The organism is Nocardia sp. GTS18 (genome assembly GCF_013839555.1).
Taxonomy (GTDB): Bacteria; Actinomycetota; Actinomycetes; order Mycobacteriales; family Mycobacteriaceae; genus Nocardia; species Nocardia rosealba.
The window spans coordinates 55681-112004 of record NZ_JACBIU010000002.1 but is presented as its reverse complement, the minus strand read 5'-3'; the positions used below and the strand labels follow the sequence as shown (position 1 = coordinate 112004).

At 68.8% G+C, this 56324-nt stretch carries 54 protein-coding genes and 1 pseudogene (2 of these 55 only partly in view); 27 read left to right on the top strand and 28 right to left on the bottom strand.

All coding sequences use genetic code 11. The annotated features are described in order from the left end of the window. Positions 1-611: the 3' portion of an acyl-ACP desaturase gene (locus HYG95_RS03600; protein ID WP_356986892.1), read on the top strand. Its footprint begins 244 nt before the window's first position; only the last 611 of its 855 coding nucleotides appear in the window; its start codon lies off the left edge, out of view; its stop codon occupies positions 609-611. A 50-nt stretch (positions 612-661) separates the two neighbouring features. On the opposite strand, the gene HYG95_RS03595 is transcribed toward HYG95_RS03600, so the two are convergent. Both HYG95_RS03595 and glpX read right to left on the bottom strand, forming a co-directional pair. Continuing rightward, entirely contained in the window at positions 662-2068 is a 1407-nt protein-coding gene (locus HYG95_RS03595) for a class II fumarate hydratase (protein ID WP_181696588.1), read from the bottom strand. A 112-nt stretch (positions 2069-2180) separates the two neighbouring features. Continuing rightward, positions 2181-3224 carry a class II fructose-bisphosphatase gene (gene glpX, locus HYG95_RS03590; RefSeq protein WP_181696587.1) on the bottom strand — a complete coding sequence of 348 codons (1044 nt, stop codon included), beginning with the start codon at positions 3222-3224 and terminating at the stop codon, positions 2181-2183. Between the two features lie 128 nt (positions 3225-3352). Between glpX and HYG95_RS03585 the strand changes: the two genes are divergently transcribed. Then, a complete protein-coding gene (locus HYG95_RS03585; RefSeq protein WP_181696586.1) occupies positions 3353-3919 on the top strand; it encodes a DUF4245 domain-containing protein in 567 nt (188 codons plus the stop codon). A gap of 9 nt (positions 3920-3928) precedes the next feature. Here HYG95_RS03585 and HYG95_RS03580 read toward each other — a convergent pair whose 3' ends face one another. The 3 genes from HYG95_RS03580 to HYG95_RS03570 form a co-directional block, all read right to left on the bottom strand. After that, the gene (locus tag HYG95_RS03580) at positions 3929-4177 is read right to left on the bottom strand and encodes an exodeoxyribonuclease VII small subunit (RefSeq protein WP_181696585.1); all 249 of its coding nucleotides are present in this window, start codon (positions 4175-4177) and stop codon (positions 3929-3931) included. A gap of 2 nt (positions 4178-4179) precedes the next feature. Then, the gene (xseA, locus tag HYG95_RS03575; protein WP_181696584.1) at positions 4180-5460 is read right to left on the bottom strand and encodes an exodeoxyribonuclease VII large subunit; all 1281 of its coding nucleotides are present in this window, start codon (positions 5458-5460) and stop codon (positions 4180-4182) included. An 84-nt stretch (positions 5461-5544) separates the two neighbouring features. Then, positions 5545-6141: a lipid droplet-associated protein gene (locus HYG95_RS03570; RefSeq protein WP_181696583.1), complete on the bottom strand. Its 597-nt coding sequence runs from the start codon at positions 6139-6141 to the stop codon at positions 5545-5547. A gap of 104 nt (positions 6142-6245) precedes the next feature. Between HYG95_RS03570 and HYG95_RS03565 the strand changes: the two genes are divergently transcribed. Continuing rightward, entirely contained in the window at positions 6246-7247 is a 1002-nt protein-coding gene (locus HYG95_RS03565; protein WP_181696582.1) for a 4-hydroxy-3-methylbut-2-enyl diphosphate reductase, read from the top strand. A gap of 50 nt (positions 7248-7297) precedes the next feature. Here HYG95_RS03565 and HYG95_RS03560 read toward each other — a convergent pair whose 3' ends face one another. Next, complete coding sequence (locus HYG95_RS03560) at positions 7298-8065, bottom strand: DUF6542 domain-containing protein (protein WP_220139012.1); 768 nt, start codon at positions 8063-8065, stop codon at positions 7298-7300. Positions 8066-8170: 105 nt separating this feature from the next. After that, complete coding sequence (locus HYG95_RS03555) at positions 8171-9319, bottom strand: DNA recombination protein RmuC (protein WP_181696776.1); 1149 nt, start codon at positions 9317-9319, stop codon at positions 8171-8173. 122 nt (positions 9320-9441) lie between these two features. Between HYG95_RS03555 and HYG95_RS03550 the strand changes: the two genes are divergently transcribed. Together HYG95_RS03550 and HYG95_RS03545 are read left to right on the top strand one after the other, a co-directional pair. After that, positions 9442-10617 carry an exonuclease SbcCD subunit D gene (locus tag HYG95_RS03550; protein WP_181696580.1) on the top strand — a complete coding sequence of 392 codons (1176 nt, stop codon included), beginning with the start codon at positions 9442-9444 and terminating at the stop codon, positions 10615-10617. 13 nt (positions 10618-10630) lie between these two features. After that, positions 10631-14194 (top strand): AAA family ATPase, encoded by a 3564-nt coding sequence (locus HYG95_RS03545; RefSeq protein WP_181696579.1) that lies wholly within the window; start codon positions 10631-10633, stop codon positions 14192-14194. A gap of 1 nt (position 14195) precedes the next feature. Here HYG95_RS03545 and HYG95_RS03540 read toward each other — a convergent pair whose 3' ends face one another. From HYG95_RS03540 to HYG95_RS03510, 7 genes are all read right to left on the bottom strand, one after another. Further along, a complete protein-coding gene (locus tag HYG95_RS03540; RefSeq protein ID WP_181696578.1) occupies positions 14196-14819 on the bottom strand; it encodes a YitT family protein in 624 nt (207 codons plus the stop codon). Positions 14820-14910: 91 nt separating this feature from the next. Next, positions 14911-15414 carry a methylated-DNA--[protein]-cysteine S-methyltransferase gene (locus tag HYG95_RS03535; protein WP_181696577.1) on the bottom strand — a complete coding sequence of 168 codons (504 nt, stop codon included), beginning with the start codon at positions 15412-15414 and terminating at the stop codon, positions 14911-14913. Positions 15415-15427: 13 nt separating this feature from the next. Beyond that, positions 15428-16915, bottom strand: a complete 1488-nt coding sequence (locus HYG95_RS03530) for an AlkA N-terminal domain-containing protein (protein WP_181696576.1) — start codon at positions 16913-16915, stop codon at positions 15428-15430. A gap of 46 nt (positions 16916-16961) precedes the next feature. Further along, complete coding sequence (locus tag HYG95_RS03525; protein WP_181696575.1) at positions 16962-17210, bottom strand: YbdD/YjiX family protein; 249 nt, start codon at positions 17208-17210, stop codon at positions 16962-16964. Continuing rightward, positions 17207-19462: a carbon starvation CstA family protein gene (locus HYG95_RS03520; RefSeq protein WP_181696574.1), complete on the bottom strand. Its 2256-nt coding sequence runs from the start codon at positions 19460-19462 to the stop codon at positions 17207-17209. Before HYG95_RS03520 ends, HYG95_RS03525 begins: the two co-directional genes overlap by 4 nt. A gap of 295 nt (positions 19463-19757) precedes the next feature. Further along, entirely contained in the window at positions 19758-20171 is a 414-nt protein-coding gene (locus HYG95_RS03515) for a VOC family protein (RefSeq protein WP_181696573.1), read from the bottom strand. Positions 20172-20175: 4 nt separating this feature from the next. Beyond that, the gene (locus HYG95_RS03510) at positions 20176-21018 is read right to left on the bottom strand and encodes a helix-turn-helix domain-containing protein (protein WP_181696572.1); all 843 of its coding nucleotides are present in this window, start codon (positions 21016-21018) and stop codon (positions 20176-20178) included. A 260-nt stretch (positions 21019-21278) separates the two neighbouring features. Between HYG95_RS03510 and HYG95_RS03505 the strand changes: the two genes are divergently transcribed. Next, a complete protein-coding gene (locus HYG95_RS03505; RefSeq protein ID WP_181696571.1) occupies positions 21279-22190 on the top strand; it encodes a zinc-binding dehydrogenase in 912 nt (303 codons plus the stop codon). Between the two features lie 174 nt (positions 22191-22364). After that, entirely contained in the window at positions 22365-23444 is a 1080-nt protein-coding gene (ychF, locus tag HYG95_RS03500; protein WP_181696570.1) for a redox-regulated ATPase YchF, read from the top strand. Positions 23445-23530: 86 nt separating this feature from the next. Here ychF and HYG95_RS03495 read toward each other — a convergent pair whose 3' ends face one another. Further along, the gene (locus HYG95_RS03495; protein ID WP_181696569.1) at positions 23531-24712 is read right to left on the bottom strand and encodes a Cmx/CmrA family chloramphenicol efflux MFS transporter; all 1182 of its coding nucleotides are present in this window, start codon (positions 24710-24712) and stop codon (positions 23531-23533) included. Between the two features lie 307 nt (positions 24713-25019). On the opposite strand from HYG95_RS03495, the gene HYG95_RS03490 reads away from it, so the two are divergent. Next, positions 25020-25220: a DUF1737 domain-containing protein gene (locus HYG95_RS03490; RefSeq protein WP_370465665.1), complete on the top strand. Its 201-nt coding sequence runs from the start codon at positions 25020-25022 to the stop codon at positions 25218-25220. A gap of 32 nt (positions 25221-25252) precedes the next feature. On the opposite strand, the gene HYG95_RS03485 is transcribed toward HYG95_RS03490, so the two are convergent. Both HYG95_RS03485 and HYG95_RS03480 read right to left on the bottom strand, forming a co-directional pair. Further along, positions 25253-25711 carry a hypothetical protein gene (locus HYG95_RS03485; protein ID WP_181696568.1) on the bottom strand — a complete coding sequence of 153 codons (459 nt, stop codon included), beginning with the start codon at positions 25709-25711 and terminating at the stop codon, positions 25253-25255. Between the two features lie 108 nt (positions 25712-25819). Further along, a complete protein-coding gene (locus HYG95_RS03480; RefSeq protein ID WP_181696567.1) occupies positions 25820-26422 on the bottom strand; it encodes a trans-aconitate 2-methyltransferase in 603 nt (200 codons plus the stop codon). A gap of 114 nt (positions 26423-26536) precedes the next feature. On the opposite strand from HYG95_RS03480, the gene HYG95_RS03475 reads away from it, so the two are divergent. Both HYG95_RS03475 and HYG95_RS03470 read left to right on the top strand, forming a co-directional pair. Next, entirely contained in the window at positions 26537-27703 is a 1167-nt protein-coding gene (locus tag HYG95_RS03475) for a DoxX family membrane protein (RefSeq protein WP_181696566.1), read from the top strand. Positions 27704-27985: 282 nt separating this feature from the next. Next, the gene (locus HYG95_RS03470; RefSeq protein ID WP_181696565.1) at positions 27986-28291 is read left to right on the top strand and encodes a hypothetical protein; all 306 of its coding nucleotides are present in this window, start codon (positions 27986-27988) and stop codon (positions 28289-28291) included. 5 nt (positions 28292-28296) lie between these two features. Here HYG95_RS03470 and HYG95_RS03465 read toward each other — a convergent pair whose 3' ends face one another. Together HYG95_RS03465 and HYG95_RS03460 are read right to left on the bottom strand one after the other, a co-directional pair. Further along, on the bottom strand, positions 28297-28620 hold the full coding sequence (locus HYG95_RS03465; protein ID WP_181696564.1) for a hypothetical protein: 324 nt from the start codon (positions 28618-28620) through the stop codon (positions 28297-28299). A gap of 22 nt (positions 28621-28642) precedes the next feature. Next, positions 28643-29434 carry a helix-turn-helix domain-containing protein gene (locus HYG95_RS03460; protein WP_220139010.1) on the bottom strand — a complete coding sequence of 264 codons (792 nt, stop codon included), beginning with the start codon at positions 29432-29434 and terminating at the stop codon, positions 28643-28645. Between the two features lie 317 nt (positions 29435-29751). On the opposite strand from HYG95_RS03460, the gene HYG95_RS03455 reads away from it, so the two are divergent. From HYG95_RS03455 to HYG95_RS03445, 3 genes are all read left to right on the top strand, one after another. Continuing rightward, positions 29752-30336 carry a CHAP domain-containing protein gene (locus tag HYG95_RS03455; RefSeq protein WP_181696563.1) on the top strand — a complete coding sequence of 195 codons (585 nt, stop codon included), beginning with the start codon at positions 29752-29754 and terminating at the stop codon, positions 30334-30336. A 187-nt stretch (positions 30337-30523) separates the two neighbouring features. Then, entirely contained in the window at positions 30524-31672 is a 1149-nt protein-coding gene (locus HYG95_RS03450; RefSeq protein ID WP_225278767.1) for a hypothetical protein, read from the top strand. A 157-nt stretch (positions 31673-31829) separates the two neighbouring features. After that, complete coding sequence (locus tag HYG95_RS03445; RefSeq protein WP_181696562.1) at positions 31830-32540, top strand: DUF1906 domain-containing protein; 711 nt, start codon at positions 31830-31832, stop codon at positions 32538-32540. A gap of 65 nt (positions 32541-32605) precedes the next feature. On the opposite strand, the gene HYG95_RS03440 is transcribed toward HYG95_RS03445, so the two are convergent. Then, positions 32606-33379: a hypothetical protein gene (locus tag HYG95_RS03440; protein ID WP_067485726.1), complete on the bottom strand. Its 774-nt coding sequence runs from the start codon at positions 33377-33379 to the stop codon at positions 32606-32608. Between the two features lie 400 nt (positions 33380-33779). Here HYG95_RS03440 and HYG95_RS03435 point away from each other — a divergent pair, with 400 nt between their 5' ends. Next, positions 33780-34997, top strand: a complete 1218-nt coding sequence (locus HYG95_RS03435; RefSeq protein ID WP_181696561.1) for a mannosyltransferase — start codon at positions 33780-33782, stop codon at positions 34995-34997. Position 34998: 1 nt separating this feature from the next. On the opposite strand, the gene HYG95_RS03430 is transcribed toward HYG95_RS03435, so the two are convergent. Both HYG95_RS03430 and HYG95_RS03425 read right to left on the bottom strand, forming a co-directional pair. Further along, complete coding sequence (locus HYG95_RS03430; RefSeq protein ID WP_181696560.1) at positions 34999-35289, bottom strand: 4a-hydroxytetrahydrobiopterin dehydratase; 291 nt, start codon at positions 35287-35289, stop codon at positions 34999-35001. A gap of 53 nt (positions 35290-35342) precedes the next feature. Next, on the bottom strand, positions 35343-35519 hold the full coding sequence (locus HYG95_RS03425) for a hypothetical protein (RefSeq protein WP_181696559.1): 177 nt from the start codon (positions 35517-35519) through the stop codon (positions 35343-35345). Positions 35520-35643: 124 nt separating this feature from the next. Between HYG95_RS03425 and typA the strand changes: the two genes are divergently transcribed. From typA to HYG95_RS03405, 4 genes are all read left to right on the top strand, one after another. Further along, positions 35644-37548 (top strand): translational GTPase TypA, encoded by a 1905-nt coding sequence (typA, locus tag HYG95_RS03420; RefSeq protein WP_181696558.1) that lies wholly within the window; start codon positions 35644-35646, stop codon positions 37546-37548. Between the two features lie 252 nt (positions 37549-37800). Then, entirely contained in the window at positions 37801-39522 is a 1722-nt protein-coding gene (locus HYG95_RS03415; RefSeq protein WP_181696772.1) for an ABC transporter family substrate-binding protein, read from the top strand. Beyond that, entirely contained in the window at positions 39519-40406 is an 888-nt protein-coding gene (gene mshB, locus HYG95_RS03410) for an N-acetyl-1-D-myo-inositol-2-amino-2-deoxy-alpha-D-glucopyranoside deacetylase (RefSeq protein ID WP_181696557.1), read from the top strand. The genes HYG95_RS03415 and mshB overlap by 4 nt, the downstream gene beginning before the upstream one ends. A 27-nt stretch (positions 40407-40433) precedes the next feature. Next, entirely contained in the window at positions 40434-40862 is a 429-nt protein-coding gene (locus HYG95_RS03405) for a hypothetical protein (protein ID WP_181696556.1), read from the top strand. On the opposite strand, the gene HYG95_RS03400 is transcribed toward HYG95_RS03405, so the two are convergent. Next, the gene (locus HYG95_RS03400) at positions 40863-41597 is read right to left on the bottom strand and encodes a TetR/AcrR family transcriptional regulator C-terminal domain-containing protein (protein WP_067637748.1); all 735 of its coding nucleotides are present in this window, start codon (positions 41595-41597) and stop codon (positions 40863-40865) included. It abuts the gene before it with no gap. A 160-nt stretch (positions 41598-41757) separates the two neighbouring features. Between HYG95_RS03400 and HYG95_RS03395 the strand changes: the two genes are divergently transcribed. Next, on the top strand, positions 41758-43263 hold the full coding sequence (locus HYG95_RS03395) for an MFS transporter (protein WP_181696555.1): 1506 nt from the start codon (positions 41758-41760) through the stop codon (positions 43261-43263). A 170-nt stretch (positions 43264-43433) separates the two neighbouring features. On the opposite strand, the gene HYG95_RS03390 is transcribed toward HYG95_RS03395, so the two are convergent. Further along, entirely contained in the window at positions 43434-44954 is a 1521-nt protein-coding gene (locus HYG95_RS03390) for a PH domain-containing protein (protein ID WP_181696554.1), read from the bottom strand. Further along, positions 44951-45448, bottom strand: a complete 498-nt coding sequence (locus HYG95_RS03385) for a PH domain-containing protein (protein ID WP_181696553.1) — start codon at positions 45446-45448, stop codon at positions 44951-44953. Before HYG95_RS03385 ends, HYG95_RS03390 begins: the two co-directional genes overlap by 4 nt. A 150-nt stretch (positions 45449-45598) precedes the next feature. Between HYG95_RS03385 and HYG95_RS03380 the strand changes: the two genes are divergently transcribed. The 7 genes and pseudogenes from HYG95_RS03380 to HYG95_RS03350 form a co-directional block, all read left to right on the top strand. Beyond that, on the top strand, positions 45599-48199 hold the full coding sequence (locus HYG95_RS03380; RefSeq protein WP_181696552.1) for a bifunctional FO biosynthesis protein CofGH: 2601 nt from the start codon (positions 45599-45601) through the stop codon (positions 48197-48199). A 74-nt stretch (positions 48200-48273) separates the two neighbouring features. Further along, positions 48274-48630: a type II toxin-antitoxin system RelE/ParE family toxin gene (locus HYG95_RS03375; RefSeq protein ID WP_181696551.1), complete on the top strand. Its 357-nt coding sequence runs from the start codon at positions 48274-48276 to the stop codon at positions 48628-48630. Then, complete coding sequence (locus HYG95_RS03370; RefSeq protein ID WP_067485748.1) at positions 48623-48916, top strand: helix-turn-helix transcriptional regulator; 294 nt, start codon at positions 48623-48625, stop codon at positions 48914-48916. The genes HYG95_RS03375 and HYG95_RS03370 overlap by 8 nt, the downstream gene beginning before the upstream one ends. 143 nt (positions 48917-49059) lie before the next feature. Continuing rightward, positions 49060-49383: a ferredoxin gene (gene fdxA, locus HYG95_RS03365; RefSeq protein ID WP_022566345.1), complete on the top strand. Its 324-nt coding sequence runs from the start codon at positions 49060-49062 to the stop codon at positions 49381-49383. Further along, the gene (dapC, locus tag HYG95_RS03360) at positions 49380-50495 is read left to right on the top strand and encodes a succinyldiaminopimelate transaminase (protein ID WP_181696550.1); all 1116 of its coding nucleotides are present in this window, start codon (positions 49380-49382) and stop codon (positions 50493-50495) included. The genes fdxA and dapC overlap by 4 nt, the downstream gene beginning before the upstream one ends. 101 nt (positions 50496-50596) lie before the next feature. Next, positions 50597-52216, top strand: coding sequence for a serine/threonine-protein kinase (locus HYG95_RS03355; protein ID WP_181696549.1), 1620 nt, complete (start codon positions 50597-50599; stop codon positions 52214-52216). 201 nt (positions 52217-52417) lie between these two features. Next, a pseudogene (locus HYG95_RS03350) lies at positions 52418-52582 on the top strand (GMC oxidoreductase); the annotation flags it as partial. Positions 52583-52621: 39 nt separating this feature from the next. On the opposite strand, the gene HYG95_RS03345 reads toward HYG95_RS03350, so the two are convergent. Then, positions 52622-53521 (bottom strand): oxygenase MpaB family protein, encoded by a 900-nt coding sequence (locus HYG95_RS03345; RefSeq protein WP_255494969.1) that lies wholly within the window; start codon positions 53519-53521, stop codon positions 52622-52624. Positions 53522-53587: 66 nt separating this feature from the next. On the opposite strand from HYG95_RS03345, the gene HYG95_RS03340 reads away from it, so the two are divergent. Then, complete coding sequence (locus HYG95_RS03340) at positions 53588-55015, top strand: acyl-CoA synthetase (RefSeq protein ID WP_181696548.1); 1428 nt, start codon at positions 53588-53590, stop codon at positions 55013-55015. On the opposite strand, the gene HYG95_RS03335 is transcribed toward HYG95_RS03340, so the two are convergent. Continuing rightward, positions 55012-55680 (bottom strand): molybdopterin-dependent oxidoreductase, encoded by a 669-nt coding sequence (locus tag HYG95_RS03335; RefSeq protein WP_181696547.1) that lies wholly within the window; start codon positions 55678-55680, stop codon positions 55012-55014. The two genes, HYG95_RS03340 and HYG95_RS03335, sit on opposite strands and share 4 nt — an antisense overlap. Positions 55681-55818: 138 nt before the next feature. Next, positions 55819-56324: the 3' portion of a hypothetical protein gene (locus tag HYG95_RS03330; RefSeq protein ID WP_181696546.1), read on the bottom strand. The gene runs 112 nt beyond the window's last position; 506 of the gene's 618 nt are visible here — the last part of the coding sequence; the start codon falls outside the window, past its right edge — the gene reads right to left on this strand; it ends in the stop codon at positions 55819-55821.

The following is a 56324-nucleotide window of genomic DNA, read 5'->3' as shown; positions in this document are numbered from 1 at the left end:
ACCACCGGGAGCTGGGTAAGTACCTGCGCACCGGGCCGTGGTGGCGCTGGGTCGGCCGCTGGACGGCGGAGGAGAACCGCCACGAGATCATGCTCCGCAACTACCTGATGCTCACCCGCGCGGTCGACCCCGTCGCGCTGGAGCGGGCGCGGATGGCGCACATGACCGCCGGCTTCAACCGGCCGCCGCTGCACCTCATCGACGTGCTCGCCACCTGCGCCTTCGAAGAGGCCGCGGCCGCCATCCGGCACCGCAACACCGCCGCCCTCGGCGAGAACCCGATCGTCACCGCGATGGCCGAGAAGCTGGCCGTCGACGACGAGTTGCAGGCCGAGTTCTTCGCCGAGCTCGTCTCCGCCGCGCTGGACCTGGTCCCCGATCAGGGTGTGCGCGCGATCGCCGACCAGGTGGCGGCCTTCCGGGTGCCCCACGTCGACCTGCCCGGCGGTGGTTCCAGTGACGAGGCGCTGGCCGAAGCGGGCATCTACGACCCCGCCAAGGAAGGTGAGCTGGTGTTCAAGCCGCTGCTGCAGCGCTGGAACATCTTCACCCGCACCGACCTCGGCGAAGAAGGCGAAAAGGCCCGCGCGGAACTCGCGCACCTGGCCTGATCTGTCATACGACGGCCGCCACCTGCCCAGGTGGCGGCCGTCGTGCTGTCTCAGGACTTCCGGTCGACGTTGGTCATGGCCAGCACGTCGAGCTTCTGGTCGAGTTCCTCGACGCTGAGCTTGTCCGGGGTGAGGCCACGGTCGATGACGGTCTGGCGGATCGTCTTCTTCTCCCGCAGCGCCTGTTTGGCGACCGCGGCCGCTTCCTCGTAGCCGATGGCCGAGTTCAGCGGCGTGACGATCGACGGCGACGATTCGGCGAGCGTGCGCAGATGCTCCTCGTTGGCGACCAGTCCGGCCACACACTTGTCGGCGAACAGGCGGGAAACGTTGGCCAGCAAGCGAATCGACTCGAGCAGGTTGCGCGCCATCACCGGAATGTAGACATTGAGCTCGAACGCACCGCTCGCACCACCGAAGGCGATCGCCGCGTCGTTGCCGACCACCTGCACCGCCACCTGCGTAACCGCTTCGGGCAGCACGGGATTCACCTTGCCCGGCATGATCGAACTGCCCGGCTGCAGGTCGGGGAGCTGGAGTTCGCCGAGGCCGGTGAGCGGCCCCGAACCCATCCAGCGAATGTCGTTGGCGATCTTGGTGAGGCTCACCGCGATGGTGCGCAAAGCGCCCGACGCCTCGACGAGTCCGTCGCGGGCGGCCTGGGCCTCGAAGTGATCGCGCGCCTCGCGCAGGGCGTCGATCTCGGTGGCGCGCACCAGTTCCGCGACGACCTTCGCCCCGAATCCGGCGGGCGCGTTGAGGCCGGTGCCGACCGCGGTGCCGCCGATGGGCAGCTCACCCAGGCGCGGAAGCGTGGCCATGATGCGCTCGATGCCCGCCTGGATCTGACGGGTGTACCCACCGAACTCCTGGCCGAGCGTCACCGGCACCGCGTCCATCAGGTGGGTGCGGCCCGACTTCACCACCGTGTGCCACTGCTGCGACTTGTCCAGCAGCGCCAGGCGCAGATGTTCCAGTGCGGGAACGAGTTCCGCGATCACGGCCTCGGTGGCGGCCAGATGAGTGGCGGTGGGGAAGGTGTCGTTGGACGACTGCGACATGTTCACGTCGTCGTTGGGGTGCACGGTGACGCCGTTACGCGCCGCGATCGACGCGATCACCTCGTTGGCGTTCATGTTCGAACTGGTGCCCGAACCGGTCTGGAACACATCGATCGGGAACTGGTCGTCGTGGCGGCCGTCGGCGATCTCGTTCGCCGCCGCGATGATCGCCTCGGCCTTCACCGGATCGAGCAGCCCGAGATCCTTGTTCACCTGGGCGCAGGCGGCTTTCAGCAGCCCGAGCGCCCGAATCTGTGCCCGCTCGAGCCCGCGCCCACTGATCGGGAAGTTCTCCACCGCCCGCTGCGTCTGCGCCCGCCACAGGGCGTCGACGGGGACGCGAACCTCCCCCATGGTGTCGTGCTCGATGCGGTACTGCGCGTCGTCGTCAGCCATACCTCGACACTAGGACGAGATCCCGATGAATGGGGCTCCCACACCCGCGCAAAATCCCACACTGTCGGCAGGAATAGAAAGAGCCCCGGGGATTCCGGGGCTCTCGTCTACGTCACGGCAGTGGGGGGTTGGCGCTGTCGTCACCGTCGAAGTCGACCGAGGAGTATTCGCGCAGTTTGGTGAGGCGGTGGTAGGCGTCGATCATGCGGACGGTGCCCGACTTCGAGCGCATCACGATGGACTGGGTCGACGCGCCGCCACCGAAGTAGCGGACACCGCGCAGCAGGTCGCCGTCGGTGACGCCGGTGGCGCAGAAGAAGACGTTCTCGCCGGAGACCAGGTCGGTGGTCGAGAGCACGCGGTCCAGGTCGTGGCCCGCGTCGATCGCCTTCTGGCGTTCCTCGTCGTCCTTGGGGGCGAGCATGCCCTGCAGCTCGCCGCCGAGACAGCGCAGCGCGGCGGCGGCGATGATGCCCTCGGGGGTGCCGCCGATGCCGACCAGGATGTCGACGCCGGACTCGGGACGCGCGGCGGCGATGGCGCCCGCGACGTCACCGTCGGAGATCAGGCGGATACGCGCGCCCGCCGCGCGGGTCTGCTCGATGATCTCGGCGTGCCGGGGGCGGTCCAGGATGCAGACGGTGAGGTCGGAGACCGAGGACTGCTTGGCCTTGGCGACGCGGCGGATGTTCTCGCCGATCGGGGCGGTGATGTCGATCGAACCGGCGGCGTCGGGGCCGACGGCGATCTTGTGCATGTAGAACACGGCCGACGGGTCGAACATGGCGCCGCGCTCGGCGACCGCGAGCACCGAGATGGCGCCGGGCGAGCCCTTCGACATCAGGGTGGTTCCGTCGATCGGGTCGACCGCGAAGTCCACCTCGGGGCCGGTGCCGTCACCGACCGCTTCGCCGTTGTACAGCATCGGCGCTTCGTCCTTCTCGCCCTCGCCGATCACGACGATGCCCTTCATGGACACCGAGCTGACCAGCTGACGCATGGCGTCGACGGCCGCACCGTCGCCGCCTTCCTTGTCTCCGCGGCCGACCCAGCGGCCCGCGGCCATCGCTCCTGCCTCGGTGACACGTACCAGCTCGAGGGCGAGGTTCCGGTCGGGTGCCTCGCGGCGGCTGGGGGCGGGCGAAGATGCCGTCATTGCGGAGTGCCTCCTTGGCGTTGGTGATACGGGGGCAATTGTCGCATTACGAACCTGCACGGTCGTGCACGACCTCCCGGCGCGACCCCTGAGCGGCCAGGTCAGCGGCCGAGTGGATACTGGTAGCCGTGGCCCAGACCAAGCACCGCATCTTCAACGACTACCGCGATCTGTTCTGGTCGCTGATTCCGTTGGTGCTGATCGCGGTCGTGCTGGCGGGTGCGGCCAGCCAGTGCACGGTGGCGACCAACGGCCCGACCCAGGGGCAGATCCCGTTCTTCGACGCGGGCGCCGCGCTGCGCTCGGACGCGAAATCGATGCCGTTCCCGATCCGTCAACCGGCCTTGCCCGAGGGCTGGGTGTCGAACTCCGGCAGCCGCGAGAACATCAGCATCGCCGGTGGCGGGCCGGTGAGCACGGTCGGCTACATCACCCCGCAGGGCACCTACATGCGGTATTCGCAGAGCAACGCCACCGAGGAAGCGCTGTCGCGGCACGTGCTCGGCTCGCGCTATCCCACCGGAACCCAGGACATCGCCGGGCAGAAGTGGGTGGTCTACACCGAGCCCACCGAGGAGTCGGCCTGGATCGCAGACCTCGGCGCGGTACGCATCCTGATCACCGGCGCGGGCAACGAGGCCGCGTTCACCACCCTGGCCCAGGCGGTCACCGCAGCCCAGCCGCTCGCGAAGTAGGCGGTGGGATCAGCCGTCTGCGTCGAGGTCGGCGCGTGACAAGGCGTCCTCGACGCGCTTGCGGGCGCCTGCCAGGTGCTGTTCGCAGCGGTTGGCCAAGGCTTCCCCACGCTCCCACAGGGCCAGCGAGTCGTCGAGGTCGAGGCCGCCCTGTTCGAGCATCTTCACCACGTTGACGAGTTCGTCGCGGGCGCGTTCGTAGCCGAAGGTCGCGATCTCGGCCAGGGTGTCGGTGTTGTCGGAACCGGCGTCGGCCACGGTCACTTCCTCTTCTCGTCGGTGGATTGCGGGGTCAGGCGCGTGGTGCCGAGGGCGGCGGCGGTGATCGCGCCGTCGCCGACGCGGATCCGCAGCTGGCTGCCCGCGGGTGCGTCGTCGATCTCCCGGACGACGTGGCGTTCGGGCCCGGCGACACGCTGCACGACAGCGTAGCCACGGGCCAGGGTGGCGGCCGGGCCGACCGCGGTGAGTTTCTCGCGCAGATGCGTGGTCCTGGTCGCCTCGGTGCGCAGCGCGTGGTCGATGCAGCGGCGCGCGGCGGTGCGTAATCGTTCGACCTCGTCGTGGCGGTGACCGAGCTCGCGCAGCGGGTCGGCCAGCACCGGACGCGAGCGCAATTGCTGCAGGGCATGGGCCTCGCGTTGCACCCACCCACGCAGCGCCGCCGCTGAGCGGGCCCGCATCTCACGCACCCCCGCCAGTTCGGCGGCGGCATCGGGCACGATGCGTTTGGCGGCGTCGGTCGGGGTGGCCGCGCGCAGGTCGGCGACCAGATCGAGCAGCGGGTTGTCGGGTTCGTGACCGATCGCGCTCACCACCGGGGTGCGCGCCGCCGCGACGGCCCGGCACAGGGCTTCGTCGGAGAAGGGCAGCAGGTCTTCGGTGCTGCCGCCGCCGCGCGCGATCACGATGACGTCCACTTCGCCGTCGAGCTCGCGCAACGCCTCGAGCATCTGTGGCACCGCGCTCGGGCCCTGCACCGCGGTATTGCGGATGACGAAACGTACTGCGGGCCAACGATTCTGAGCAACACTGAGCACATCGCGCTCGGCCGCGCTCGCCCGCCCGGTGATGAGGCCGACCGAGGCGGGCAGGAACGGCAGCGGCCGCTTGAGCCGCGGATCGAACAGGCCCTCCGCGGTGAGCAGCGCCTTCAGCCGTTCGATCCTGGCCAGCAGTTCACCGATGCCGACCGCACGGATCTCGGTGACCCGCAACGAGATCGTGCCGCGCCCGGTGAAGAACTGCAGCTTGCCGTAGACCACCACCCGGCTGCCCTCGATGAGCGGAACGGGCAGGCGGCGCAACAGATCCGGGTCGCAGGTGATCGACAGCGACATGTCCACCGAGGTGTCACGCAGGACGAGGAACGCGGTGCGCGTACCGGGGCGCAGATTGATCTGGGTGACCTGACCCTCCACCCAGATGCTGCCGAGACGCTCGATCCACTGGGCGACCTTGATCGCCACCGAACGCACGGGATACGGCTGCTCCGCCGAATTCGCCGGTGCGGCCGCGGTGCCGGTGCCGTCCTGAGTCATATGTCAGTTCTACGGGAGGGCACCGACAAACGAAAAGGCGGCCGCGTCCCGTGGGATCGCGGCCGCCTCGGCAGCGGAGTGTCGCTACTTGGCCTGCACGGTGGCGATGCGGTTGGTGAGCATGGTGACGAAGGGCGCGCGGGCGCGGGTCTGCTGCTCGAAGGCCAGCAGCTGGCCGAGCTCCTCGACGCTGAGCATGCGCAGGCGGGCGCGCAGCTGGGCCAGCGTCATCGACGGATAGTCGTAGCGGATGGCGACCTCGGGTGCCTCGACCTCCTCGGGCGCTTCCTCGGCGGCGGGCTCGACCGTCTCGTTCTCGGTCTCGAGCACCAGCAGCGACGCGGGCACGGCCCGACCATTGGTCTGGGACTCGGAGGCGTCCTCGGCGAACAGGTCGAACCGGCTGGCGTGACCGTTGGTCGTGGCGGCGGGCGCGAGATCCTCGTCGAAGGTCGCCCACTCCGGCTGCTCCTGCGCGGGCGAGCCGAGCCGCTCGAACACGGCGTCGCCCTTGAGCGCGAGGCTGGTGACGAACTGCTGCACATGCATGGTCGTCTGCAACACGCGACTGATGGCGGTGATCGGGAATTGGACCGCGGCGACGGGAAGCCGCCGGGTCTCTTCTAAGGCGTATACGGCGGCGCCGGCGGCGACCCGGGCCAGAAAGGGAGGTCGAAACATGGTCCCAGCCTGCCCCAAAGCGGCTGTGATGCAAAGATCCCGACCACCCTGATGTGATCTATGCCCCTTCGGGGGCCCCTGGCCACGCACGTAAGCTGTGCATTATGACCTCGGCAATCCCCTTGAACGTCGGTATCACGCGCTCGGCGAGCGCGGCGGATGCCGGTGCCAAGCGCGTGCTGCTGGCCGAGCCGCGCGGGTACTGCGCAGGCGTCGATCGTGCTGTCGAGACGGTCGAGAAGGCTCTGGAACAGCACGGCGCGCCGATCTATGTGCGCAAGGAGATCGTGCACAACCGGCACGTGGTCGAGACCTTACGTGAGCGCGGGGTGATCTTCGTCGACGAGACCGACGAGGTGCCCGAGGGCGCGCTCGTGGTGTTCTCCGCGCACGGTGTCGCGCCGACCGTGCACGAGACCGCCGCCGAACGCAACCTGCGCACCATCGACGCCACCTGCCCGCTGGTCACCAAGGTGCACCAGGAGGCCAAACGCTTCGCCCGCGACGACTACGACATCCTGCTGATCGGGCACGAGGGGCACGAGGAGGTCGAGGGCACCGCCGGTGAGGCGCCGCAGCATGTGCAGCTCGTCGACGGCCCCGACTCGGTCGACCGGGTGACGGTGCGCGATCCGGCGAAGGTGATCTGGCTGTCGCAGACCACGCTGTCGGTCGACGAGACGATGGAGACCGTCGAGCGGCTGCGTCAGCGGTTCCCGACCCTGCAGGACCCGCCGAGCGACGACATCTGCTACGCCACCTCCAACCGCCAAACCGCGGTGAAGGCGATGGCGCCCGAATGCGATCTGGTGATCGTCGTCGGGTCGCGCAACTCCTCGAACTCGGTGCGGTTGGTCGAGGTGGCGCTCGGGGCGGGTGCGCGGGCCGCGTATCTGGTCGACTACGCCCGCGAGATCGACCCGGCCTGGCTCGACGGGGTGCGGACCGTCGGGGTCACCTCGGGCGCGTCGGTCCCGGAGATCCTCGTGACCGGTGTGCTCGACCTGCTCGCCGAGCACGGCTTCGGTGAGGTGCAGCCGGTGACCACGGCCAACGAGACGCTGGTGTTCGCCCTGCCGCGCGAGCTGCGTCCCGCGCGTCGCTGATAAACGAGAAATCCCCGCCGCTTCCGGATCGCGGCGGGGATTTTCTGTGTTCAGAGGCTGTCGGGGCGGCGCCGTTCGGTGCGAGCGGAGTCGGCGCGGTCGCGGTAGCGCACGTTCGGCTGCGGGTGTGGTGGTGCGTCGCCGCGCCTGCGACTCGTGCGGGCCGGTTCGGGTTCGCGGGGGGCCGCTGCCGCGCGTGGCGTACGCGGCTCGCGGGCGCGGCCCGCGGTGGGGGCGCGCTTGGGGTCGGCGCCGCGCGCCGGACGACGTGCCGGGCTCGACAGATCGACCTCGGTATCCGGGTCGTCGAGGACGCCGGTCCGCCGCGGCCGCTTGCGCGCGGCCTCGGCGAGGTTCCGGGCCGCCGGTTCGGGGCGACGGCTCGTGGTCTTGCGGGCGCTTCGACGTTCCGTCGCCGGTCGCGCCGTGGCGGGCGCTCGCTTGGCCAGGGCGATGCGGGCGCCACCGATCACGGCGACGAGCAGGGTGGCCAGCGCCATCGTCGGGAAGCGTTCGACCAGCGGGATGACCAGGTTCATCAGCACGTCCTTGATGGACGTGGTGCTACGGCCGCCGAGCAGCTGACAGGCCACCGGGACAGCGACGAACAGCAGCAGCGGCGGCATCACCATGGTGGCGAACAGGCCACGAGCCCGCACCGCGCAGACCGCGAGCACACACCCGAGCACATAGAACACCGAGAACGTGGTGGTCGGGAAGTCTTCGTCGCCCAGCGCGTCGATCAGGAAGCCGAGCGTCGTCGCGCCGACGGCGAGCGCGATCGCTGCCCACGCGGCGATGCCGGGTACCGAGGGCATGATCGAACGTTGCGGCGCGGGCACCCGGGGTCGCGCACGTTGGGAAGCAGCCACCCTATGACACTAACTGCATGACGACCGTGTTGCGGTCGCGGCACGGAGAACTCAGCGGCGATCCTCGGCGTCGGCGAAGGCCACCACCCGAGGCCGGGTCTCGGCGAGCCGGATTGCCGGGAGCTCCTGATCGGCGATGCCGAGATCGTGCATCCGGCGTGCGGTGACCAGCACCCGCGACTCCACCGAGCCGACGGCGGCGTTGAAAGCCGCTACGGCCTTACCGAGATTCACGCCGAGCGAGTCGAGGTGTTCGGCGACCTTGCCGATACGGGTGTAGAGCTCCTTACCCAATTGCTGCACCGTTGCCATATCGCGCGAGAGAGCTTCCTGACGCCAACTGAACGCGACCGTGCGCAGCAGGGCGATGAGCGTGGTCGGCGTCGCGAGGATCACGTTCCGGCCGAACGCGTACTCGAGCAGCTCGGCATCGGTGGTCAGGGCGGCGTCGAGGAAGGGGTCGCCGGGAACGAACAGCACGACGAACTCCGGCGCCGGGTCGAAGGCCGCCCAGTACGCCTTGTCGGCCAGCTGGTCGACGTGGGCGCGCAGCTGCTTGGCATGCCTGGTCAGTAATCGGGTGCGCTCGCTCGGGTCCTCGCTGGTCGCTGCGTCCAGGTAGGCGGTGAAGGGGACTTTCGCGTCGACGACGATGTGCCTGCCGCCCGCCAGTCGCACGACCAGGTCGGGTCGCACCGCGCCGCGGTCGTCGCCGCCCGCCCGGGTGACCTGGGTGTCGAAGTCGCAGTGCCTTGTCATGCCCGCCAGTTCCACGACCCGTTCGAGCTGGATCTCTCCCCAGCGTCCACGTACCTGTGGGGCGCGCAGCGCGGCGACGAGTTGCCCGGTCTGGTCGGAGAGCCGATGCGAGGTGCGCTGCATCCCCGCGACCTGTTCGCGCAGCCCCGAATAGGCGTCGATGCGATGGTGCTCCACCTGCCGGATCTGCTGTTCGAGCGCGCCGACCGCGTCGCGCAGCGGGTCGACCAGCGCGCCGACGGCGGCCGAATGCCTGCGTGCGGCATCCTCGTTCGCCGCGCGCAGCGACTGTTGGAGCAACCGCTGGTTGTCCTCGGCGGCGGCGAGCCGGGCTTCGGCGACCGCGGCGCGCTGCCCGCCGCGGGCCGCATGGCCAAACCAGCCGAGACCGAGGCCTGCGGCGAAAACAAGGACGAGCGCGACGAGCATCGAAGCGGTCATGGCGGCGATACTGCCCGAGGGCACCGACAAGTTCGCAATCACCGGGCAACCGTGTCGGCGAAATGACACGGTTGTAGTGCGTCGATTGAATTCTGTCGGTGTACTGGCCTACGGTTCGCGGCATGCGGATCCTGCACACCTCCGATTGGCACATCGGGCGCACCTTCCACGGTGTCGACCTGCTGTCGGATCAGGCGCGCGCACTCACGGCCGTCGCCGACCTGGTCGCCGCCGAATCCGTCGACGTGGTGGTGATTCCCGGCGACATCTACGACCGCTCCATTCCCGGCGCCGACGCCATCGCGGTGTGCAATCGCGGCTTCGAGGCGATTCGCGCCGCGGGCGCGACCATCATCGCGACCTCCGGCAACCACGATTCGCCTGCCCGGCTCGGTGCGGGCGCGAGCTTCGCGGCCGCTGGTGGGCTGCATCTGTGCACGCGGGTCGCCGATGTCGACAAGCCCGTCCGTCTGGCCGACAGCCACGGTGAGGTGGTGTTCTACGGGATTCCGTACCTCGAGCCGGAGATCACCCGCGCCGAACTCGGTGTGCCGCAGGCGCGCTCGCACGAGGAGATCCTGCAGGCGGCGATGGCGCGGATCAATGCCGATCTGAGGGGGCGGCCGGGGGCTCGGTCGGTGGTGCTCGCGCACGCGTTCGTCGTCGGCGGGGCGGCCACCGGGTCGGAGCGGTCGATTTCGGTCGGTGGGGTGGAGACGGTGTCGATGGCGGCCTTCGACGGCATCGATTACGTGGCGCTCGGGCATCTGCATTCGCCGCAGACACTGTCGGAGTCGGTGCGCTACAGCGGTTCTCCGCTGCCGTATTCGTTCGGTGAGAGCTCGCATCGCAAGGCGGTGTGGATCGTCGACTTGAACCAGAACGGGCTGGCCGAGGTCCGCCGTCACGATCTGCCGCTGGTGCGGGGGCTGAGTAGGCTCACCGGGACGCTCGAGGAACTGCTCACCGCTGACGAGCATCTCGGTGCGGTGGAGCATTACGTGTCGGCCACGCTCACCGACACCGCGCGCCCGGTCGACCCCATGCGCAAGCTGCGGGAGCGGTTTCCGCATGCCGTGCACGTGGAATGGGTTCGGCCGGAGGGTAATCCGGAGTTGCGGTATCGCGAGCGAGTGCACGGCCGCCGCGACACCGAGGTGGCCGCGAGCTTCTTGTCCGATGTGCGTGGGGAACCGACCGAGGGGGAATTGGCATGGGTGGAACGAGCTCTGGCCGCTGCGGTGAGCGAGCCCGATCCGCCGGGCCCGGAACCACTGGCGGCGGAGCTCTCGGCGTGACCGGGGACGCCGCGTGAGACTGCACCGGCTGGAGATGACCGCGTTCGGCCCCTTCGCCGACACCACGGTCGTCGACTTCGACGAGCTCGGCGCCGACGGGCTGTTCCTGCTGCACGGGCACACCGGCGCGGGCAAGACCACGGTTCTCGACGCCATCGCCTTCGCGCTCTACGGCAAGGTGCCCGGTGCGCGCGGTGAGAGCAAACGCCTGCACTCCGACCACGCCGACCGGCTCACCCCGCCACAGGTGAGCCTCGAGGCGACCCTCGGCGGTCGCAAACTGCGGCTGACGCGCGTGCCCGAGTTCGAACGACCCAAGCGCGACGGTTCCGGCACCCGGGTCTCCCAGCCCAAGGCCACACTCACCTGGCTCGACGGCAGCGGCGAAAACCTTTCGCGCATCACCGATATCGGTGAGGAGGTGCTGCGGCTGCTCGGCATGAGCGCCGACCAGTTCTTCCAGGTGGTGCTGCTCCCGCAGGGTGATTTCGCCCGGTTCCTGCGGGCGGAGAACGAGGATCGCGAGAAGCTGCTCGAAAAGCTCTTCGACACACAGCGTTTCGGCACAGCCGAGCGGTGGCTGGCCGACCGCAGACGCACCGCCGAAGCCGAACTCGGTATGCTGCGGCAGGGCATCGACCGGCTCATCACGAAGGTGGGGATGGCGGCCGGGTACGGCGGCGCGGAATCGGTCGGGCTGCCCGACGCGGTGAGCTGGTCGCAGGATCTGCTCTCCACGGCCCGCCGCGAGCTGGCCGACGCCATCGCGAATACCGAACTGCGCCAGAAGGAGTCCGACGCCGCCCGCGCCGAAGCCGACGAGCAGCGCCGCGTCACCGAACTCCATGCCCGGATGCGGGCGGCCAGGTCCGAACTCGAGGCCTACACCGCTGCGGCCCCTCACCGCGCAACCCTGGAACGCGAACTCGAACAGGCTCGTCGCGCCGAACCGGTCGTCCAGGCCATCGATGAAGCTCGCACCATCGTCCGCGACCTGCGCCGAGCCGAAACCGCCACGCGCGCCGCCGCGACCGAACTGGCTACCCAGCTCCGCGCCGAAGCCGCTGCCGACCTACCCGGTCTCGACCTGCTGACCGTGATCACCGACGAGCTCGATGAGGCCCAACGGAACCCGCGGTCGGACGGGGGAGGGGATGCGGGTGCGGCGTCCGATCGTCGTCCGCGCTCAGCGGATGCGCGCTCGACGGTCGACAGGTCAGGGCAAGCTGATGGTCTCGCCGGCGCCGCAGCTGGTCCGGTGCGGGATGTCGCGGGAGATCTCGACGGGGCCGTCAGTCGGTGGAACGCGCTGATCGGGGTGCTGGGGGAGGTCCGGGCCGAGGCGGTGACCGCCCGGCAATTGGCGGGGGATCTCACGGCGCACGAGGCGGAGGCCGAACGGTTGACGCGGCGGGCCGGGGAGCTGGCGCGCCGGCGCGAGGAACTGCCCGCGATGATCGCCTCGGCGCAGGAGCAGTTGCGCGAGGCGACGGATGCGGCCGCCGCGTTGCCGGGGTTGCGCAACGAGCTGTCGAAATGGCAGGACTCGGCGGCCGCCGCGGTCGAATTGACCACCAAGCGACCGGCTTTGGACCGCGCGCAAGCCGAGCTCGACGAGGCGCGACGAGCACATCTCGATGCCCGGGAGCGGGTATTGGATCTGCGCTCCCGGCGCCTGGCCGGGATGGCCGCCGAACTCGCGGGCGCCCTGGTCGAGGGTGCGCCGTGTGCGGTGTGTGGTTCCGCCGAGCACCCCGAACCGGCCGAGCCGACCGACGATGCCGTGTCCAAGGACGCCGAGGACACCGCAGTGGCCGCCGAGCAGACCGCCGAGGCCGCACGCGACCGAGTCGCCCAGCGCATCGCCACCCTGGAACGCGAGATCGAAGCGCTCACCGCACGCGGTGGTGCCGCCGACCCCGTCACCCTCGCCGACGCCGTCCGCACCGCCACCCACCGTTTCGAAGACGCCACCGACACCGCGAACCAGGCGACCGCCCTCACCACGCGCCTCGAAACCCTGCGCAGCGAAGAGTCGGCACTGCACGAGCAGTCCCGCGATCTCGACGTCCGCCTCGGCACCGTCACCGCCAATATCACCACCACCCGCACCCGTCTCGACGAACTCACCGCCCGCCTGCGCACCGCAGCGGGCGCCGACACCTCCGTCGACGCCCGCGCGGCCCGCCTCGAATCCCTCATCACCGCCACCACCGCTCTGCGCGAGGCCCGAACCGCGGAATCCGCCGCCCGCACAGCTGTCACCCGCATCGCCACCCGCGTCGAAAACCTCGCGGCAGCAGCGGGATTCCTCGCACACGAGGTGCCGCTGTCGCCTGACGAACCTGCTGCACACTCGACCGACAACCCGGAGACACCGGATCGCACGCCACGCAACGCCACGGTGCGCTCCCCGTCGGGTGCGCCAAAGCCCAAGGCCGACAATGGGTCCACCGCCGAAGGCCCACTCGGTCGCGCTCTCTCCGGTGACGCGGAAGTGTCCGCCGCCGAGGAGCGGAGCGCACGCCGCGCGGGTGTCGGTCACGAGGGGGCACAGGATGGCGATTCTGACCGAGCTGGTCGCGCGCCAGCGAAGCAGACGCAGCGCGTAGATGTCGAGATGCCAACGCTGTTCGATCTTTTCGACACGGAGGCCGACGACGAGGAGCCGGCAGACGAGCCGGTCGCTGCGCGTGACGATATCGCCGTGCTCACGGCCTGCGCACAGGTCGTCGGCGCGGCCGCTCGCACGGCCCGGCAGCAGGCGGAGATCGAGGCCGAGCTCACCGCCGCCGACCGCGCGCGGGCGCACGCCGAGGCCGTGCTGGCCGAGCCGGAGATTCAGGCCGTGGCCGAGCGGGTTCCGGGTGATCCAGCCGAATGGGAGCAGCGGTTCGCGCTGGCGCAGAATGCGCTGACCTCGGCGGTCGCGGCGCAGTCGGCGGCGACCGAGCGGGTCGCTCAGCTCGAACAGCTGAGTACCCAGCTCTGGGGTGAGGTGGAGCGGATCGCGCCCAAGCAGCGAGAATTCGACGAATTGGCAGGGTTGGCCGAGGTGGTAGCCGGCCGCGGCGAGAACAATCGACGAATGTCGTTGCGGTCCTACGTGCTTGCCGCGCGGCTCGAGGAAGTGGCGGTGGCGGGGTCGGTGCGGTTACGCCGGATGTCGGGTGGCCGGTACGAATTCGTCCACTCGGACAAGGCCGGTCCGCGCGGCAGGCGCGGCGGCCTCGGTCTCGACGTGCGCGACGACTACACCGGCTCCATCCGTTCGGCGAAAACTCTCTCCGGCGGCGAAACCTTCATGGCCTCACTGGCTTTGGCGCTCGGCCTGGCCGATGTGGTCGCCGCCGAAGCGGGCGGCGTCACCCTGGACACCCTCTTCATCGACGAGGGTTTCGGCAGCCTCGACGCCGACACGCTCGACGCCGTCATGGGCGTCCTCGACGAACTTCGCGCCGGCGGCCGCGTAGTCGGCGTGGTGAGCCACGTCGACGAAATGCGCCAACGCATCCCCACCCGCCTCCACGTCCTACGCGGCCGCAACGGCTCCCACCTGAAAACCACCGTCGCCTGACCTACCCGACCGCAGCCACCTCCTTCGCGGGTGTCGGTTCGAACCCGGGCAGTCGACCGTCGAGGTAAGGGATCATCAGCTGGATCAGTGGTCCGATGCCGAAGGCGTACACGACGGTGCCGATCCCCACACTGCCACCGAGCAGCCAACCGGTGACGAGCACCGATGTTTCGATGCCGGTGCGGATCGTCCACACCGACCAGCCGGTCCGGGCGACCAGGCCAGTCATCAGTCCATCGCGCGGTCCTGGACCCATTCCGGCGCCGATGTAGAGAACCGTCGCGGCGGCATTCACCACCACCGCGACAACCATGGCGAGCACGCGCAGCCACAGCTGTTCCGCCGCCGGGATGAGCCACAGGCCGACATCCACCGCCACCCCGATCACCACCACATTGCTGATGGTGCCGAGCCCCGGTCGCTGTCGCAGCGGGATCCAGGCGAGCAGCACGACCACGCCGGTCAGCGCGGTCACCATCCCGAAACTCAACGGCACGTGCCCGGCGACGCCCTGATGAAAGACGTCCCACGGATCGAGACCGAGCCCGGCGCGGATCATCACCGCCATGGACGTCCCGTACAACCACAGACCCACATACAGGGCGACCAGACGGCGAGTAAGCATGCGCACCATCGTGCGCCCTACTGGACCCTCACGGAAGTGCCAATTGCCGAAAACTGGACTGGTGACATGCGGCGCAGGGTCCGTAGCGCCGTCACGCTTCGTGGGTGAGCAACCACCGCTTGGCCTCGAGCCCCCACCGGAACCCACCGAGGGCCCCGCCGATCCGCAGCACCCGATGACACGGCACGAACAGCGCGGCCGCATTGCGCGCACAGGCATTGGCCGCCGCCCGGGTGGCCGCGGGCCGACCGGCCAGCCCCGCGAACTCGGTGTAGGTGACCGGCTCACCTGCGGGCACCTTGCGCAGGATTTCCCATGCGTGCGATAGGAATTCACCCGACTGCTGACGCACCGGCACCGCGTCGATCACGGTGAGATCGCCCGCGTGATAGTCCAGAACCGCGCGGGTGACCTCGCCCAGCGAATCCCGTTGCCGGAGTTCGGCCGGTCGCAGACTCGCGTGCACGAGGCCGGCCAACCCGGTCGCGTCGGCGGTCCAGCCCGAGGCCAGGACCGCGCCGTCGGCGTCGACGAGGGTGGTGAACGGTCCGATCGGAGTGCCGACCGTGGCGTAGTCGGCGTGCGTGATGGTCATGATGTCTCTTTCGTCAGGAGTACGTGGGCAGTGGGACGGCGCCGCGCTGCACGAGCGCCGTCTTCCACAGGTGCATGGACAGGTAGGAGCGCCAGGGCGCCCAGCGTTCGGTGTCGGTGAGGTCGATGTCCGCGAGGGCGGCGCCCTGGCGGACGACCAGGTCGGTGTCGAGCAGGATGTCGGGGTCGGCGAGCGAGCGCATGGTCACGTAGTCGGCGGTCCACGGGCCGACGCCGTCGAGGGCGAGCAGGTCGCGGCGCAGGTCGTCGGCGGTGCGGCCCGAATGCAGCACCAGTTCGCCGTCGGCGATCGCCCGCGCGGCCGACACGATGGCGGCGATCCGGCGGGCGGGCCCGGTCAGCACCTCGGCACCGTGTTCGGCGATGGCCGCGGGCGTGGGGAACAGCAGCGGTACCGGCCCCTCGATCCGTTCACCGAGCGCCTCGACCAGGCGCGCGGTGTGTGTCGCCGCCGCCCGCACCGAGATCTGCTGCCCGATCATGGTGCGCAACAACAGTTCCGGACCGTCGAGACACCCCGGCACGCGGATGCCCGCTGTGAACGGACTGGCGTCGCCGACGTTCGACGTGATCCCCAAGGCCTCGTCGATCCCCAGCGGATCGGCATCGAGATCGAGCAGATGCCGCAACCGGGCGACGGTCGGCGCCAGATCACGCATATCCCGCAGGGCGAGCTCGGCCCGCACATGCCCCGGCCGGAACGACAACCCGATGGTCGCGTGCCCGTGCGGCGTGCGCAGGCTGCGCGTGTACACCCCGTTCTCCCACAGCTCCATCCCCGGCACCGTGTGCGCGGACAGGAACCAGGCCAGCCACCCGGTATCGAGCGGTTCGCGATACGGCAGCCGCAAAGTCAGCAGGCCGGGTGTGGCGGGCGCCTCCACATCGTTGCGTGGTGAGCGGCGCGATTCGGTGCGCATCGTGGTCGGGCTCACCGCGAACACTTCGCGCACGGTGTCGTTGAACTGGCGGATGCTGGCGAAGCCTGCCGCGAACGCGATATCCGACATGGGCATGTCGGTGGTCTGGATCAGCAGCCGCGCGGTGTGCGCGCGGTGCGCCCTGGCCAGCGCGAGCGGTCCCGCGCCGAGCTCGGTTGTGAGCACCCGGGTCAATTGCCGTTGGGAATAGCCAAGTGTCGCGGCGAGTTCGGGCACACCACCCCGCTCGATCACCCCGTCGCCGATGAGCCGCATGGCGCGGGCGGCCAGGTCGGCGCGCACGTTCCACAGCGGCGAACCGGGCGCGGCATCGGGCAGACAGCGCCTGCACGCCCTGTACCCCGCCTGCTGGGCCGCGGCTGCGGTGGGCAGGAACGACACATTGGTGCGCTTGGGCGTGATCGCCGGGCACGAGGGACGGCAGTAGATGCCGGTGGTGCGGACCGCGGTGAAGAACTGCCCGTCGAAACGGGAGTCGCGGGTCGACACCGCTCGGTAGCAGCGCTCGAAGTCCAAAGCCGTGATGGTCACGTTGTCCACAATGACAGCGCGCCCGGCCCGGTGCTAGCGGAAATCGGCCACCTATTCAGCAGCAGCGGTTGGTGGGGTTCCGCTCGGCTTCGGCATAGCGTTCCCGCCAGTAGTCGCGCTCGGACGGCACCGGACGGTCCGGGTGGTTGCGGCGCAGATGGGCGACATACCGCTGGTAGTCCTGGCCGCCGTTGATCGCGCTGTACCACCGGACCACCGAGCGCGCACCTGTCCAGACATGGTGCGCGAGGGCGCGGGCGGCCGATCCGAAGGACCGCCCGCCCGCATCCCCGGCCGAATTCACGACACGTGCACCGATCCGGGCGCGGTCACCTTGCCCTCGGCGATGAGCACGTCCCACTCCTTCTGCACGTCCTTCTCCGCCTTGGTCGACACGAAACCGCTGGGGGAGAAGATCTTCGACGGCTGCTCCTCGGACTCCGAACTGGTCACCTCACCGGTGCGGATGGCCCGCAGGCACACCAGCGCACCGACGACGGTCACGATGAGCACGAGCACCGCGAACACGATCGACAACGTGCCCTGGATGAAGGTGTTGCGGATCGCGATCTCCACCTGCTCCGGCGTCTTGGCCGTCAGGCAGCCCTTGCCCGCGTCCTTGGCGGCCTGGCACAGGCTGTGCTGCTTCCAGTAGCCGAGTTTGGGATCGGCGGAGAAGATCTTCTGCCAGGAGGCGGTCATGGTGACGATGAGGTCCCACACCAGCGGAATACCGGGGATCCACGCCCACTTCCACTGCCCGCGTTTGACGAGGATGGTGAGCACCACCGTCAGCGCGATCGCGGCCAGCAGCTGGTTGGCGATACCGAACAGCGGGTAGAGCGCGTTGATGCCGCCGAACGGATCGTTGACACCCATCAGCAGCACGCCACCCCAGCCGGCGACCACGAGCAGCGAACACACCCACGCACCGACCCGCCACGACGGATCACGGAACTTCTTGAAACCGCCACCGAAGTTGCCCAGCGCGTCCGACACCAGGAACCGCGCGACGCGAGTGCCCGCATCGATGGTGGTGAGGATGAACAGCGCCTCGAACATGATCGCGAAGTGGTACCAGAACGCCTTCATCGATTCGCCGCCGAGGAACTTGTGGAAGACCTCGGAGATGCCGACCGCCAGCGTCGGCGCGCCACCGGTACGCGAGATGATCGTCTGCTCACCGACATCCGAAGCCGCGTCGGCGAACAGGTCCGGCGTCGCGGGCGGGCCGTCGAGACCGAGCTTGTTGGTGTAGGCGGCGGCCGTCTCCGGCGTGCCACCGGTGAGCGAGCCGGGCGCGTTCATGCCGAAGTACAGGTGCTGGTCGATGATCGAGGCCGTGATGATGGCCATCACCGCGACGAACGACTCCATCAGCATGCCGCCGTACCCGATCATGCGGGCATTGGATTCCTTGGCCAGCAGCTTCGGCGTGGTCCCCGAGGACACCAGCGCGTGGAAACCCGACAGCGCGCCACAGGCGATGGTGATGAACAGGAACGGGAACAGGCTGCCCGCGAACGCCGGACCAGTGCCGCTGGAGGCGAATTCCGACACCGCGGGCGCCTTCAGCACCGGCATGGTGATGAGAATGCCCGCCGCGAGCAGCACGATCGTGCCGACCTTCATGAACGTCGACAGGTAGTCGCGCGGCGCGAGCAGCAACCACACCGGCAGCACCGAGGCGAAGAAGCCGTAGGCGATCAGGCACCAGGCGATGGTGGTGCGCGACAGGGTGAACCAGTCCGCGCCCCATTCGGTTTCCGACACCCAGCCACCGCCGACGATGGCGGCCAGCAGCAGCACGATGCCGATCGCGGACACCTCGCCGACCTGACCCGGGCGCAGATAACGCAGGTACACGCCCATGAACAGCGCGATCGGGATGGTCATCGCGATCGAGAACACGCCCCACGGGCTCTCGCCGAGGGCGTTCACCACGACCAGCGCAAGTACCGCGAGCAGGATCGTCATGATGGCGAGGATCGCGACGATCGCCGCGACACCGCCGACGGCACCGAGCTCGTCGCGCGCCATCTGCCCGAGGCTGCGACCGCGCCTGCGCGTGGATGCCCACAGCACCAGGTAGTCCTGCACCGCACCGGCGAAAACCACGCCGACAACGATCCAGATGGTGCCCGGCAGATAGCCCATCTGAGCTGCGAGAACCGGACCGACGAGGGGACCGGCACCGGCGATGGCGGCGAAGTGATGACCGTAGAGCACCCGCCGGTCCATCGGCATGAAGTCTTTGCCGTTGTCGTAGATCTCGGCCGGGGTGGCCACGTCGTCGCGCGGCTTGGTCACCTTCCATTCGATGAATCGGGCGTAGAACCGGTACGCGATGATGTAGGTACACACCGCCGCGATCACGATCCACACCGCGTTCACGGATTCTCCGCGCGCTATCGCCAGATAGGTCCACGCGCCGGCGCCGAGCACGCCGATCCCCGCGAACACAGCCTTCTTGGCGGGCGTGATCGGCGTGCGATCGACGACACCGACCGGAGGCAAGTCCGGTTCGGTCCGCAGATATTCGATGGTCGTCGCCATTGACTCAACTCCTGTACAACGCGCAGAGCCTCGGGTGAAGCATCGACAACGTAGCCGATGTGCTCTGCGCGCCGGACAGGATCACACACGGTCGCGGCCAACATGAAATTTTGTTCAGTGTTGGTTGGAGCGCTGGCGCGCTCGAGTCGGCGGCCCCACAAGTCCCGACGATCAGGCGCCGTTGCTTGCTCCTTCGTCGCCTACGCAACGGCACCTGATCGTCGGGACGGCCGCCGACCGCCGCTGCGCGGCGGACCCTCCTCGAGGTCGGGTCGTGCGGGGTAGGGGAGCGGATCTACTCACCGCCGTAGGTGCCGAAGCTCCAGAGGTTGCCCTCGGGGTCTTGGGCGCTGAAGCCGCGGGAGCCGTAGTCCTCGTCGCGCAGTTCGCGGATGATGGTGGCGCCCGCTGCGGTGGCGCGGGTGTGGAGGGCGTCGGGGTTGTCGGTGACGAGGTAGATGTTGGCGATGCCGGGTGGTCGGGTGCAGAAGGGGGAGTCGTCGTCGCGGCCGGTGGAGCCGAACATGATGCCGCCGCCTTCGGGCCAGCGCAGTTCGCCGTGTTCGACGATCGACGGGTCGTCGTCGCGGGCGTAGACCGCGGTCGCCTCGAAACCGAAGGCGGTGGTGAGGAATTCGATCATGGCGCGGGCGTCGGTGAAGGCCAGGCACGGCCAGACCGCGCCGCGGGTGTCGGTGGAAGTAGTCATGTCCTCAGCCTCGCGCTTCGGCCGCCCCCGGGTCTTGGACGGATGGAATCTCCTCGGCCAGCCATGCTGTCGGCGCCACACCTGCCAGTTCGGCGAAGTCGCGATTCAGGTGCGCCTGGTCGTAGTAGCCGCAGGTGGCCGCGATCTGGGCGATCGAGACATACGACGGCGTGTTGGCGAGCATGCGGCGGGCGCGTTCGAATCGGATGATCCGCGCGGCCAGTTTCGGGCTCGCACCGAATTCGGCGGTGAACTTGCGGGTGAGGTGCTGTCTGCTCCAGCCGATGCGCTCGGCCAAGGGGTTGATCGGACAGGTGCCGCCCGTGCCGACGAGAGTGCGCCAGGCCCAGGTCAATTCGGCGCCGGGGATCGATTCGATGCTGGCCGCCGCCGTGAGCGCACGGTCGCAGGCGGCGAATCTGCTCGGCCAGTCATCGTGTGCGTGTACAGCGTCGGCGAGCTGATCACCCAAAGACCTTCGCGCTTGCGAACATTCGATCGTCACATCCCACATTTCGCTGGCGGGCATCCCGAACAGCACACGACTGCCGAGCGGGGTGAGCTCGATGGCGACACCCTCCTGGAAACCGGTGTGCGCGATCATCGCCGGGGCGGCTTGTAGTCCGCTCAGGACACAGCGGTAGCTGCCCGGTGATTGACGGCGATCGGTCTGCTCCACGACGTCGATCGGCGGGCCGGCGGCCACGATGAACGTCATGTGCCGCGAAGGCAGACCACGGTGCAACCCCGGTTCGTAACCCGTCATGCGATAGCCCACGTACCGGTCGATGAACGCGGCCAGAACCGGCGCGGGGGCTGCGGTCACCACCTCCGTGGTCGCCTCCATACCCGTCACGCTACGCCGGGGCTGTGGTGGCGGCCAGACCGATCGATGTCGGGATCGCACCGGTGGCGCCTGCGCTTCGCCTCGCGGAGTGTGTTGTTGAGCACGCGTCTGAGTGCTCCGCGTGGGGTAACCGAATCGAGAAGGTGCTCTCCGTATCTCGGCGTGTGCGGTGAGATATCGCACTCGGTGATTCCGGGCGTGTGGAAACACGAGGTCAGCCGGTTAATCTTGCGCCTTCGTCCAATTCTGTAGGAGGTGTCATGCGGCGGGTTCAGTACGAGCGCAGCAGTGGTCCGGAGGTGCTCGAGGTCGTCGCGGCCGAGGTGCCGGTGCCCGGTGCCGGTGAGCTGCTGGTCCGGGTGGAGGCGATCGGGGTCACCCTGTCGGCGATCCGGCGGATCAGCGTGGCGCAGCCGTTGCGGGCCGAAGTGGCCGGTGAGGTCGTCGCCGTCGGTGACGGGGTCGACGGGTACAGCGCCGGCTATCGCGTGGTCGGCGTCTGTGACGCCGACGCCTACGCCGAATACGTGCTGCTCTCGGTCGACCAGGCCTCCGCGATTCCCGACGGTGCCTCCGCCGTCGACGCCGTCGCCCTGATGCGCAGCGGGCTCGTCGCCCTCGGCGCGCTCGACACCGTCGCCCCGCGCGACGGTGAGACCGCGCTGGTCACCGCCGCCGCGGGCGGTGTCGGCCACCTCGCGGTGCAGTTGGCCCGTGTGCGCGGCGCGAGCTGGGTGGTCGCCGCGGTTTCCGATGAGAGCAAAGCCGGCTTCGTCCGCGAACTCGGCGCCGACGAGGTGTACACCTACGACCAGCTGCACTGCGGCAAGCAGGCCGACTACGCCCTCGACGGTGTCGGCGGCAACGATCTCGGCAACACCCTCACCGGCCTCGCCGAGGGCGGCCGCGCCGTCACCTACGGCACCAGCGGCGCGATCGACACCGAGGACCTGCTCGCGGGCGGCAAGACTCTCACCGGTTTCCGCATCGGCCGCCTCGCCCAGCGCGACCCCGCCCGCTACGAGGACCTGCGCCAGGAGGTGTGGCAGCACTACGCGTCCGGTCTGCTGCACCCTGTCGTGCACGCCGAGTTCGGCCTCGACGACGCGGCCGCCGCCCACGCCGTCATCGAGCAGCGCATCAACCTGGGCAAGGTCGTCCTCGTTCCCTGAACTGGGTCACCCGATCACCACGCGCCGGCGGCGCCAAAGCCCGGGAGGCTGCCGCCACCACAGCGTGGTGATCGGATGACCAGCATTCGGCTCGGTCTGCCGAGTGCGCCGGACGCCCGCCTGCTGCCGGGGCGGGGGCCGGTCGTCGTCGCGGACCCGTAGACTCTGATCCTTGTGAGCCTCACCCTCGGAATCGTCGGCCTGCCCAATGTCGGAAAGTCGACCCTGTTCAACGCGCTGACCAAGAACGACGTGCTGGCCGCGAACTACCCGTTCGCGACCATCGAACCCAACGTCGGCGTGGTCCCGTTGCCGGACAAGCGGCTCGACAAGCTCGCCGAGATCTTCGGCTCCGAGCGGATCGTGCCCGCCGTCGTGTCGTTCGTCGACATCGCGGGCATCGTGAAGGGCGCCTCCGAAGGCGCGGGCCTCGGCAACAAGTTCCTCGCCAACATCCGTGAGGCCGACGCCATCTGCCAGGTGGTCCGTGTGTTCGCCGACGACGACGTGATCCACGTCGACGGCCGGGTCGACGCCGCCGCCGACATCGAGGTCATCGAAACCGAGCTCATCCTCGCCGACCTGCAGACCCTCGAGAAGGCCATCCCGCGCCTCGAGAAGGAAGCCCGCGTCAAGAAGGACCGCAAGCCCCTGCTCGACGCCGCCAAGGTGGCCGAGGGTTTCCTCAACGAGGGCACTACGCTGTTCGCGGCGGGCAAGAAGATCGACGCCGAGCTGCTGCGTGAGCTGTCGCTGCTCACCATCAAGCCGTTCCTCTACGTCTTCAACGCCGACGAATCCGTCCTCACCGACGACGCCAAGGTCGCCGAGCTGAAGGCCGCCGTAGCCCCCGCCGACGCCGTCTTCCTCGACGCCAAGGTCGAAGCCGAACTCCTCGAACTCGACGACGAATCCGCCATGGAACTCCTCGAGTCCATCGGCCAAACCGAACCCGGCCTGCACGGCCTGGCCCGCGCCGGCTTCCACACCCTCGGCCTGCAGACCTACCTCACCGCAGGCCCCAAGGAAGCCCGAGCCTGGACCATCCACCAGGGCGACACGGCCCCCAAGGCCGCAGGCGTCATCCACACCGACTTCGAACGCGGCTTCATCAAAGCCGAAATCGTCGCCTTCGACGACCTGGTCGAAGCAGGCTCCATGGCCGCCGCCAAAGCCGCGGGCAAGGTCCGCATGGAAGGCAAGGACTACATCATGGCCGACGGCGACGTCGTCGAGTTCCGTTTCAATGTGTAGTCCGTTGCGCCTGGGCTGACTGAAAGAGCCCGGAGCAAGGAGGCCGGCATCGGTCGGCGATGCCGGCCTCGGATAGATGCGCTGAATCAGCGTGCGTTTACGCGCGTCTTCTCGCTCGGGTCCGCCTGATGCCGGCGCTGCGCCACCAGTACCACGGCCACCGCCGCGCTCGTGAAGATCGCGCTGCACAGCCATGCCGTCGTGGGACGGGCGGTGCGGTCGACGACGAGGCCGGCGGTGATCGGGCCGAGGACCGCGCCGACATTGAATGCGGTGGTCGCCAGGGCGCCTGCGATGCGCGGCGCGGTGGGGGCGGCGGTCCGCACGATCGTGGCGATCAGCGTCGATCCCACGCCGAACGCGACCGCGCCGGTCACCACTGCCATGATCATCACGCCGATCAGGAGGTGTGCGGTGAGGGCGGCCAGTAGCCAGACCGCAAGGAGCGCAACGGTTCCGGTGGAGATGATCCGTCGGCGATGGGTGTCGCTGTAGCGGCCTGTGAGGGTGACGCCGGCGAACGAACCGAGGCCGAACAGGGCGAGTGCGAGTGGAACCCACCGGCCGTCCGCGGTGGCGTCGTTCGTGATGGTGCCGAGGTAGGTGAACCCGGCGAAAGTCGCGGCGTTGACAAGGATTCCGGCGACGACAGCCACCCGCACCGCAGGCAGCCGCACAACCGACCATTCATGACGCAACGACAGCGCCTGCGGGTCCTGCCGATCGTCGCGACCGAGCATGAACCACACCGGAACCAGCGCGGCCGCACTGATCACAGCAACAGCCCAGAACGTCGATCGCCAGCCCCACGCCTGCCCCAGCAGGGTGCCCGCGGGCACACCGGCGATGCAGGCGACCGTCACTCCTGAGATCACCACAGATGTCGCTCGGCCGACCGACGCCGGGCCGACCAAGCGCGGCAACGCGGCCAGGGTGACCGCGAGGAACCCGGCGTTGGCGACGGCGGCGACCACCCGCGTCACCAGCAGCACCCCGAACCCGGTCGCGACCGCCCCCACCACGTGGGCGGCACAGAACAGCGCCAGGAACGCGGTGACCGAATACCTGACCGGCAACCGGCCCGCCGCCGTCGCCATCACTGGTGCGCCCAGCACCATGCCTGCCGCGAACAGCGATGTCAGCAGACCCGCAGCGCCGAGGGAGATTCCCACGTCGCCCGTTATCTGCTCGAGCAATCCCGACACCATGAATTCGGATGTGCCCTGCGCGAACACCGCGACAGCCAGCACGAAAACCACAACGGGCATAAGAGAAGACTCCCCGGAAACATGGGCGCCACCATCACCACGACGGCACCCGGGATGAGTGCGGAAGCGGGTGATCGGTCACCCGTCCGCAAGAAGCGACATCATCCGGCGTCGCGAGATGGGCGAATACCGCCGGGCGCACAGCGACCAGCGGGGACCGACCTCACAACGCCGCCCGGCACAGGCCGAGCGGCTACCGTCTTGACGCCTCCGGGGAATTCACGCCGCCACCTTAGCAATCGGCGAGCCGGCCTGCCGAAGACGACGTCGAGGAATTCCGTTTCGACGGCCGGCGTTGACAGGCGCTGTGGAATCCGAACATTTGCCTCGTTACCGCCTGCTGACCGGCCCCGACGACTCGAGTTTCTGTCGGCGGGTCAGTGAAGCGCTGGATATGGGCTACGAGTTGCACGGTGGGCCGGCCGCGACTCATGACGGGGAGCGCGTCGTCGTGGCTCAAGCTGTCATCTGGACGCGGGACGAGCCGACGCCGGCGCTGCGGTCGTAGCGCCGGCTGACGGGTCGCGATGGCGTGCCGGATCAGCCGACTGCGCCGCCGGGCGGGATCGCCGGGACGATCGTCTTCACCGGGAGTTTGACCCGGGTGGAGCCCTGCCAGTAGCCGACGGTCGCATGGCCGGTGGTCGGGTCGAGGAAGGTGCAGTTGACGTTGCCGTAGGCGGTGCTGCCCGCGGGGGCTGAGGTCTGGAAGGAACTGCTGACCCAGCGGCCCTGGTGATTGGCGGAGCCGCCGATGGCGGTGTAGTCGAACTCGCGGTAGGTGCCGGTGGTATTCGCGCTGTTCTCGACGGACATGTCGCAGGCGGCGGTTCTGCCGGAGGGGATGTAGACCTGCCAACTGAGAGTGACGGTGCCCGGGGCGGGGCTGGTGATACCTCCGTCGACGCCGTTGGTGGCGTGCGCGGTGGGGGCGAGGGCGGTGAGGGCGGCCAAGCCGGTGATGAGCAGGGTTGTCGTCGCGAGCTTCTTGATCGGCATCCGGGGGCTCCTACGGGGTGGGATCGGGGCGTAGGTCAATCCAACGACGTGGGAGCGATCGGCGATACGGACCCGAGGGTGGTGCGCGCTGTACTCGGGGGTTCGCGTTCACCACCTAGGTGTGACAGCCAAAGCTCCATACGGCCGAGACGCGTCGAAAGCAGGTGGGGTGAGGCGATCGAGTTCGGTGAAGCCCGCGGAGGTGAGTGCTTCGGCGAAGCGGTCGACGGGCCAGCGGTACGCGGTCGTCACCTTGTGCGGAAACGGTTCGACAGCGCTTTCGCCGGTGAAGAAGCCGACGACGAGCCGACCGCCGGGGCGGAGAACGCGTCGGAATTCGGTGAGGACGGCCGGGATCTCGTGCGGCGGCAGATGAATGAGGGAGAACCAGGAGAGCAGGCCCGCGACGGATTCGTCCGGCGCGTCCACCGCGCGGATCGAACCGACCTCGAACGGAATCCCGGGGTAGGTCGCGCGGGCATGCTCGATGAATTCGGGGACCATGTCGAGGCCCTCGGCCGCGACACCCGCCTCGGTGAGGATGTGCGTGAAATGCCCCGGCCCGCAGCCGAGGTCGAGGACGGGACCCTCGGTGAGGTGACGGAGGACAAAAGCGGAGTCCTCGGGATCGACGGCGGCGGGAAAGCCGCAGACCTCGATGTAGAGCTCGTGCAAGTCGCTGTATGCCGCGCGGACGGTGTCATCAACCACGATGCGACCGTACCAACGCGAAACAGGGCGGTCGGTCTGTTGTTCGTTTGTGCGGGGAGGGACAGGGTAAGGCGGGAAGCGAGGAACTGACAAGCCAGACGAAGGGACCCGACCATGCCGATCAGGCCTGTCCGCCGCATTGCCCGCACACTGCTGGGGACGACGTTCATCGCCACCGGAGTGAACGGTTTGATGAATCCGAAGCCGCGTGCCGAGGCGGCCGCCGCCCTTGCCGACAAGGGGCGCGACAGCCTGCCCGACGCGCTGGCCGCCAAGGTCCCCGACGACCCCGGCAAGATGGTGCAGATCAACGCGATGGTGCAGGTGGCGGGTGGTCTGCTGCTGGCGAGCGGTCGCGCGCCCCGCCCCGCCGCCTTCCTGCTCGCCGCGACCGTCGTCCCGGGCACCGTCACCGAACAGGACTTCTGGTCCGAATCCGACCCCGATCGCAAGGCGGTGAAGCGGGCGGGGTTCCTCAAGGATCTCGGTCTGCTCGGCGGCCTGATGATCGCGGCGGCCGACACCGAGGGCAAGCCGTCGCTGGGCTGGCGTGGCCGCCGCGCCGCCCACAAGCTGATGGATCGCAGCCCGAGCCTGGCCGAGCAGGTGCGCGACGAAGGGGTGGTGGTCCTCGACGCCGCCAAGACGCGCGGGTCGCAACTGGCCGAGGTCGCCAAGGAACGTGGCCCCCAGCTCGCGGAACTCGCCCGCGCCCGCAGCGAGCAACTGGCCGAACTGGCCAGGGAACGCGGCCCGCAGATCGCCGAAGCCGCCCGCGAACGCGGCGCGCACATCGCCGAGGTGGCGCGTGACCGTGGGCCGGAGGTTGCCGACGAGGCGCGCGGTCGCAGCTCGCACCTGGTCGAGGTGGCCAAGGAGCGCGGGGCGCAGCTGGCGGAGATCGCCAGGGAGCGTGGTTCGCAGGCGGCCGAGGTCGCGCGGGAACGCGGTTCGGAGGCGGCCGAGGTCGCACGGGAACGTGGCGCGGAGGCGGCCGAAGTTGCGCGGAAACGCGGCGCGCGGGCGGCTGAGGTCGCGCGCGAACGCGGTGAGGAGGCCAAGGTCCGCGGCAAGTACGCTGCCGAGCTCGCTCGCGAACGTGGTGAGGAAGCCAAGATTCGGGGCAAGTACGCCGCCGAGCTGGCCCGCGAGCGCGGTTCGGAGCTGACCAACGGCAAGCACCGCCGCCTCCCCGCCGCAGCGGCCGATCTCGCCGACCTCGTCGAAAAGACCACGTCCACAACGGCATCCGCCGTCCGTCAGCGCTCGGCCCGCCGGTAGCCGATAGATCGACGCGCCCGAAAGGCCGAGTGCCGGACAACGAATAGCCTCAAACCGCCGCACCGCCACAGCCGGTGCGGCGGTTTGCCGTGTCGGGCTGCTGCCCTTGGGACTCCCCACAAGGATCTGCCCCGATATCCGTGGTCTGTCGGACCCGCCCCGCATGACGGAGCATGGAACTCGCGCGGGAGATCGGGTAATCCCGGCGAATCGGGTTTGATGCCGCGCTCAGGTGTGAATACTGGGCTTTCGCAGTTGTTTTCGGAGAGTGGGATTCATCAGATGTTGTCCGGTCGTGAAACGTCCAAGCCGTATGCCGTTCGAGTCGCGTTGGTCGCGGCGGCGGTGACGATCGGGGTGCTCGGTTCGGCGGGCCAGGCGGCCGCGCTACCCGGCTCGGGTTCGGCGAGTGGGTCGGCGGATCTGGCGACCGGGTCGGCCACCGGTTCGGCGCAGCTGGCGACGGGTTCGGCGGCGGGCTCCTCGGATACCGGTGCCGCGGGCGGTTACTTCGCCTGGCAGTCGTCGCAGTTCCTGAACAACACCCTGCGGTTCCTGCTGTCGCTGCCGCAGGGAAACCTGCGGTAGGACACCTACTTCCAGGCCTTTTCCCAGCGCTCGGCGGCCCAGTCGCGCACATCGGGACTCACCAGGATCGCGGGTAGCAGCAGCGCGAAACCGATCGCGAGCACCGCGAGCCGCACCCACACGCTGAGTTCGGCGAGCGCGCGCAACAACGCGGGCAGCACGCACAGGGCCGCGAGGACGACCAGGATGATCGCGGCGAGGTTGCGGCCGGGCCCGGCGATCAGCGCCGCGCACGTACCGAAGCACAGTCCGAGTACGAGCCCGACGACACCGACGAAGTAGTTGTCCCAGGCCAACCAGCCGGGGCGCGCTGTCCGTTGCGTGGCCACGGCCGCAGCTTAACTCGAGCAGCTACTGGTTTGCGGCGTCTCGGCTGGAGCCGTCGAGAAGCGGGCAGAAGGTGACGAGCGACCATTCCCGCCGGGGGACGATCGAGTCGTGCACCTGCATGGTCATCGCTACGGCGGCGCCGGTCTCCGGGTGCCGGATCCGCTGCACGGGCCGGTCGAGGTGGGAGGGCACGTCGGGCTCGGTGGTCCAGAACCGTTCCCATTCCTCGGCGACCGCGCATGCCGCGAAGAGCCGGTCGATCCGCTCCTTGGGCACGACGCCGGGGCTCATCACCCGGAATCCGTAGACGCACAGGTGAACCTGCTTGTCCCAGTCGAGCATCACCTCGCGTGACCGCGGGTCGAGCAGCATCCATTCCAGCAGCGTGGTGCTGGTGTCGAGGCCGGGAAAGTACCGTGTCCAGGCCGAATTCGTGGCGACCACATCGTAGGTCGTGTACATCTGCAGGCTGGCGGGATACGAGATCGAGTTGAGCAGCACGAGATCGGCGGTGGGAATGTCGCTCGGGATGTCGGCCGCCGGGCTGCCGTAGCGGTCGGCCAGCGACAACGACACCAGGTGATCACGGAAAAGTGCCGGCACGTCGAGTGCGTCGAACAGCGCGGTGAGCGCCTCCAGAGTCGGTGTGCGCGAACCCTGCTCGATCTTCTGGATCAGGGCGGGGGAGATGCCCGCCTGCGCGCTGAGTGCGACGCGGGTGAGGCCTGCCGCCTCGCGACGTTCGCGCAGGTACCTGGCGATCGGTAGGTGCGGGTCTTCCACGTCGCGGTCCTCTTTCGTGCGGTGGGACAAACTGGGACAGTCGTCTAGCTTGACCGACCGTACGGGTGTTCGCGAAAATTCTCGCAGCCGGGCGGGGCAGCGCCGGGCCGACTATCAGTAGTTCCGGAGCGGAACGGTCGCCGGAGGGGACGGCACGCGTGGTTGTCGCGCGCGCCGAGAGCGCCGTCGCCTGTCGAGGCGTCGATACCCGGGTGGCGCAGGGGTCCACCCGGTGATCACGATCCGCGTCCGCTCCGGGACCACGCTGCGAGATTCTTCCGTATCCAGGGAACCGCCGGCCCTCGCGATTCGTCTAATGAAGCAGAGACCGATGAAAGCGGGGGGCGATGACGCAGCTGCAGAGCAAGGGGACCGGGCGCGGTTCCAGATGGATCCTCGGTATTTCCGGCGTGCTCGCGGCCACGGCGGTGCTGGTCGCCGGGCTGGTGTGGTGGCAGCACGACTGGGGTGAGCCGTTCCCGGCCCTCGACAGCGAACACCTCGACGAACAGCAGATCGTGCTGGTCGACGTGTTGCGCCGCGAATACGAGAAGCCCGGTGACGGACCGAAGTACGCCGAGGGCGTGAAGGAGGCGTGGTGCGCCGACTTCGTCAGCTGGACGATGCGCGAGGCGGGCAGGCCCCTGAGCAACCCGAACTCCGGTTCCTGGCGCATCCCCGGGGTGTACACGCTGCAGGAGTACTACGAGACCGTCGGCCGGTTCACTCGTCCCGACGTGGGTTACCGGCCGCGCACCGGCGACGTGGTGCTCTACGGTCCCGACAGCCCGCTCGGTCAGCACACCAACATCGTGTTGAAGGCCGAGGGCGACACGATCACCACCATCGGCGGCAACGAGATGGGCACCATCCGGATTCGCACCATCGAGGTGAGCGAAACGCCCGACCTCGTGGGGTACGGACGATTCTGAAAGTTACTGTCGCGCAAGGTAACCGACCCCACCGACGCGGCACGACCGGGCCGGTGCACGTACGATGGACCACGCGGCGCCCGGCAGCGCCGCAGCCGACCCCTCCGTCCTGCTTCCCCCTCATCGGCAGGACGGGGGAGTTGCGCCGACACCTGGCCGCGCACTCCGATCACGTACCGTGTTCGATGTGCGTGTGAAGGTGACCGGAGAAGCACCTCGTGACCCGAAGCGGATCGAGTACGCCGATTTCGGCGAGCGATTCGTCAGGTACGCGGTGACCGAGGACCGGATCGCCGCGGCCGTCGCGGGCATGACCGGGCGTGGTGTGCAGATCGGCCCCTTCTCCCTCGGCCCGGCGGGACTGGCCGGCTTCGCCGCCGAAGGCACCCTCGGCACCCCGGTGGTCACCCGCAATCCCGGTGACGCGCTCACCTTCGGTGTGAAGGTCCCCCTCAAACTCGCGGTGAACCTGATTCTCGGCGGCCGCAAACTCGGCGTGGCCGCCGTCGTCGAGATCGCCCTCACCCTGCACGCCCGCACCGCCGCACCGCTGCTCCTCGTCATGGACGTCGGCACGGTGACGGCCAAGGACGTGAGTTTCACTCTGCGTGCCGAGGCCATCGACACCGCCTGGGAAATGCTGCTCGACCCCATCGCGGGCCTCGTTCAGCGCGAGGTCGCGGGCCGGGTCAACGCCATCATCAGCGATCCCAAGGCGCGAGCCGAGCGCGTGTTCGACATCGAGGCGATCCTCGACGGTTATCGCTCCCCGCACCGCAACGACACCGTGTTCGACTGGATCGACCACCGCGAATTCGGTCTGCGCTTCTTCACCCAGATCGTCACCCGCGACCGCGTGCACAGCGTGGTCGCCCAGATGGCGGGCGGTGAGATCGCGATCGGACCACTGTCGGAGGGCCCGCGCGGCGCGGCGACGGTGACCGTACGCGGCGCGATCGAGCAGCCGCGAGTGGTCGAGCGCGGCGCGGCCGTACCCGGCGAGCTGCGGGTGTTCGACATGACCCTGCCAGTCGGCCTCGACATCACCGTCGACGTGCTCAAAGCCAACCACTACCGCGCCGACCTCGAGATCCCCCTCGTCCTCACGGCGCGCGCCGCCGAACCCTTGCAGATCGTGATCGAGGTGCCGCCGCCCGCCATCGAGGACATCTCGATGGAGTTCACCGCCAAGGGTTTGCGCGCGGCGACGCTCGCCCGGCTGGCAGGCATCAAAAAACAGGTGATGGCCCAGGTCGTCGCCGTGGTGAGCACCGAGCTCGCCGATCCGACGGGCCGGACCATCGACGTCGGCGCCGCCATCGACGGCGCCACCTGACCTGTGACCGATGGTGCTGCTGTGATTACTGGGTCTAGCGGTGCCGGTGTGAGCTGTGGTGAAATGAGTCGCACGTTCTAGGCTCCCGGCGCGTACGGGGTTGACGCGCCGGGCTCGCTTGCCGGGTTGTGGTCGGGTTGCGCGAAGGAGTCCTGTGATGCGTTCTGGTTCGGTCACCCGGCGTGAGTTCTTCGGATTCGCCGCCGCCGCGACAACTCTCGGCCTCGGACTGGCTGCCACGCCTGCCGCGGCACAGTCCTACGGCACCCTGGTCGACTACGCGGCCGGTGTCCCCTCGGCCGAGGCGATCAAGGCCGCGGGCCACATCGGCGTGATCCGCTACGTCTCCGACCGCAGGCCGGGCGCCGAGTGGATGGAGGGCAAACCGCTGCTGCCCGGCGAAGTAGAAGACCTGTGGGCGCACGGGTTGTCGATCGTGTCGAACTACCAGTTCGGCAAGGGCCCGACCGCCGATTGGCGTGGTGGCCTCGAAGCCGGCAAGCAGCACGCCGAACGCGGCTGGGAACTGCACACCGCCGCAGGCGGACCCGACACCGCCCCGATCTACGCCTCCATCGACGACAACCCCTCCGAGCAGGAGTTCGACGAGATGATCGCGCCCTATATCGAGGGCTGGCAGTCGGTGCTCGGCCCCGACCTCGTCGGCATCTACGCCAACACACCGACGATCGACCGCGCCCTCGCCGCGGGCCTCGGTTCCTGGTTCTGGCAGCACAATTGGGGCACCCCGAGAGGTTTCGTGCACGACAACGCCCACCTGCACCAGTTCGAGATCGACAAGCGCGCCATCGACGGCGTCGGCGTCGACGTGAACACCGTGCTGGCCTCGGACTACGGCCAGTGGTGACCCCCTGAAACAACTCGAGCCCGGCACCGTTCGTGAGAACGGGACCGGGCTCGAGTTCTGCCTACCTACACGGTGAAGAATCCGAGGGTCGGCATGAAGTTGCAGGTGCGCGGGGCGGCGCCCTCGGCGGCGGTGGTCAGCGAGCCGGAGATCACCGCGACCACCCGGCCGTGACCGGTGTTGGCGATGGTCGACAGCGTGGCGGGCCCACCGGGGTTGATCTTCGCCTCGTCGGTGAGCGTCTGCACGCCCGACTGACGGGTGTCGAGGTTGAGCCACTGCACCGTCATCGGCGGGTTCTGTTCGGCGGTCGGCGCCTTGGTGCCGAGCGCGGTGAACACGAAACCGGCCTGTCCGGCGGCGGGACCGGGCGGGGGCAGCTGGGCAGGACCGGGCACCGCGAGCGCGGTGCCGACCGAGTCGGCGCCGTCACCGATGCACGCCTTGCCGATGGTCGGGTACAGGAACTGCGCGATCACCGGGCCGTTCTCGGGGATGTCGGGGCCACCGCCGCCGCTACCGTCGAGAAAGGTGATGATCCGCTCGAGCGTCGCCTTGATGGCGGGCGGCAGATTCATGGTCGCCAGCAGGACCCGCGCCTGATCGAGCAGGGCGGTCTGCGGGCTCGCGACATCGGCGGGACCGGCGATCAGGCCGGTCACAGCGGGCGCGAAAGCGGCGAGCGCGTCGACCGGGACGCCCTCGGGCACCATCGGCACGCTGACCGGGGCCGCCTGTGCGGCGGGCGCGGCCGTTGTCGACGCGGGCACGGCGAGCATGGCGCCTGCCGCGAGGGCGAGAGCGGTCGTTGCGATCCGCGATGCTCGGCTACGAAGCACTTGTCCAGCCGTCCTTACCTCGGTGTTGCGATGGGCGAGGGTTGTCGGTCCCCATGACGGGGTCACTCTAAGGACAACGCTGCCGTGTTGTACAGCCGCCGGGCCCGTGAAGGCATCCCGGCCGAAAATACTCTGCATCGAAGCTAGCCCCCGAATGTGTTACCAGTGGGGACGTTGATGCAACTGTGACCAGCAGTGTCGCGCAGCAGACTACTGGACCTCGGTTTTCGGCCCGCCTCGATTCTGGAGCGACGGAGCGAAGGAGCGAAGCGACTGAGCGGAGGAGTGAAGAATCGAGGCCCGCCAGGGCCGAAAACCCGCGGCGCCAGCCGCACATCCAACACAGCTATTGTGATCTGGCACCGCGTACGCGCCATTTCATACGACCGAAAGCACGGCCTTGAACCGACACCTCCGATGGGCTCTCGCGCTGCTCGGATTGTCCGTGCTCGCCCGGCTGGCCTGGATGCTGTTCGCGCCCAACGGGCTCAACGTCGTCGACCTGCACGTGTACGTCGATGGTTCGGCCTCGCTGCTCACCGATCGTCTCTACGACTTCACCTACGCGGAGAAGACGCCCGACTTCCCGCTGCCGTTCACGTATCCGCCGTTCGCCGCGCTGGTCTTCTTCCCTCTGCACTACCTGCCGTTTTCGGTGGTCGCGGTGGGCTGGATGCTGGCGACCGTCGCCGCGCTCTACGGCGTGATCGCGATCAGTTTCGAACTGCTGCTCGGTAAGAAGACCGCGCGGGAAACGACGTGGGTCACCGCCGCGGTCGGCTGGACCGCGCTGGGTGTGTGGCTCGAGCCGGTGCGCACGACCATCGACTACGGCCAGGTGAATGTGTTCCTGGTGTTCGGGGCGATGCTCGCGGTGCGCAGTTCCCGATGGTGGGTCTCCGGTGGGCTCGTCGGTGTGATCGCGGGGATCAAATTGACGCCTGCGATCACCGGCCTCTATTTCGTCGCTCGCCGCCGGTGGGCGACCGTGGTGTGGTCGGCGGCGGCGTTCGGGCTGACGGTTGCTGTGAGTTTTCTCATCAATGCCCATGAAGCCGAGCGCTATTTCGGCACGCTGCTCGGTGACGCCGACCGGATCGGCCCGGTGGGTTCGGTCTGGAATCAGTCGTTGCGCGGCGCGCTGAGCCGGATCCTCGGCTACGACGTCGGTTCGGGCCCGTGGTGGATCGCCGGTGTGCTGCTCACCGCCGTGCTGGCGTTCCTGGCCTGGCGCACCCTCGGCCCCGACGACCGGCTCGGCACCCTGGTGCTGGTGCAGCTGTTCGGCCTGATGATCTCGCCGATCTCCTGGTCGCACCACTGGGTGTGGCTGATCCCCACTGTGCTGTGGCTGCTCTACGGCCCGCTGAAGGCCGAGCGCATGGCGCGCGTGCTGGCCGCGTTCTGGGTGCTGACGATGCTGGTCGGCGTGCCGTGGGTGCTGTCGTTCGCGCAGCCGACGATCTGGGAGATCCCGCGTCCGTGGGTGCTGGCCTGGCTCGGCGCGGTGGATGTGATCGGGGTGTTCGTGCTGCTCGGCTGGCTGGTGTGGCACGGGCGCGACACGCTCGCCGCGCAGGTGCGTGGCCGTCGCGCGGTGGAGGTTCCGGCGGGCTGACTCAGCCCCCGACGAGGTCGTCGATCACGTGCGCCATCGCCGTGTCCTGCCCGGTGAGCCCGCCCGCGGAATGCGTGCTGAGCGTGAAACGGATTGTGCGCCAACGGATATCGATGTCGGGATGATGATCGGCCTGCTCGGCCGCGGTGGCGACCCGGCGGACCAGTTCGATTCCGTCGAGGAAGCTCGGGGCTTTCACCGTCCGGGTGATGGCGTCGCCGTCGCGCGACCAGTCCGGCAGTGTGGCCAGGGCGATGGTGATCTCGGGGTCGGAGAGCAGCGGAGTACCCATAAGTGCAGTTCTACGCCTCATCGGGGCGCGGCGCATCGCCCGTCGTCGGATGCTCAGGCGGCGCGCGCCTGTTTCAGGGCCTTTTTGAGATCTTTACCGCACACACCGGCGGCTTCGGCCTTCTTCATACGCATGATGACGACGGGGCATTTGAAGCAGCGCGTCTTCTTTCTGCAGCACTTTTTCTTCGGCTTGAGGCTGGAAACCTTCTTCGCCTTTACCTTGCCCACGCGGGTTAGCTTACCCTAAGTACAAAGGCTGACACGTGCCTGCCACTTCGGTACCGGTAGTCTGGAACAGGCCGCGAGCAAGATTCATGCGTGCCAAATACATCAACAGCAGGAGGATCCAGGCGTGTCGTCTACACGCGATTTCCGCAACGTCGCCATCGTGGCCCACGTCGACCACGGCAAGACGACCCTGGTCGACGCCATGCTTCGTCAGTCGGGCGCGTTCGCTGAGCGGGCCGAACTGGTCGACCGAGTCATGGACTCCGGTGACCTCGAGCGCGAGAAGGGCATCACCATTCTCGCGAAGAACACCGCCGTCCACCGGCACCACCCCGACGGTTCCGTCACCGTCATCAATGTCATCGATACCCCGGGCCACGCCGACTTCGGTGGTGAGGTCGAACGTGGCCTCTCCATGGTCGACGGTGTCGTCCTGCTCGTCGACGCGTCCGAGGGCCCGCTCCCGCAGACCCGGTTCGTGCTGCGCAAGGCGCTCGCGGCCAAGCTGCCGGTGATCCTGGTCGTCAACAAGACCGACCGGCCCGACGCCCGTATCGCCGAGGTCGTCGAGGAGTCGCACGATCTGCTGCTCGACCTGGCTTCCGACCTCGACGACGAGGCCGCCGAAGCCGCCGAGCTGGCGCTGGACCTGCCGGTCCTGTACGCCTCGGGCCGTGAGGGCAAGGCGTCCAAGGAGCAGCCGGAGAACGGTTCCGCTCCCGCCGCCGAGAACCTCGACGCCCTGTTCGACGTGCTGCTGGAATACATCCCGGCGCCCAAGAGCAACAAGGACGCGCCGCTGCAGGCGCACGTCACCAACCTCGACGCGTCGGCCTTCCTCGGCCGTCTCGCGCTGGTCCGCATCTACAGCGGTGAGCTGCGCAAGGGCCAGAACGTGGCCTGGATCAACGCCGACGGCGTCAAGACCGTCAAGATCACCGAGCTGCTGCAGACCGTCGGTGTCGAGCGTCAGCCGGGCGAGGTCGCCGAGGCCGGTGACATCGTCGCCATCGCAGGCATCCCCGACATCATGATCGGCGACACCCTCGCCGACGTGGAGAACCCGGTCGCGCTGCCGCGCATCTCGGTCGACGAGCCGGCCATCTCGGTGGTCATCGGCACCAACACCTCGCCGCTGGTCGGCCGGGTGCAGGGCCACAAGCTCACCGCCCGCATGGTGAAGGCGCGCCTGGATCAGGAACTGATCGGCAACGTGTCGCTGCGCGTGCTCGATATCGGCCGTCCCGACGCCTGGGAGGTGCAGGGCCGTGGTGAGCTGGCGCTGGCCATCCTGGTCGAGCAGATGCGTCGTGAGGGCTTCGAGCTCACCGTCGGCAAGCCGCAGGTGGTCACCAAGCAGGTCGACGGCAAGACCCACGAGCCGTTCGAAGAGCTGACCATCGACTGCCCCGACGAGTACCTGGGCGCCATCACCCAGCTGCTGGCCGCCCGCAAGGGCAAGATGGTGCAGATGAGCAACCATGCCGCCGGTTGGGTGCGCATGGAGTTCATCGTCCCCTCGCGTGGCCTGATCGGCTTCCGCACCGTGTTCCTCACCGAGACCCGCGGCACCGGCATCGCCAACGCCGTGTCCCACGGGTACGCCCCGTGGGCCGGTGAGATCCGCGCTCGCCACACCGGTTCGCTGGTGTCGGACCGCGCGGGCACCGTCACCCCGTTCGCGATGATCCAGCTGGCCGATCGTGGTCAGTTCTTCGTCGAGCCGGGTGCGGACACCTATGAGGGCATGGTCGTCGGTATCAACCCGCGTGCCGAGGATCTCGATATCAATGTGACCCGCGAGAAGAAGCTGACCAACATGCGCAGCGCGACCGCAGACACCTTCGAGACCATGGCCAAGCCCCTGCAGCTCGACCTCGAGCTGGCGATGGAGTTCTGTGCCGGCGACGAGTGCGTGGAGGTCACCCCCGAGGTGGTTCGCGTGCGCAAGGTCGTGCTCGGTGCCAACGAGCGGGCGCGTGACCTGTCGCGCCGCAAAGCCCGCGACAAGGCCGCCGCAGGATCATAAGCGGCTGGCGCCGCGGGGTTCGGGCCTAAACCCTCACCTCTTCCCTCCCTCCGGGCACTCCTTCGTCGCACCCTCCGGTCAGTCCAGAGGCGAGGGACGGCCCGAACCCAAGGCGGTTGGATGGTACTCAGTACCGTCCAACCGCCTTTTTCGTGCTCGAATCCGGCGGCGCCGACCGAAGCGCAATCCCGTAGAGTGCGGGGCGTGGTGAGTCCGGGGTGGTGCGCAAAGTGGCGCGTGTCGGTGCTGGCGATGATCGCCTCGACGGTGGTCGTGGCCGGGTGCACCGCGAATCCGCCGCCACCGATCGAGAGCACCGATTCGCCCAAGACCACCCAGGCCAAGCCGGGCAAGAACACCGTTGTCGTCGCGATCGACGACATCGGGATCGGATTCAACCCGCATCTGCGTTCGGATCAGTCGCCCGCGACCAACGCGGTGAGTTCGATGGTGTTGCCGAGCCCGTTCCGGCCGGTGCCCAATCCCGCGCATCCCGGCGTGGTGGATTTCGTGCCCGACTCGGCGCTGATCGTGTCGGCCGATGTGACCTCGCAGGAACCGTTCACCATCACCTATACCCTGCGTAATCAGGCGAATTGGTCCGACGGTGCGCCGATCGCCGCCGAGGACTTTCGGTTCCTGTGGCAGCAGATGATCTCCCAGCCCGGTGTGGTCGATCCGGCGGGGTACCGGCTGATCTCCGACGTGGCGTCCTCCGGTGGGGGCAAAACGGTCACTGTGACGCTGACCCAGCCGTACCCGGCATGGCGTGAGCTGTTCGCGAACCTGCTGCCCTCCCATCTGGTGAAGGACTCCCCAGGCGGATTCACCAGCGGACTCGTCGACCGGATCCCGGTGTCGGGCGGCAACTTCACGATCAAGTCCGTGGATCGCGGGCGCGACGAGATCCTGCTCGAACGCAACGACCGGTTCTGGGGCACCCCGGCCGCACCGGACCAGATCCTGTTGCGCCGCGGCGGATCTCCCTCCCAACTCGCCGAATCCCTGCGCACCGGTGACGCGCAGATGGCGCTGGTGCACGGCGGCGTCGCCACCCAGGCGCAACTCGCGGCCATCCCGTCGGTGCGCACGACGATCATGCCGCAGGCGCGGGAACTGCAGCTCACTCTCAACGGCCGCTCCGGCGACCTGGTCGACGTGCGCGTGCGCAAAGCGCTGCTGGCACTGCTCGATCCCGCCCTGCTCGCCACCGTCGGGGCGCAGAGCGGTGGTTGGGTGGAACCCGCTCGCGCCCAAGTACTTCCACCGTCGAGCCCCGGCTATCTGCCGACCGCCCCGCCCCGGCTCAGCGCCGACGAGGCGTTCGCCCTGTTGGCCGAGGCCGGTTTCGGGCGGGCCCCGGAGACGCCGCAGACGAGTTCGCCCACTTCGCCCGCACCACAACCACGTTCGGTGGCGCGCAACGGCAAGGGTTTGTCGGTGCGCATCGGCGCGGTCGCCGAGGACGAGGCTGCGCTGGCTGTTGCCAATACCGCCGCCGACCAATTGCGCAGTGCCGGAATCGATGCCACCGTGCGCGGGGTCGCCGCCGACGAACTCTACGGTCGCGAACTCACCGAGTCGTCGGTCGACGCGATCGTCGGGTGGGAACTGGCGGGCGGTGATCCGGCGACGGTGCTCGCCTCCCGGTACGGATGTCCGCCGGTGGAGCCGCCGGGCGCCGACGGCCCGGTGCTCGCGGCGGCCGAGGCCTACCGGCAGGCGCCGAGCAATGTCGGTGGAGTGTGTGATCCGGGCTTGCAGCCGTCGATCGACGAGGCGCTGCGCGGGATCGAGGTGGGCCGGATCGTGGCCGAGGCCGAGCCCAAGCTGTGGGAACTGTCGACGGTGCTGCCGATCGTGCAGGACAACGTCGTCGCGGCGGCGGGCCCGCGCGTGGACGGTGCGTCGCTGTCGGGCGCCATCCAGGTCGGCATCTTCGGTGACACGGCACAGTGGCGGAGGATCCCATGACGCGCGAAACCGGTGGCCTGCTCCTGGTGCACGCCCACCCCGACGACGAAACCCTCACCACCGGTGGCACCATCGCGCACTACCGCCGTCGTGGTGTGCCGGTGACCGTGGTGACCTGCACGCTCGGTGAGGAAGGCGAGGTCATCGGCGAGCGCTGGGCGCGCCTGGTCGCCGCCGAGGCCGACCAGCTCGGCGGCTACCGCATCAGCGAACTCACCGCCGCCCTCGCCGCGCTCGACGCGGGCGAACCGCTCTTCCTCGGCGGGCCGGGTCGCTGGCGTGATTCCGGGATGGCGGGCACGCCGTCGGCCGAGCATCCGCGCGCGTTCGTGAACTCCGGTGACGCGGCGGTCGACGAACTCGTGGCGGTGTTGCTGGAACTGCGCCCGCGCGTGGTCGTCACCTACGACCCGCGCGGCGGCTACGGCCATCCCGACCACATCCGGGCACACCACGTCACCACCGCCGCCGTGGCCGCGGCCGCCGAACAGGGCTACGACGTGCCCAAGTTCTACTGGACCGTCACCGACGCCGACCTGCTGCGCCAGCACACCGCCGCCCTGGCCCGCCGCACCGTCGACGGGCTGCCCGGCGCCCTGCCCGAGGGGTGGCGGTTGCCCGTGGAGGCGGAGCTGGCCGCGATGTCGACCACCGCCGGGGTGAGCACCGTGGTCGAGGTGTCGGACGTGCTCGCCGCCAAGCGTGCGGCCATGCGCGCGCACGCCACCCAGGTGACCCTCGCGCCGAGCGGCCGTGAGTTCGCGCTGTCGAACAACATCGCCCTGCCGGTGCTGCCGGAGGAACATTTCACCCTGGTGCGTGGCACCCGTGGGCCGGTCGGCGACGACGGGTTCGAGCACGACCTGTTCGCCGGCCTCGAATGAGCCGACCGGCCGAATAGACTCGCCCGCATGGTGACCTCCGACCAGTCCACCGCGCGCCGTGGCGTGCGTCTGCCCGCACCGCCCGATCCCCTCGTCGCCGGGCTCATCGTCGTGTTGCTCATGGTCGACGCACTCATCACCCTCGCGCTCGAGGTGCTGTTCCTGCCGCTGTACATCGGGTCGGTGCCGCTGCCGATCGCGGCGCTGGTGGCCGGGGTGGTGAATGTCGGTCTGGTGTACGGGATGGCGAGCGTCACCGATCGGCTCGGTTTCATCTTCGCGCCGATCGTGTTGTGGCTCTTCGGTTTCCTGCTGTGCGCCTCGCGCGGTCCGGGCGGTGACGTGATGCTCGGCAACGACGGTCGCACCCTGCTGCTGCTGGCCTGCGGGGTGCTCGCGCCCATGGGTTACCTGTATTTCCGGGCGAATTCGCCCCGCGCCCGCCCAGCGGGCTGATCACCCTCGACGGGTCTCGATCCCGTCGAGGATGAGGTCCAGTTCGCGGGTGAACTTGTCGAAGACGGCAGGGTCGGGCTTGTCCCGCAACCGCGCGAGCTGGTCGGTGTAGCGCTGGTGCAGGCGGGGGAAGGGGCGGGCGGCGGCCTCGCTGGCGGCGAGTACCTGGGTGGCCCACTGTTCGCTGGACAGGCCGCTCTGCGCGATCGTCATCAGCATGGCGGCCTCGCCGCCGCAGGAGCCGACGACGAACTGGAAGACGGCGTTGCCCGCGATGTCGACCACGTCGTCGGGCAGGCCCGCGGCGTCGAGGATCGCGATCATCGAGTCGGTGAGCCGCATCATGTTGGGGCCGAGGTACATCAGCGCGGCGGTGCTGAGCACCACGGTGATCCACGGGTGCGCGAGCAGGGTCTTGCGCACTCCGGCGGCTTGTTCGTGCATCACCTCGCGCCAGCGGTCGCCGTCGGGGGCGGGGACAGGAACCTCGCCGATCACCTGGTCGACGACCAGTTCCAGTAGCTCGTCCTTGTTGGCGACGTGGGTGTAGAGCGAGGTGGCGCCCGCACCGAGCCGGGCGCCGAGTTTGCGCATGCTCAGGGCGTCGAACCCCTCCTCGTCGAGCAGGCGGATCGCCTCCGCCACGATCTGGTCGCGGCTCAGCGCGGGTTGGTCGCGGCGTTCGCGGGGCGGCCTGGTCCACACCGACGGGATCCCGGTCGGGCTCGCTGCCATCGCTGCCTCCTCTGCTGTGTCGGGTCTCGTCCAGCATAGCCGGTTCATGAACAGTGTTCGGTGGCCGTACAACGTTCCCCTTGCGCACGCCGTTCTCTGGACCGTACAGTGTTCGCAACAACCGCACGGTGTGCGGATAGCTTCGGAAAGGGGAGCAAAGATGTCAACGCTCACGAAGGTGCGCGATCCGCGCCGGTGGCTGATCCTGATCGTGCTGTGCCTGAGCAGCCTGGTTCTGGTCGTGGACAACATGGTGCTCACGGTCGCGATCCCACAGATCGCCACCGACCTCGGCGCGAGCGCCCAGCAGATCCAATGGATCATCGACGCTTACCTGCTGGTCTTCGCGGGCCTGCTGCTCACCTCCGGCAGCCTCTCCGACCGGTTCGGCCGCAAGCTGGTGATGATCATCGGGCTGGTGATCTTCGGCGCGGCCTCCCTGCTCGCGGCCTACGCGGCCAGTCCGGAACTGCTGATCGCCGGGCGCGCGCTGATGGGCATCGGCGGGGTGCTCATCATGCCGAGCACGCTGTCGATCCTGATCACCGTCTTCGACGACGACGAACGACCCAAGGCGATCGGCGCCTGGAGTGCCGTGGCGACCCTGGGCCTGGTCGGCGGCCCAGTGGTGGGTGGTGTGCTGCTCGAACACTTCTGGTGGGGTTCGGTTTTCGTCATGAACGCGCCGATCGTCGTGGTCGCTCTCGTCGCCGCGCTCGTGCTCATGCCCGAATCGAAGGGTCCGTGGCGCACGCCCGACTTCCCCGGCATGCTCACCTCCATAGTCGGCATGACCGCGCTGGTCTGGACGATCATCTCGGTGCCGCACGCGGGGTGGACCGATTCCGGGGTGCTCGCCGGCTTCGCCGTGACGGTCGTTGCCCTCGCCGCCTTCGTCGTCCGTGAGATGCGCGCCGAGTCCCCGATGGTTCCGCTGCACTTGTTCCGCGACCGCACCTTCACCGGGTCGAGCTTCTCGCTGGTGCTGGTGACCTTCGCCAATGGCGGACTGGTGCTCGTGCTCACCCAGTACCTGCAGTTCGTGCTCGGCTACACCCCGATGCGCACCGCGCTCGCCTTCACGCCGATGGCGGTGACGCTGCTGCTCGCCAACGGGATCGGTGCGGTGCTGGTCGGCAAGCTGGGAGCGCGGATCGTCACCATCGCCGGGCTCGTGGTGGTCGCCGCCGGTTTCGCTGTCCTCGCCACCCTCGACGCCGGGGCGAGCTTCACCCTGCCCGCCGTGGCGATGGCGCTGCTCGGCGCCGGTGGTGGTCTGGCCATGCCCGCCGCGATCGGCGCGCTGATGAGTGCGGTTCCCGAGGACCACGCGGGTGTGGGTTCGGCGCTCAACGACACCATCCAGCAGGCGGGCGCCGCGCTCGGCGTCGCGGTTCTCGGCGCCATCCTGGCGGGCACCTTCGCGGGTGCCATGCCGGACTCCGCGCCGGACGCGGCGCGGGAGTCCATCGCGGGTGCTCTCGGCACCGGAGACGCGGGGTTGATCGGCCTGGCCCGCGACGCCTTCTGTACCGCCATGCAGGTCACGTTCGGTGTGGGTGCGCTCGCCTCGGTCGCTGCCGCGGTGCTCGCGGTGGTGCTGATGCGGGACGTGAAAAAGCCTGTAGCCGAGACAGATTCGGCGCCGGAGGCGGTGGGCGTCTGACGCCACGGCTCGACGCGCCGCGAGGACGCCGCGGACGTGGCGAGCCCTGATGGGCCAAGGGTCCAGCGGCCGGAAGTCATCCGACTTCCGGCCGCTGCCGGTGTTTCGAGTGTTCAGTGGTGCGTTTGCAGCGAAGCGCTCAGGTTCTCGGCCGCTGCGGTGTCACTGGATCAGCGGTGCCCTTGCAGTCCGGGGGTGACTGCGTCGATCAGGGCGACCGCGTCGTCGTAGGGGATGTCGACCACCGAATACGCCTTCTTGCCCGCGGCCGTGGCGGCGACCACCGTGGCCAAGCCGGCGCGGCGCTGCCAGAAGGTCTGGCGGATGGTCCAGCCGATGATGCCGGGGGCTTCGAGGCAGTCGCGATTGCGGTCGAGGCTGCCGCGGCGGGTGATGAGCCAGGTGGGGCCGGTGTCGGCAGGGAGGACGCGGTGACCCAGGCTGCGGTACCTGTCCTCGGCGAGCGCCGCCATCAGCCCGGCGAATACCACGGGCGCCACCCAGATCCACACGGGCAGTGGGCCTTCGACCAGCGCCAGCACGATCATGGCGACCAGCAAGATGCCCACCGGCCAGGCCGCCCGCACATACCGACGCCGATGCGCCGCGCGACCGTGCGAGATCAAGTCGACAGTACCCAGCATGGTGCCGGAAATATCCTGCGACACAGCGGAGTCCGACTTGGCGAGCTGCGGTCGTCGATGAGTGCGCAGGAGTTCGTCGAGGGTACGTTCGACGGCCGCACGCGGCGCCTGGGGGAGCACCTTCTGACGCGGATTCTCCCCGGTCATGATCATTTCCAGCTGGGCGGCGCGGGCCGCACGCAGCAGCAGCGGATCGTTGAGCGTGGCGCCACGGAAGCGGGCCAGGTCGAGGGTGATCTGGCGGGTGGTGAAGAGCCCGTGTCGCAGGTGCAGTGTCGAGCCGTTGTCGAGCACACGCAGTCCGTACCACGTCGCCAGGTACTGCCCGCAGGCGGCGAGGCTCACCAGCAGCAGCGTGAGCACGACCATCGCGGCGATCACGAGGGCGACCACGGCGACGCTGTCGCGCCCGATCTCCTGTGCCGGAGCGGATTTCACGATCCACTCGAGCACCCCGTACTGCGCCGCCAACCCGGCGATCGGGGCGACGATGGCCAACCCGGTCAGCGACAACGGTGCGTACCGAACCCAGGCGGGTCGCCAATGCCCGATCTCGACACCGGATTCGTGGACGGGTGCGGCGTCGTCGGCCGGCCGTTCTTCGGACCGACCGGTGTGGGAGAGCAATTCGGTACGCAAGGTGGGAATCCGGCTCGTGTCGAGCGCGTCGAGCTTGAATTCCTCGTCCTTGGCGGTATCGGTCCCGGTGCCGATGGTCAGCACCGCCAGACCCAGAACCCGGTGCAGCAGATCGGCTTCCACATCCACCGAGCGGATCCGTGGCCGCGGCACCGACAGCGTCCGGCGGCCGACGACACCGGTGCGCAACTGCACGTGATCGGCGTCGATGCGGTAGGTCGTGGTGAACCACCGCAGCACACCGAACGCGGCGACGAGCAGTACCGGGATCAGGCTCCACAGCGGATTGCCGCTGGTGGTACCGACGATCACCGAACCGAGCAGGACCGGAATGTATTTCACGATCTCGGTGACCGGATACACCAGCAGCATGCGTGGATCGAGTCGCTGCCATGGTGTCTCGCTCATGTGGCGTCTCCGCGATGCTGGGCGGCGATAGCGGTCAACCGAAGCACCGTCTGCTCGGCGACGGGCAGGTCGAGCGCGCTGATCTTCACCGCCCCGGCCGACGACGCCGTGGTGACCGTGACCGTGGCCAGCCCGAGTATCCGCTCGAGCGGGCCGCGCTCGGTGTCCACCGTCTGCACGCGCGAGATCGGCGCCACCCGGGACTCCTGATCCAGCCACCCCACCCGCGTGTACACGGCCTCGTCGGTGACCTCCCACCGGTGCACCGCGAACCGCCACAGCGGGACCACGACGACCCCGAGCACCGCGAGCGCGACCAGCGCCAGCCCGGCGACCAGCTGCCAGCCGCGCCGGTCGTCGACGAACATCCACACCGCGAGTGCCACCGCGAGCACGACGATGCCGACGGCGTTCTCCAGCGCCCACAGCAGTTTCGCCTTGGAGCTGGGCCGCCAGGCCGGGTCGGCGAGGATGGTTGAACGCGGCAACGACATGCTGACATCGTGGCACGAGGGTGCGACGCGTTCGCCCGGCTCGGGAATATGTGCCCACGCGGCCGAGGTTGTGGCCGAGGAAGACGACCCTCGCGCGCCCGCAACGGGCGGCGTGACCAGCCCACCACACGTTCGGGAGAGAAGTAGCGCATGATCGACGGGGTGAGCGACCTTCCACTGCCGAGCGTTCCGCCGAACCCGCCGAGTGCCTCGGCCATGCGCCGGGCGTTGCGACGGGCCCGCGACGGCGTCACGTTGAACGTCGACGAGGCCACCGTCCTGCTACACGCCACCGGCGACGACCTGGCCGACCTGTGTGCCAGCGCCGCCCGGGTCCGCGACGCCGGGCTCGAATCCGCGGGCAGACCACGCACCATCACCTACTCGCGCAATGTGTTCATCCCGCTCACCCGCCTGTGTCGCGACAAGTGTCACTACTGCACCTTCGTGACTGTGCCGGGCAAGTTGCGGGCCGAGGGCAAGGGAATGTTCCTCGAACCCGACGAAGTGCTCGAGATCGCCAGGCAAGGTGCGGCGCTCGGCTGCAAGGAAGCCCTGTTCACCCTGGGCGACCGCCCGGAGGACCGCTGGCCCGAGGCCGCGCAGTGGCTCGACGAACGCGGCTACGACTCCACCCTCGACTACCTGCGCGCGGTGTCGATCCTCGTGCTAGAGGAGACCGGGCTGCTGCCGCACCTGAACCCCGGTGTGATGAGCTGGAACGAGATCGCGCGGCTCAAGCCGGTCGCCCAGTCGATGGGCATGATGCTCGAGACCACCGCCACCCGGCTGTTCACCGAGAAGGGCGCCTGCCATTTCGGCAGCCCCGACAAGGACCCGGCGGTGCGGCTGCGCGCCATCACCGACGCGGGCAGGCTCTCGGTGCCCTACACCACCGGCATCCTGGTCGGCATCGGTGAGACGCTCGCCGAACGCGCCGACTCGATCATGGCGATCCGCAAGCTGCACCGCGAGTTCGGGCACATCCAGGAAGTGATCGTGCAGAACTTCCGGGCCAAGTCCGACACCGCCATGCGCGACGCGCCCGATGCCGATGTGGCCGAGTTCCTCGCCACGGTCGCGGTGACCAGGCTGCTGCTCGGCCCTGATGTCCCGGTGCAGGCGCCGCCGAACCTGGTGTCGCACAGCGACTGCCGCGCCCTGATCGACGCGGGTATCGACGACTGGGGCGGCGTGTCTCCGTTGACGGTCGACCACGTGAACCCCGAACGTCCGTGGCCCAATCTCGACACGCTGCGCGAGATCACCGAGGCGGCCGGCTTCACCCTCGCCGAACGCACCTCCGCGCATCCGAAGTATGTGCGCGCGGGCCACCCGTGGATCGATCCGCGCATCGGGGCGCACGTCGCGGCCCTCACCGATCCGGCCACCGGGCTGGCCAGGTCCGAGGCGATGCCCGTCGGGCTCGCCTGGCAGGAACCCGACGAGTCGTGGGACTCGGCGGGTCGGGTGGACCTCAACACCGCCATCGACTCCGAGGGACGCATCACCGACAGCCGCAGCGACTCCGGCCTCGGCCAGGAGATGGTCGGCGCGTTCGGCGACTGGGAGACCATTCGCGAACACGCCCGCGACCTGGCCGTCACCGCACCCGAAAGGCTCGATTCCGAGGTACTCGACGCACTGCGCGCCGCCGAGAACGACCCGGCGGGCCTGACCGACGACCAGTACCTCGCACTCGCCACCGCCGACGGCGTGGCACTGGATGCCGTTGCGGCCCTTGCCGATCAGCTGCGGCGCGAGGTGTCCGGTGACGAGGTCACCTACGTGGTGAACCGCAATATCAACTTCACCAATATCTGCTATACCGGCTGCCGGTTCTGCGCGTTCGCCCAGCGCAAGGGCGACGCCGACGCCTTCACCCTGAGCACCGACGAGGTGGCCGACCGGGCCTGGGAAGCCCATGTCGACGGCGCCACCGAGATCTGCATGCAGGGCGGCATCGACCCCGAACTGCCCGTCACCGGGTACGCCGACCTGGTGCGTGCCATCAAGGCCCGCGTCCCGTCGATGCACGTGCACGCCTTCAGCCCGATGGAGATCGTCAACGGCGCCTCCCGTGGTGGGCAGAGCATCCGCGACTGGCTCGCGGCGCTGAAAGAGGCCGGTCTCGGCTCGATTCCCGGCACCGCCGCCGAGATCCTCGACGACGAGGTGCGCTGGGTGCTCACCAAGGGCAAACTGCCCACCTCCGCCTGGATCGAGGTGATCACCACCGCCCACGAACTGGGCATCCCGTCGAGTTCGACCATGATGTACGGGCACGTCGACAACCCGAAGCACTGGGTCGGTCACCTGCGGGTGCTGCGCGAAATCCAGGACCGCACCGGTGGTTTCACCGAGTTCGTGCCGCTGCCGTTCGTCCACCAGAGCGCCCCGCTGTACCTGGCGGGCGCCGCGCGTCCCGGCCCGACCAACCGCGACAACCGCGCCGTCCACGCCCTCGCGCGCATCATGCTGCACGGCCGCATCCACAACATCCAGACCAGCTGGGTGAAGCTGGGCACGGTCGGCACCCAGATGATGCTCACCGGCGGCGCCAACGACCTCGGCGGAACGCTGATGGAGGAAACCATCTCCCGCATGGCGGGCTCCCAGCACGGCTCGGCCAAGACCGTCGCCGAACTCACCGAGATCGCCGCGGGCATCGACCGCCCGGTCCGCGAACGAACCACCACCTACGGAACCGTCGAGCCGAAGGCTGCTCCGATCGCGCTGACGATCAGCTAGACCCACTTCGGGCGGGACCCTCGTCCTATGCGCAGATTGCATGAATCCCAGGACGTCGATATAGCATTGCTGTTATGTCATGGGGTACCATCGAGCTCGAACATGAGGTGCGGGATTGGCTCGAGAAGCTGTCCACCGAGATGTTCGCGCGAGCGGCGTTCCACGTCGATCTGTTGGCCGAGTACGGGCCCCTGCTCGGCGAGCCGCACACGCGACAACTCGATGGAAAGCTCCGCGAGCTGCGATTTCACCTGGAATCCGAGGCGACTCGGGTGTCCTACTGGATCGCGCCCGGCCGCCGCATCATCCTGCTCACGGTATTTGTGAAGTCCAGGATGCGGGAGCGCCGCGAGGTCGACCGCGCTCGCAAGGCGATGCAACGTTGCGTCGTCGAGCGACACACGGCTGAGGAGGACGAGAGCGATGACTGAGAGAGCCGATTGGGCCGAGATGCGCGACCGCCGTCTGCGGGAGCCTGGTGCGGCTGAGGCGTACGCGGCGGCGAAACTCGCCTACGAACTCGGTCGCGATATCCGGCGCATGCGCGAGGACCGGGGCTGGACTCAATCTGTTCTGGCCGATGCCGCGGAAATGACTCAGTCGGCTGTCGCCCGATTCGAGGCGGGCGGGACGATCCCGAGCCTTCCGGTGCTGGAGCGGCTGGCCCGCGCACTCGATGCCGACCTGGTCGTACAGGTACGCCCGCGGGTTGCTTGAGTTCGAATTCGAGTCCGGCCTCACTCGAAGCCGTTGCGATGAACTAGTTAGGGCAGGCTGACCTGGGGGTAGCGTGTAGTTCGGGATAGGGTTCGGGGGGCGGAGTTGGCCCCCGCAGCTGTGGACAGACTAGGAGAACGGCAGTGCCGTACATCATCGCTGAACCGTGCGTTGACGTGAAGGACAAGGCGTGCATCGAGGAATGCCCCGTGGACTGCATCTACGAGGGTGGCCGCATGCTCTACATCCAACCCGACGAGTGCGTTGACTGTGGTGCGTGTGAGCCGGTCTGCCCCGTGGAGGCGATCTTCTACGAGGACGACACCCCGGACCAGTGGAGCGGCTACATCAACGCCAATGTCGACTTCTTCGACGAACTCGGGTCGCCCGGCGGCGCGACCAAGGTGGGCAAGGTCGACTACGACCCGGCCTTCATCAAGGCGCTGCCTCCCATGGCCGAAGAATGAGCACAGGGGTGCCGACCCGTGGCCGGGTGAGCAGCCTGCTGCCCGACTTCCCGTGGGACACCATCGCCGCGGTCAAACAGAAAGCCGCCGCGCATCCCGGCGGGCTGGTCGACCTGTCCGTGGGCACACCGGTCGACCCGGTGGACCCGCTCATCCAGGCCGCACTCGGCTCCGTCGCGGCCGTTCCCGGGTACCCGACCACGCACGGCACCCCTGAACTGCGCGCCGCGGCCGTCGCCGCGCTGGCGCGCCGGTTCGGGATCACCGGTGTCGACCCGGCGGCCGTGCTGCCGGTGATCGGCACCAAAGAGCTCATCGCCGGACTACCGCGCCTGCTCGGCATCGGCGCCGACGACCTCGTCGTCATCCCCGAGATCGCCTACCCCACTTACGAAGTGGGCGCCCTGCTGGCCGGTGCGAAGCCGTGGCGCGCCGACGGCCTCACCCAGATCGGCCCGCAGAACCCGGCGCTGATCTTCGTGAACTCGCCGTCCAACCCCACCGGCAAGGTGCTGCCCGTCGAGCACCTGCGCAAGGTGGTGGCCTTCGCCCGCGAACGCGGCGCGGTCGTCGCCTCCGACGAGTGCTACCTGGGCCTGGTCTGGGAGGGCGAGGCGGTCTCCATCCTCGACCCGCGCGTCTGCGACGGCGACCACACCGGCCTGCTGGCCATCCACTCCCTGTCGAAGACCTCGAACCTGGCCGGCTACCGCGCCGGTTTCGTCGCGGGCGACCCCGAACTGGTCGCCGAACTGCTCGAGGTGCGCAAACACTCCGGCATGATGCTGCCCTTCCCCATCCAGGCCGCCATGACCGCCGCCCTCGCCGACGACGCCCACGAGGCGACGCAGCGCGAGCGGTACCGCGCCCGCCGCGACACCCTGCGAAAAGCCTTGGAGCAGGCCGGTTTCCGCATCGACTTCTCCGAGGCGGGCCTCTATCTGTGGGCCACCCGTGGCGAAGCGTGCCGGGTCACCCTCGACTGGCTCGCCGACCGCGGCATCCTCGCCGCCCCCGGCGACTTCTACGGGCCCCGCTCCCCGGAGCACGTCCGTATCGCCCTCACCGCCACCGACGAACGCATCGCCGAAGCGGCGGCCCGGCTCTCCTGAGACGGCCGGGTCCGATTGCCCCGCATCCTGTCTCGCGCGCGAATCGGTTAGTGTCCGCACAGTCGAATTCGGCGCGAACAGGATCGAAAGGCTCGCAACACATGCACGGGGTGGATTTGGTCGCGGGCACGGTGTTCGCCGGATATCGGATCGAGCGGGTACTCGGACGCGGTGGAATGGGCACCGTATACCTGGCCGCACATCCCCGCCTGCCGCGGCGGGTCGCGCTGAAACTGCTGAATCGCGACCTGTATTCGGACCAGGAGGTGCGGGCCCGGTTCGAGCGCGAAGCCGACGTGTCGGCCCGCCTCGACCACCCCGGCATCGTGTCGGTGCTCGATCGCGGTGTCGAAGACGGGCTGATGTGGATCTCCATGCAGTACGTGGACGGCACCGATGCCTCGGTGTTCCGTGGTCGCCCGCTGGACCCCGCCCGCGCGGTCGACATCATCGCCCAGACCGCCGAGGCCCTCGACTACGCCCACGAGCGCGGTGTGCTGCACCGGGACGTGAAACCCGCCAATATACTGCTCTCCGCCGGCCGGGGCCGGGATCGCGTGCTGCTCACCGATTTCGGGATCGCCCGCCTGCGCGGTGACGCCCGCCAGCTCACCCGCACCGGTGACTTCCTCGCCACCCTCGCCTACGCCTCACCCGAACAATTGTCCGGAGCGACTGTGGATCACCGGTCCGACCAATACTCGCTCGGTTGTTCTCTGTACACCTTGCTCACCGGCGAAAGCCCTTTCCCCGCAGACAATCCCGGTGCCGTCGTCGCCGCGCATCTCACCAAGCCGGTGCCGCGCGCCTCGGACCGAGTAGCCGGTCTGGCGCCGGGTCTCGACGCGGTGATCGGCCGTGCCATGGCGAAGGACGCGGCTGAGAGGTTCGGCAGCTGCGCCGAATTCGGTCAGGCTGCGGTCGCGGCATCGGCCGGTGTGGCTGCCACCCCGGCACTGACCGGCGCCCCGCAGCGCACCGGACCGGCGCTGTCGCCCGCGGAAACGCGACGCTACCCGGCCATGAGCGCTTCCGCCGCACCGTCGAGTGCTCCCACCGGAACTTCCACTACTCCAGACGACCTACGAACGGCTGCCGCGCCTCATCCGGGTGCTCGGGCGGCGGGTCCGCGCGAGACCGAGGTGCCGCGCAAAGCTGTCTCGTCTCGATGGCGGGCGCTCGCGGTGGGTCTGCTCGTACTCGCGATGATCGCCGGAGTCGGCGTTGTCGGTGCGGGCGCGGTCTACTGGAAATTCGTTCGGCCGCAGCGTGTTCCGCCTCCGCCGACCTGGGGCGAACACTCTTCGATCGCCACGGCGTTCCCGAGCTTGATCGCGTCGAATCCGGCCGGTCGTGGCTGGCGCGATGCCGCCTGTTCGCCGACGTCCACGTTCGTGGTCGCTCCCGGCGACCCGGCGCCCGTTCGCCAGATCTCGTGCACCGACGCCGACGGCGTCATCACCTGGTTCACCGCGTACCCGTCGGCCGCCGACGTCGAGAACTATTTCTCCCGCCACACCGTCATCCATGACGTCCGGGCCCATCCCGCACGGAACTCGGCCATCGCCGTCGCCCGCTCCAGCGACCAGGGCGCGCCGTTCACCCTCGCCGTGCGCGAGCGCGATCACAGCGCCACCGCCGAGATTCTCGTCGAGGTCTCCTGGCCCGGCCACACCTTCGACGAGACCTACGGATCCTGGTTCGAACAAGCGCCGCTCTGACTCGGACGTGCGGTCGTACTGGTTGCGCGAGCTCACCGATCAGCCGGTCGGGTACTTCATGGGCGGCTCGTACAACAAGGACATCGACAGGTGCACCGGCGTTCTCGACTCCGAGGACTTCGGCGCGCGCGAATACCGCGCTCGGCGTGAACCACATCGACAAGACGTGGTTCGAATCGGCGGAGTGCTACCAATTCGCGCGTGCTGAACGAGGCCACCGACAACTACGGCCGCCTGCACGGGTCCCCGGGCCTCTACCTCATCGACGGTGCCCTGATCTCCGGCGATACCAGCGTGAATCCGTTCGTCACCATCACCGCGCTCGCCGAACGCAATATCGAACGGATCATCGCCGACGACCTCTGACAGCGCGAGCTGCCCGGCACCGGGCAGCTCGCGAGGCGCTCAGATCAGCGGCTTGCCCCGGCGCCGCCTGCGCCGCATGTCGGCGAGGGTGGCGTTGAAGGGGAAGCTGCGGATGGGGCGCGGCATGCGGCCCCAGACCGCGCCGGTGGTGCGCAGCAGGCGGGCGAGGCGGCGTTCGTCGCGTTCTGTCCAGGTGAGTCCGAGTTCGTTGCGCAGGTGCTCGGGGAGCAGGCCGGTGGTGAACCAGCGATGGAAACGGGCGAAGACCACGCGCAGGGGTGGGTAGAGCATCCGCAGGTCGAGCAGGCCGTCGAAATAGGCCTTGATGGTGTCGTCGACGCTGGTCTCGGCCAGGTTCTCGGTCCAGTACGCCTCGAAGGCCGCGCGATCGGCGGGCCACATCTCGCGCGGCACCTGCAGGGTGGTGCCGAAACGGTGGGCGTACTCGTAGAACGAGTCGGCGGTGTCGTCGTCGATGGGGCCGTGCAGGCGCTCCATCAGGTCGACCGAGCCCCAGTACAGGCAGGCGGCGACCCACATCTGCAGGTTCTTGTCGAAGGCGTTGTACTTCACCGGGCTCTCGGGCGTGGAGTGCACGTGCCGGTGCGCGCCGTTGATCGCGGTGCGGTAGGCGGCGCGGTCCTCGTCGGTGCCCATCATCGCCACCGACAGATAGGTGATGGTGGTCCTGGTGCGCTTGAAGGGGTGCAGCATGATGCTTCCGCTGTGCACGCGCGATTCCGCGACGCCGTAGCCGACCGGGGCCAGGCTGAGCTGCATGATCACGTTCGCCGTTGCGCCGAAGAAGACGGCGGCGCCGTCGACGTGATCCCGGATGTCGAAGTCCGCGGGTCCGGTGTGGCTGGACCGCGAATGCGCGAGGCTGGTCATCGTTGACCCCAATTCGTCGGTGAGAGAGTTGTAGCTTGAATGTCTCATTCTGTCGTCGGGGTGTCAACGGGCGGTGGCGGGTGCCGCCGGAACGCGCCGGGCTAGCGTGGACGGATGTCCTACGGTCCGCCGCTGCTGCTCGCCTCGTTGAATCCGCTCGCCGTCGCCGCCGGGGACGACATTCCCGATGCCGTCACCATCGATGATGCCACCGTCTCGCGCGGTGATCTGCTGGGTGCGGCCACGTCGGTCGCCGAACGGATCGGACGCGCCGAACGGGTGGCGGTGCTGGCCGAGCCGACCCTGCGGACCGTGCTCGCCGTGGTCGGTTGCCTGATCGCCGGGGTGACGGTCGTCCCCGTCCCGCCCGATGCGGGAACCGCTGAGCGCGAACACATCCTGCGCGATTCCGGGGCCCAGGCCTGGCTCGGGGCCGCGCCGGCGGGCACCGATCTGCCGGTGGTTCCGGTGCGGCTGCACGCCCGGTCCTGGCACACCTACCCCGAGCCCGACCCGTCGGCCATCGCCTTCATCCTCTACACCTCGGGCACCACCGGCGCCCCCAAGGGCGTGATGCTCAGCCGGGGCGCCATCGCCGCCGGGCTCGACGCGCTTGCCGACGCCTGGAACTGGACGCGCAAAGACACGCTCGTGCACGGACTTCCGCTGTTCCACGTGCACGGCCTGATCCTCGGCCTACTCGGACCCCTGCGCATCGGCAGCCGCTTGATCCACACCGGCAAGCCGACCCCGGAGGCCTATGCCGCCGCCGAAGGAACGCTGTACTTCGGGGTGCCGACGGTATGGTCGCGCATCGCCGAAAAGCCGGAAGCGGCCAAGGAATTGAGCCGGGCCCGGCTGCTGGTCTCGGGCAGCGCGCCGCTGCCGGTTCCGGTATTCGAGAAACTCGCCGAGCTCACCGGGCACGCGCCGGTGGAGCGGTACGGCATGAGCGAAACCATGATCACCCTGTCGACCAGGGCCGACGGTGAACGCAGGCCGGGCTGGGTCGGTACACCGGTGCGCGGCGTCGAGACCCGGCTGCGCGACGAAGCGGGCAATCCCGTCCCGCACGACGGCGTGAGCATCGGTGGCCTGCAGGTTCGCGGCCCGATGCTGTTCGACGGCTATCTCGGTCGTCCCGACGCCACGGCTCTCGACTGGACCGAGGACGGCTGGTTCCGCACCGGCGACGTCGCCGTCATCGACGCCGACGGCTTCCACCGCATCGTCGGCCGCGAGTCCATCGACCTGATCAAGTCCGGTGGGTACCGGATCGGCGCGGGGGAGATCGAAACCGCCTTGCTCGGGCATCCGGCGGTCGCCGAGGTCGCGGTGGTCGGGCTGCCCGACGACGATCTCGGACAGCGGATCGTCGCCTTCGTCGTCGCCCGCGACACCGGCTCCAGCGACCTCGCGACCGAACTGATCGCCCATGTGGGCGACCAGCTTTCGGCTCACAAGCGGCCGCGTGAGGTCCGCTTCGTCGACGCGCTGCCGCGCAATGCGATGGGCAAGGTGCAGAAGAAGTCGCTGACCTAGCGGTTCGTGCTGCCCCGCGCGCTCAGCCGGCGAATCGGCCCGATCAGGGCGTGATACACCGGACGAACCACGCGTCCGGGCAGGTACCGGTGCCGTTCCTCGGCCCACACCCGTGCCCTGGCGTGTGAGGCCAGCGGCGACCACTTGTCCGGGTCCGGCGGGGCAGCGGTGTGAACTTCGATGCGGCACAGATGTTTTGTGTTGACGAAGCCGTACTGCTTCGGGCTCACCAGCCGGATGGGGGCGCCGTGGTCGCTGTCGAGGGGTTTGCCGTCGAGGCGGTCGGCGAGGAAGACGTCGTCGGCGAGGGCGTCTTCCAGCAGCACGACCGAGCGGAACTTGTCCAGACCCTCGAAGCTGAGGTGAGTGACCGTGACACCCGGGGTAAGCGCGGGCTCGATCACCAGCCGGTAGAAGTCGCGAAACGGCGTGCCTTCCCACCACAGGTCGGTCGCCGACCAGCCTGCGACGCAATGGAAGTCGGCCTTCTGTTCGCGTCGCGGCAGCTGTGCCAGTTCGGTGAGCGCGATGCTGACGGGCTCGATCACGGCCCCGCAGATCTCTATCGCGGGATGCTCGGGAACCGGCGGCGGCGGATGATGCAGATGCGTGCCGAAGCGGGGGAATCCGTCGACGGCGCGTTGGCCCGGGGGAAGAAGTGCCATGCCGATCCTCCTGTTATACGACTCCGTATAACAGCTGAAACTACTCCGTGCCGGTGGCCGCGTCGAGTATCGGCTTCGTCACCCCGGCAACGAAAAAGCCCCGCACTCGAGCGAGTGCGGGGCCTTTCGTTCAGCGGATCAGGGCTGGCCGGTCGCGAACGCGATCACCGCGTCCAGGAACTCCTGACCACCCATCACGTAACCACCGATCAGCATCCCGGCGGGGATGGTGAACAGCCACAGGAACGGGAAGAACGCGCCGATGATGCCACCGATCGCGATGCCCGGCAGGTTCTTGTTCACCTGGGCCATCAGGCGGTCGTAGGAGCTGATGTCCTTCAGCTCGGCGATGTTGCCGAGCTTGGCGGTGTCCTCCGGCGTCATCGAGGCGGCCAGCTTCACGCTACGGCCGTCCTCGGCGATCTGCGGCGTCACCGAGATCGGCAGGCCCGCGACCTCCGAGCGCAGCGCCGTCTGATCGACGGTGACGCCCTCGGCATTGCGCAGCAGCACGGCCGAGCCGTCGGCGGCCAGCTCGAAGCGGCCGTTGTCGACCGCCCAGGTGATGGTCTTGTCGGTGGGCGACACCGCGGTGGTGTAGTCGATCCCGTTGCTCACACCCGAAGTCACGCCCCCCGCAGCCA

Excerpts from the sequence above, each read along its gene's own strand:
- HYG95_RS03475 (WP_181696566.1), top strand. The coding sequence starts at position 26,537 with ATGCCGATCAGGCCTGTCCGCCGCATTGCCCGCACACTGCTGGGGACG.
- HYG95_RS03375 (WP_181696551.1), top strand. The coding sequence starts at position 48,274 with ATGTCATGGGGTACCATCGAGCTCGAACATGAGGTGCGGGATTGGCTC.
- HYG95_RS03560 (WP_220139012.1), bottom strand. The coding sequence starts at position 8,065 with ATGCCCTCGGTACCCGGCATCGCCGCGTGGGCAGCGATCGCGCTCGCC.
- HYG95_RS03540 (WP_181696578.1), bottom strand. The coding sequence starts at position 14,819 with ATGCTTACTCGCCGTCTGGTCGCCCTGTATGTGGGTCTGTGGTTGTAC.
- HYG95_RS03570 (WP_181696583.1), bottom strand. The coding sequence starts at position 6,141 with ATGTTTCGACCTCCCTTTCTGGCCCGGGTCGCCGCCGGCGCCGCCGTA.
- HYG95_RS03385 (WP_181696553.1), bottom strand. The coding sequence starts at position 45,448 with ATGTCGTTGCCGCGTTCAACCATCCTCGCCGACCCGGCCTGGCGGCCC.
- HYG95_RS03355 (WP_181696549.1), top strand. The coding sequence starts at position 50,597 with ATGCACGGGGTGGATTTGGTCGCGGGCACGGTGTTCGCCGGATATCGG.
- xseA (WP_181696584.1), bottom strand. The coding sequence starts at position 5,460 with ATGACTCAGGACGGCACCGGCACCGCGGCCGCACCGGCGAATTCGGCG.
- HYG95_RS03335 (WP_181696547.1), bottom strand. The coding sequence starts at position 55,680 with ATGGCACTTCTTCCCCCGGGCCAACGCGCCGTCGACGGATTCCCCCGC.
- HYG95_RS03595 (WP_181696588.1), bottom strand. The coding sequence starts at position 2,068 with ATGGCTGACGACGACGCGCAGTACCGCATCGAGCACGACACCATGGGG.
- glpX (WP_181696587.1), bottom strand. The coding sequence starts at position 3,224 with ATGACGGCATCTTCGCCCGCCCCCAGCCGCCGCGAGGCACCCGACCGG.
- HYG95_RS03345 (WP_255494969.1), bottom strand. The coding sequence starts at position 53,521 with ATGAGACATTCAAGCTACAACTCTCTCACCGACGAATTGGGGTCAACG.
- HYG95_RS03445 (WP_181696562.1), top strand. The coding sequence starts at position 31,830 with ATGCGTTCTGGTTCGGTCACCCGGCGTGAGTTCTTCGGATTCGCCGCC.
- HYG95_RS03380 (WP_181696552.1), top strand. The coding sequence starts at position 45,599 with ATGATCGACGGGGTGAGCGACCTTCCACTGCCGAGCGTTCCGCCGAAC.
- HYG95_RS03455 (WP_181696563.1), top strand. The coding sequence starts at position 29,752 with ATGACGCAGCTGCAGAGCAAGGGGACCGGGCGCGGTTCCAGATGGATC.
- HYG95_RS03535 (WP_181696577.1), bottom strand. The coding sequence starts at position 15,414 with ATGACCATCACGCACGCCGACTACGCCACGGTCGGCACTCCGATCGGA.
- HYG95_RS03470 (WP_181696565.1), top strand. The coding sequence starts at position 27,986 with ATGTTGTCCGGTCGTGAAACGTCCAAGCCGTATGCCGTTCGAGTCGCG.
- HYG95_RS03415 (WP_181696772.1), top strand. The coding sequence starts at position 37,801 with ATGATCGCCTCGACGGTGGTCGTGGCCGGGTGCACCGCGAATCCGCCG.
- HYG95_RS03510 (WP_181696572.1), bottom strand. The coding sequence starts at position 21,018 with ATGGAGGCGACCACGGAGGTGGTGACCGCAGCCCCCGCGCCGGTTCTG.
- HYG95_RS03390 (WP_181696554.1), bottom strand. The coding sequence starts at position 44,954 with ATGAGCGAGACACCATGGCAGCGACTCGATCCACGCATGCTGCTGGTG.
- HYG95_RS03520 (WP_181696574.1), bottom strand. The coding sequence starts at position 19,462 with ATGGCGACGACCATCGAATATCTGCGGACCGAACCGGACTTGCCTCCG.
- HYG95_RS03430 (WP_181696560.1), bottom strand. The coding sequence starts at position 35,289 with ATGGGTACTCCGCTGCTCTCCGACCCCGAGATCACCATCGCCCTGGCC.
- HYG95_RS03565 (WP_181696582.1), top strand. The coding sequence starts at position 6,246 with ATGACCTCGGCAATCCCCTTGAACGTCGGTATCACGCGCTCGGCGAGC.
- HYG95_RS03495 (WP_181696569.1), bottom strand. The coding sequence starts at position 24,712 with ATGCCCGTTGTGGTTTTCGTGCTGGCTGTCGCGGTGTTCGCGCAGGGC.
- HYG95_RS03550 (WP_181696580.1), top strand. The coding sequence starts at position 9,442 with ATGCGGATCCTGCACACCTCCGATTGGCACATCGGGCGCACCTTCCAC.
- HYG95_RS03485 (WP_181696568.1), bottom strand. The coding sequence starts at position 25,711 with ATGCCGATCAAGAAGCTCGCGACGACAACCCTGCTCATCACCGGCTTG.
- HYG95_RS03405 (WP_181696556.1), top strand. The coding sequence starts at position 40,434 with ATGGTGACCTCCGACCAGTCCACCGCGCGCCGTGGCGTGCGTCTGCCC.
- HYG95_RS03370 (WP_067485748.1), top strand. The coding sequence starts at position 48,623 with ATGACTGAGAGAGCCGATTGGGCCGAGATGCGCGACCGCCGTCTGCGG.
- mshB (WP_181696557.1), top strand. The coding sequence starts at position 39,519 with ATGACGCGCGAAACCGGTGGCCTGCTCCTGGTGCACGCCCACCCCGAC.
- HYG95_RS03515 (WP_181696573.1), bottom strand. The coding sequence starts at position 20,171 with ATGACTACTTCCACCGACACCCGCGGCGCGGTCTGGCCGTGCCTGGCC.
- HYG95_RS03400 (WP_067637748.1), bottom strand. The coding sequence starts at position 41,597 with ATGGCAGCGAGCCCGACCGGGATCCCGTCGGTGTGGACCAGGCCGCCC.
- HYG95_RS03505 (WP_181696571.1), top strand. The coding sequence starts at position 21,279 with ATGCGGCGGGTTCAGTACGAGCGCAGCAGTGGTCCGGAGGTGCTCGAG.
- HYG95_RS03555 (WP_181696776.1), bottom strand. The coding sequence starts at position 9,319 with ATGACCGCTTCGATGCTCGTCGCGCTCGTCCTTGTTTTCGCCGCAGGC.
- dapC (WP_181696550.1), top strand. The coding sequence starts at position 49,380 with ATGAGCACAGGGGTGCCGACCCGTGGCCGGGTGAGCAGCCTGCTGCCC.
- HYG95_RS03340 (WP_181696548.1), top strand. The coding sequence starts at position 53,588 with ATGTCCTACGGTCCGCCGCTGCTGCTCGCCTCGTTGAATCCGCTCGCC.
- HYG95_RS03395 (WP_181696555.1), top strand. The coding sequence starts at position 41,758 with ATGTCAACGCTCACGAAGGTGCGCGATCCGCGCCGGTGGCTGATCCTG.